At 63.0% G+C, this 54,600-nt stretch carries 59 protein-coding genes, 1 tRNA gene and 1 pseudogene (1 of these 61 only partly in view); 26 read left to right on the plus strand and 35 right to left on the minus strand.

Annotated features, from left to right (window positions below; all coding sequences use genetic code 11):
* Positions 1-289 precede the first annotated feature (289 nt).
* Positions 290-1,594: a nicotinate phosphoribosyltransferase gene (gene pncB, locus CKW40_RS27650; protein WP_095203013.1), complete on the minus strand. Its 1,305-nt coding sequence runs from the start codon at positions 1,592-1,594 to the stop codon at positions 290-292.
* A gap of 134 nt (positions 1,595-1,728) precedes the next feature.
* On the minus strand, positions 1,729-2,703 hold the full coding sequence (gcvA, locus tag CKW40_RS27655) for a transcriptional regulator GcvA (RefSeq protein WP_095203014.1): 975 nt from the start codon (positions 2,701-2,703) through the stop codon (positions 1,729-1,731).
* 205 nt (positions 2,704-2,908) lie between these two features.
* On the opposite strand from gcvA (CKW40_RS27655), the gene speB reads away from it, so the two are divergent.
* From speB to CKW40_RS27685, 6 genes and pseudogenes are all read left to right on the plus strand, one after another.
* The gene (gene speB / locus CKW40_RS27660; protein WP_095203143.1) at positions 2,909-3,970 is read left to right on the plus strand and encodes an agmatinase; all 1,062 of its coding nucleotides are present in this window, start codon (positions 2,909-2,911) and stop codon (positions 3,968-3,970) included.
* A gap of 81 nt (positions 3,971-4,051) precedes the next feature.
* Positions 4,052-4,861: a transporter substrate-binding domain-containing protein gene (locus CKW40_RS27665; protein WP_095203015.1), complete on the plus strand. Its 810-nt coding sequence runs from the start codon at positions 4,052-4,054 to the stop codon at positions 4,859-4,861.
* 6 nt (positions 4,862-4,867) lie between these two features.
* On the plus strand, positions 4,868-5,524 hold the full coding sequence (locus tag CKW40_RS27670) for an amino acid ABC transporter permease (protein WP_095203016.1): 657 nt from the start codon (positions 4,868-4,870) through the stop codon (positions 5,522-5,524).
* The gene (locus tag CKW40_RS27675) at positions 5,521-6,168 is read left to right on the plus strand and encodes an amino acid ABC transporter permease (protein WP_095203017.1); all 648 of its coding nucleotides are present in this window, start codon (positions 5,521-5,523) and stop codon (positions 6,166-6,168) included. Before CKW40_RS27670 ends, CKW40_RS27675 begins: the two co-directional genes overlap by 4 nt.
* Before the next feature lie 154 nt (positions 6,169-6,322).
* Positions 6,323-7,186 carry a dienelactone hydrolase family protein gene (locus CKW40_RS27680; RefSeq protein ID WP_095203018.1) on the plus strand — a complete coding sequence of 288 codons (864 nt, stop codon included), beginning with the start codon at positions 6,323-6,325 and terminating at the stop codon, positions 7,184-7,186.
* Positions 7,187-7,219: 33 nt separating this feature from the next.
* A pseudogene (locus CKW40_RS27685) lies at positions 7,220-7,447 on the plus strand (amino acid ABC transporter permease); the annotation flags it as partial.
* A gap of 137 nt (positions 7,448-7,584) precedes the next feature.
* Here the strand turns inward: CKW40_RS27685 and CKW40_RS27690 are convergent.
* Positions 7,585-8,220, minus strand: coding sequence for a LysE family translocator (locus CKW40_RS27690; protein WP_095203019.1), 636 nt, complete (start codon positions 8,218-8,220; stop codon positions 7,585-7,587).
* Between the two features lie 25 nt (positions 8,221-8,245).
* The gene (locus CKW40_RS27695) at positions 8,246-9,418 is read right to left on the minus strand and encodes a trans-sulfuration enzyme family protein (protein ID WP_244571310.1); all 1,173 of its coding nucleotides are present in this window, start codon (positions 9,416-9,418) and stop codon (positions 8,246-8,248) included.
* 40 nt (positions 9,419-9,458) lie between these two features.
* Between CKW40_RS27695 and CKW40_RS27700 the strand changes: the two genes are divergently transcribed.
* Together CKW40_RS27700 and CKW40_RS27705 are read left to right on the plus strand one after the other, a co-directional pair.
* Entirely contained in the window at positions 9,459-10,067 is a 609-nt protein-coding gene (locus tag CKW40_RS27700; RefSeq protein ID WP_095203020.1) for a helix-turn-helix domain-containing protein, read from the plus strand.
* A gap of 67 nt (positions 10,068-10,134) precedes the next feature.
* Positions 10,135-10,770, plus strand: coding sequence for an FMN-binding negative transcriptional regulator (locus CKW40_RS27705; protein ID WP_095203021.1), 636 nt, complete (start codon positions 10,135-10,137; stop codon positions 10,768-10,770).
* Between the two features lie 267 nt (positions 10,771-11,037).
* Here the strand turns inward: CKW40_RS27705 and CKW40_RS27710 are convergent, their stop codons facing one another.
* Complete coding sequence (locus CKW40_RS27710; RefSeq protein WP_095203022.1) at positions 11,038-12,441, minus strand: MATE family efflux transporter; 1,404 nt, start codon at positions 12,439-12,441, stop codon at positions 11,038-11,040.
* Positions 12,442-12,681: 240 nt separating this feature from the next.
* Between CKW40_RS27710 and CKW40_RS27715 the strand changes: the two genes are divergently transcribed.
* The 6 genes from CKW40_RS27715 to CKW40_RS27740 all read left to right on the plus strand — a co-directional run bounded on the left by CKW40_RS27715 (position 12,682) and on the right by CKW40_RS27740 (position 19,069).
* Complete coding sequence (locus tag CKW40_RS27715; protein WP_095203023.1) at positions 12,682-13,599, plus strand: AraC family transcriptional regulator; 918 nt, start codon at positions 12,682-12,684, stop codon at positions 13,597-13,599.
* A 240-nt stretch (positions 13,600-13,839) separates the two neighbouring features.
* A complete protein-coding gene (locus CKW40_RS27720; RefSeq protein WP_095203024.1) occupies positions 13,840-15,114 on the plus strand; it encodes an ABC transporter substrate-binding protein in 1,275 nt (424 codons plus the stop codon).
* A gap of 129 nt (positions 15,115-15,243) precedes the next feature.
* Complete coding sequence (locus tag CKW40_RS27725; RefSeq protein WP_095203025.1) at positions 15,244-16,110, plus strand: carbohydrate ABC transporter permease; 867 nt, start codon at positions 15,244-15,246, stop codon at positions 16,108-16,110.
* On the plus strand, positions 16,107-16,919 hold the full coding sequence (locus tag CKW40_RS27730) for a carbohydrate ABC transporter permease (RefSeq protein WP_095203145.1): 813 nt from the start codon (positions 16,107-16,109) through the stop codon (positions 16,917-16,919). The genes CKW40_RS27725 and CKW40_RS27730 overlap by 4 nt, the downstream gene beginning before the upstream one ends.
* A 15-nt stretch (positions 16,920-16,934) precedes the next feature.
* Positions 16,935-17,981, plus strand: a complete 1,047-nt coding sequence (locus CKW40_RS27735; protein WP_095203026.1) for an NAD(P)-dependent alcohol dehydrogenase — start codon at positions 16,935-16,937, stop codon at positions 17,979-17,981.
* A 2-nt stretch (positions 17,982-17,983) separates the two neighbouring features.
* Positions 17,984-19,069, plus strand: a complete 1,086-nt coding sequence (locus tag CKW40_RS27740; RefSeq protein ID WP_095203027.1) for an ABC transporter ATP-binding protein — start codon at positions 17,984-17,986, stop codon at positions 19,067-19,069.
* 8 nt (positions 19,070-19,077) lie between these two features.
* Here the strand turns inward: CKW40_RS27740 and CKW40_RS27745 are convergent, their stop codons facing one another.
* The 9 genes from CKW40_RS27745 to gcvA (CKW40_RS27785) all read right to left on the minus strand — a co-directional run bounded on the left by CKW40_RS27745 (position 19,078) and on the right by gcvA (CKW40_RS27785) (position 29,056).
* Positions 19,078-20,664, minus strand: a complete 1,587-nt coding sequence (locus CKW40_RS27745; RefSeq protein ID WP_095203028.1) for an FGGY-family carbohydrate kinase — start codon at positions 20,662-20,664, stop codon at positions 19,078-19,080.
* Positions 20,661-21,344 (minus strand): HAD family hydrolase, encoded by a 684-nt coding sequence (locus CKW40_RS27750; RefSeq protein ID WP_095203029.1) that lies wholly within the window; start codon positions 21,342-21,344, stop codon positions 20,661-20,663. Before CKW40_RS27750 ends, CKW40_RS27745 begins: the two co-directional genes overlap by 4 nt.
* 15 nt (positions 21,345-21,359) lie before the next feature.
* Positions 21,360-22,838 carry a mannitol dehydrogenase family protein gene (locus tag CKW40_RS27755; RefSeq protein WP_095203030.1) on the minus strand — a complete coding sequence of 493 codons (1,479 nt, stop codon included), beginning with the start codon at positions 22,836-22,838 and terminating at the stop codon, positions 21,360-21,362.
* Between the two features lie 139 nt (positions 22,839-22,977).
* On the minus strand, positions 22,978-23,748 hold the full coding sequence (locus tag CKW40_RS27760; protein ID WP_095203031.1) for an L-iditol 2-dehydrogenase: 771 nt from the start codon (positions 23,746-23,748) through the stop codon (positions 22,978-22,980).
* A 2-nt stretch (positions 23,749-23,750) separates the two neighbouring features.
* Positions 23,751-24,749 carry an ABC transporter ATP-binding protein gene (locus tag CKW40_RS27765; protein WP_095203032.1) on the minus strand — a complete coding sequence of 333 codons (999 nt, stop codon included), beginning with the start codon at positions 24,747-24,749 and terminating at the stop codon, positions 23,751-23,753.
* 50 nt (positions 24,750-24,799) lie between these two features.
* Complete coding sequence (locus tag CKW40_RS27770) at positions 24,800-25,624, minus strand: carbohydrate ABC transporter permease (protein ID WP_095203033.1); 825 nt, start codon at positions 25,622-25,624, stop codon at positions 24,800-24,802.
* A gap of 11 nt (positions 25,625-25,635) precedes the next feature.
* Positions 25,636-26,508, minus strand: a complete 873-nt coding sequence (locus tag CKW40_RS27775) for a carbohydrate ABC transporter permease (RefSeq protein WP_095203034.1) — start codon at positions 26,506-26,508, stop codon at positions 25,636-25,638.
* Between the two features lie 141 nt (positions 26,509-26,649).
* Complete coding sequence (locus CKW40_RS27780; RefSeq protein WP_095203035.1) at positions 26,650-27,960, minus strand: ABC transporter substrate-binding protein; 1,311 nt, start codon at positions 27,958-27,960, stop codon at positions 26,650-26,652.
* Positions 27,961-28,150: 190 nt separating this feature from the next.
* Complete coding sequence (gene gcvA, locus CKW40_RS27785; RefSeq protein WP_095203036.1) at positions 28,151-29,056, minus strand: transcriptional regulator GcvA; 906 nt, start codon at positions 29,054-29,056, stop codon at positions 28,151-28,153.
* 110 nt (positions 29,057-29,166) lie between these two features.
* Here gcvA (CKW40_RS27785) and CKW40_RS27790 point away from each other — a divergent pair, with 110 nt between their 5' ends.
* Entirely contained in the window at positions 29,167-29,352 is a 186-nt protein-coding gene (locus tag CKW40_RS27790) for a hypothetical protein (protein WP_095203037.1), read from the plus strand.
* Positions 29,353-29,410: 58 nt separating this feature from the next.
* Here the strand turns inward: CKW40_RS27790 and CKW40_RS27795 are convergent, their stop codons facing one another.
* Entirely contained in the window at positions 29,411-30,370 is a 960-nt protein-coding gene (locus tag CKW40_RS27795) for a sugar-binding transcriptional regulator (RefSeq protein ID WP_095203146.1), read from the minus strand.
* Positions 30,371-30,615: 245 nt separating this feature from the next.
* On the opposite strand from CKW40_RS27795, the gene CKW40_RS27800 reads away from it, so the two are divergent.
* Entirely contained in the window at positions 30,616-31,248 is a 633-nt protein-coding gene (locus CKW40_RS27800) for an HAD family hydrolase (RefSeq protein WP_095203038.1), read from the plus strand.
* On the opposite strand, the gene CKW40_RS27805 is transcribed toward CKW40_RS27800, so the two are convergent.
* From CKW40_RS27805 to CKW40_RS27840, 8 genes are all read right to left on the minus strand, one after another.
* A complete protein-coding gene (locus CKW40_RS27805) occupies positions 31,245-32,012 on the minus strand; it encodes a class II aldolase and adducin N-terminal domain-containing protein (RefSeq protein ID WP_095203039.1) in 768 nt (255 codons plus the stop codon). The genes CKW40_RS27800 and CKW40_RS27805 overlap by 4 nt on opposite strands.
* 88 nt (positions 32,013-32,100) lie before the next feature.
* Complete coding sequence (gene ureG / locus CKW40_RS27810; RefSeq protein ID WP_095203040.1) at positions 32,101-32,742, minus strand: urease accessory protein UreG; 642 nt, start codon at positions 32,740-32,742, stop codon at positions 32,101-32,103.
* Complete coding sequence (locus CKW40_RS27815) at positions 32,739-33,179, minus strand: DUF3995 domain-containing protein (protein ID WP_095203041.1); 441 nt, start codon at positions 33,177-33,179, stop codon at positions 32,739-32,741. Before CKW40_RS27815 ends, ureG begins: the two co-directional genes overlap by 4 nt.
* Positions 33,176-33,847: an urease accessory protein UreF gene (locus tag CKW40_RS27820; protein ID WP_095203147.1), complete on the minus strand. Its 672-nt coding sequence runs from the start codon at positions 33,845-33,847 to the stop codon at positions 33,176-33,178. Before CKW40_RS27820 ends, CKW40_RS27815 begins: the two co-directional genes overlap by 4 nt.
* Entirely contained in the window at positions 33,840-34,427 is a 588-nt protein-coding gene (ureE, locus tag CKW40_RS27825; protein WP_095203042.1) for an urease accessory protein UreE, read from the minus strand. Before ureE ends, CKW40_RS27820 begins: the two co-directional genes overlap by 8 nt.
* Positions 34,424-35,029, minus strand: coding sequence for a glutathione S-transferase family protein (locus CKW40_RS27830; protein WP_095203043.1), 606 nt, complete (start codon positions 35,027-35,029; stop codon positions 34,424-34,426). The genes ureE and CKW40_RS27830 overlap by 4 nt, the downstream gene beginning before the upstream one ends.
* Positions 35,030-35,073: 44 nt before the next feature.
* Positions 35,074-35,667: a hypothetical protein gene (locus CKW40_RS27835; protein ID WP_095203044.1), complete on the minus strand. Its 594-nt coding sequence runs from the start codon at positions 35,665-35,667 to the stop codon at positions 35,074-35,076.
* A gap of 43 nt (positions 35,668-35,710) precedes the next feature.
* On the minus strand, positions 35,711-36,199 hold the full coding sequence (locus tag CKW40_RS27840) for a DUF29 domain-containing protein (protein WP_095203148.1): 489 nt from the start codon (positions 36,197-36,199) through the stop codon (positions 35,711-35,713).
* 37 nt (positions 36,200-36,236) lie between these two features.
* Between CKW40_RS27840 and CKW40_RS43925 the strand changes: the two genes are divergently transcribed.
* A complete protein-coding gene (locus tag CKW40_RS43925) occupies positions 36,237-36,383 on the plus strand; it encodes a hypothetical protein (protein WP_179298135.1) in 147 nt (48 codons plus the stop codon).
* A gap of 13 nt (positions 36,384-36,396) precedes the next feature.
* Here CKW40_RS43925 and ureC read toward each other — a convergent pair whose 3' ends face one another.
* Both ureC and CKW40_RS27850 read right to left on the minus strand, forming a co-directional pair.
* Positions 36,397-38,112, minus strand: a complete 1,716-nt coding sequence (ureC, locus tag CKW40_RS27845; RefSeq protein WP_095203045.1) for an urease subunit alpha — start codon at positions 38,110-38,112, stop codon at positions 36,397-36,399.
* Positions 38,113-38,133: 21 nt separating this feature from the next.
* A complete protein-coding gene (locus CKW40_RS27850) occupies positions 38,134-38,544 on the minus strand; it encodes a DUF6547 family protein (RefSeq protein ID WP_143748378.1) in 411 nt (136 codons plus the stop codon).
* A 176-nt stretch (positions 38,545-38,720) separates the two neighbouring features.
* Between CKW40_RS27850 and CKW40_RS27855 the strand changes: the two genes are divergently transcribed.
* Positions 38,721-39,110, plus strand: a complete 390-nt coding sequence (locus CKW40_RS27855; protein ID WP_095203149.1) for a hypothetical protein — start codon at positions 38,721-38,723, stop codon at positions 39,108-39,110.
* A 74-nt stretch (positions 39,111-39,184) separates the two neighbouring features.
* Here the strand turns inward: CKW40_RS27855 and CKW40_RS27860 are convergent, their stop codons facing one another.
* The 5 genes from CKW40_RS27860 to CKW40_RS27880 are packed head-to-tail and all read right to left on the minus strand — an operon-like array spanning position 39,185 to position 41,557.
* Complete coding sequence (locus CKW40_RS27860) at positions 39,185-39,490, minus strand: urease subunit beta (RefSeq protein ID WP_095203047.1); 306 nt, start codon at positions 39,488-39,490, stop codon at positions 39,185-39,187.
* A gap of 6 nt (positions 39,491-39,496) precedes the next feature.
* Positions 39,497-40,084, minus strand: a complete 588-nt coding sequence (locus CKW40_RS27865) for a HupE/UreJ family protein (protein WP_095203048.1) — start codon at positions 40,082-40,084, stop codon at positions 39,497-39,499.
* A gap of 34 nt (positions 40,085-40,118) precedes the next feature.
* Positions 40,119-40,373 (minus strand): DUF1272 domain-containing protein, encoded by a 255-nt coding sequence (locus tag CKW40_RS27870; protein ID WP_095203049.1) that lies wholly within the window; start codon positions 40,371-40,373, stop codon positions 40,119-40,121.
* Between the two features lie 10 nt (positions 40,374-40,383).
* Positions 40,384-40,686 carry an urease subunit gamma gene (locus CKW40_RS27875; protein ID WP_095203050.1) on the minus strand — a complete coding sequence of 101 codons (303 nt, stop codon included), beginning with the start codon at positions 40,684-40,686 and terminating at the stop codon, positions 40,384-40,386.
* A 28-nt stretch (positions 40,687-40,714) separates the two neighbouring features.
* Positions 40,715-41,557 (minus strand): urease accessory protein UreD, encoded by an 843-nt coding sequence (locus CKW40_RS27880; protein ID WP_095203051.1) that lies wholly within the window; start codon positions 41,555-41,557, stop codon positions 40,715-40,717.
* Positions 41,558-41,759: 202 nt separating this feature from the next.
* Between CKW40_RS27880 and CKW40_RS27885 the strand changes: the two genes are divergently transcribed.
* The 3 genes from CKW40_RS27885 (at position 41,760) to CKW40_RS27895 (ending at position 44,178) form a co-directional block, all read left to right on the plus strand.
* Entirely contained in the window at positions 41,760-42,014 is a 255-nt protein-coding gene (locus tag CKW40_RS27885) for an acyl carrier protein (protein ID WP_010912831.1), read from the plus strand.
* 4 nt (positions 42,015-42,018) lie between these two features.
* Positions 42,019-43,227, plus strand: a complete 1,209-nt coding sequence (locus CKW40_RS27890; RefSeq protein WP_095203052.1) for a beta-ketoacyl-[acyl-carrier-protein] synthase family protein — start codon at positions 42,019-42,021, stop codon at positions 43,225-43,227.
* 246 nt (positions 43,228-43,473) lie between these two features.
* Positions 43,474-44,178, plus strand: a complete 705-nt coding sequence (locus CKW40_RS27895; protein WP_095203053.1) for a glutathione S-transferase family protein — start codon at positions 43,474-43,476, stop codon at positions 44,176-44,178.
* Between the two features lie 52 nt (positions 44,179-44,230).
* On the opposite strand, the gene CKW40_RS27900 is transcribed toward CKW40_RS27895, so the two are convergent.
* The 4 genes from CKW40_RS27900 to CKW40_RS27915 form a co-directional block, all read right to left on the minus strand.
* On the minus strand, positions 44,231-44,539 hold the full coding sequence (locus CKW40_RS27900; protein WP_095203054.1) for a hypothetical protein: 309 nt from the start codon (positions 44,537-44,539) through the stop codon (positions 44,231-44,233).
* Between the two features lie 93 nt (positions 44,540-44,632).
* Positions 44,633-45,244, minus strand: a complete 612-nt coding sequence (locus CKW40_RS27905; protein WP_095203150.1) for a nucleoside triphosphate hydrolase — start codon at positions 45,242-45,244, stop codon at positions 44,633-44,635.
* Positions 45,245-45,341: 97 nt separating this feature from the next.
* Positions 45,342-46,436, minus strand: a complete 1,095-nt coding sequence (locus CKW40_RS27910) for a hypothetical protein (RefSeq protein ID WP_095203151.1) — start codon at positions 46,434-46,436, stop codon at positions 45,342-45,344.
* A gap of 238 nt (positions 46,437-46,674) precedes the next feature.
* The gene (locus CKW40_RS27915) at positions 46,675-48,489 is read right to left on the minus strand and encodes a chemotaxis protein (protein ID WP_095203055.1); all 1,815 of its coding nucleotides are present in this window, start codon (positions 48,487-48,489) and stop codon (positions 46,675-46,677) included.
* Between the two features lie 259 nt (positions 48,490-48,748).
* On the opposite strand from CKW40_RS27915, the gene CKW40_RS27920 reads away from it, so the two are divergent.
* The 5 genes from CKW40_RS27920 to CKW40_RS27940 all read left to right on the plus strand — a co-directional run bounded on the left by CKW40_RS27920 (position 48,749) and on the right by CKW40_RS27940 (position 53,791).
* Positions 48,749-49,642 (plus strand): D-alanyl-D-alanine carboxypeptidase family protein, encoded by an 894-nt coding sequence (locus CKW40_RS27920; RefSeq protein ID WP_095203056.1) that lies wholly within the window; start codon positions 48,749-48,751, stop codon positions 49,640-49,642.
* A 371-nt stretch (positions 49,643-50,013) separates the two neighbouring features.
* Positions 50,014-50,937, plus strand: coding sequence for a DUF1003 domain-containing protein (locus CKW40_RS27925; RefSeq protein WP_095203057.1), 924 nt, complete (start codon positions 50,014-50,016; stop codon positions 50,935-50,937).
* Positions 50,938-51,158: 221 nt separating this feature from the next.
* A tRNA-Arg gene (locus CKW40_RS27930) sits at positions 51,159-51,235 on the plus strand.
* A 379-nt stretch (positions 51,236-51,614) separates the two neighbouring features.
* Positions 51,615-52,013 carry a hypothetical protein gene (locus tag CKW40_RS27935; RefSeq protein ID WP_095203058.1) on the plus strand — a complete coding sequence of 133 codons (399 nt, stop codon included), beginning with the start codon at positions 51,615-51,617 and terminating at the stop codon, positions 52,011-52,013.
* On the plus strand, positions 52,010-53,791 hold the full coding sequence (locus tag CKW40_RS27940) for a hypothetical protein (RefSeq protein ID WP_095203059.1): 1,782 nt from the start codon (positions 52,010-52,012) through the stop codon (positions 53,789-53,791). The genes CKW40_RS27935 and CKW40_RS27940 overlap by 4 nt, the downstream gene beginning before the upstream one ends.
* Positions 53,792-53,793: 2 nt before the next feature.
* Here the strand turns inward: CKW40_RS27940 and CKW40_RS27945 are convergent, their stop codons facing one another.
* Positions 53,794-54,600: the 3' portion of a hypothetical protein gene (locus CKW40_RS27945; RefSeq protein WP_095203060.1), read on the minus strand. The gene runs 336 nt beyond the window's last position; the window shows 807 of its 1,143 coding nt (coding positions 337-1,143); its start codon lies beyond the right edge, outside the window — the gene reads right to left on this strand; its stop codon occupies positions 53,794-53,796.

The raw sequence follows: 54,600 nt of genomic DNA on the forward strand, positions 1-54,600 counted from the left end.
GGTGGGGAGGAGGGCTGGCAATGCCGCGGCTAACAAAGCCAATGACAGATGGCAGCGCTCTACGGCGCCCCCCTCTGTCCTGCCGGACATCTCCCCCACTAGGGGGGGGATCGGCTGGGGGCGCCGTCTGCTCTTTTCTAGCGACGTTGGAGATTGGCGAAAGCGGAGATAACCGCCAATCTCCCCCCTTGTGGGGGAGATGTCCGGCAGGACAGAGGGGGGCGCCAGGGAACTCAGCCTATCCAACTTTGCCGTCTCGTATGGCGATGCCGGTAGCACCGGCCACTCTTCACACCTTGACCAGTTGCTCCACGCGATCCTTTTGCCCAAAAATCCTGAGATACCGCTCGATCTCTTTCTCGTCCCCCGTCGCCTTGGCCGGATTGTCCGAAAGCTTCACCGCCGGCCTGCCATTGGCTTCCGTCACCTTGCAGACCAGCGATATGGCGTCGAGGCTGTTGGTTTCTGTCGGCGCGCAGCCTTCGAAATCATTGGTCAGGTTGGTGCCCCAGCCGAAGGACATGCGCACCTTGCCCTTGAAGTGGCGGTAGGTCTCCTCGATGGTTTCCACCTCGAGGCCGTCGGAGAAGATCAGCAGCTTCTGCTTGGGGTCCTTGCCCTTCTCGCGCCACCAGGACAGGATCTTTTCGCCGCCCTCGATCGGCGGTGCGCTGTCGGGGCGGAAGCCGGTCCAGTCGGCAACCCAGTCCGGCGCGTCGCGCAGGAAGGAGGCGGTGCCGAAAGCGTCGGGCAGTACGATCAGCAAATTGCCGCCATAGTAGCGCTGCCAGTCCTGCAGCACCTTGTAGGGCGACTGCTTCAGTTCCTTTTCCGACTTGGCGAGTGCCGCGAACACCATCGGCAGTTCATGTGCGTTGGTGCCGAGCGCTTCGAGGTCGTTGTCCATGGCAAGCAGCACGTTGGAGGTGCCGGTGAAGGCTTCGCCGATGCCTTCCTTCAGCGCCTCGACGCACCAGCGTTGCCACAGGAAGGAATGGCGCCGGCGCGTGCCGAAATCGGAAATGCGGATGCCGGGCAGCGCCTTCAGCCGTTCGGTCTTGGCCCACATCTTGGCCTTGGCGCGGGCGTAGAGAACATCGAGCGCGAACGGCCCGAAGGCCCGCATGGCGGCGCGGGATCGCAGTTCGTTGATGATGGCGAGCGCCGGGATTTCCCACAGCGTGGTGTACATCCACGGGCCGGGGAACGTCAGTTCGTACTGGCCGCCGCGCTTGGCCAGCTCGTAGTCCGGCAGCCGGAAACCTTCCAGCCAGGCCAGGAATTCCGGCTCGAAGATCTGCTTGCGGCCATAGAAATTGTTACCGCCGAGCCAGATCATCTCCTTCTTGGAAAAGCGGAGCGTGCGGGCATGGTCGAGCTGTTCGCGCAGTTCGCCCTCGTCGATCTCGTCGGCAAGGCGCACCGAAGTGGTGCGGTTGATCAGCGAGAAGGTGGCATCGACCTTGGGGTACATGCCCCAGATCATCTGCAGCATCAAAAGCTTGTAGAAATCCGTGTCGAGCAGGCTGCGCACGATCGGGTCGAGCTTCCAGGTGTGGTTGTAGACACGCCGCGCTATATCGGTTCTTGCCATGCTTGCTGCCGCCTTCGCTGCCTGCCATCCACAATCGCGACAGGCCTCATAGCATCGAATTGGCCAGAGCGCTGCCCGCTTTCAGGCTGGCCCGACAAAAAGAACGGCCTGCATATGGCCATGCGCAGCCGGCCTCAGCCCGCCGCTTTTGCGCCGATAACCCTGAGTTGCGGACGCTTGCGGCGGCTGATGATACGGCCGGCGACCGGGGCGTCGGCGCGCCCGTCATCCCCGGCCTTCTCGGCGAACAGCCAGTCGATGAACACCTGCACGATCGGCGTCGTGCGCATTTCGTTACGGCAGACGACGTAGAAATCGTCGACCGCCGGCACCGAAAGGCTGAATGGCGCGACCAGCATGCCCCTGGCCAGCAGCGCGCTTGCGGTCACGGAATCGCCGAGCGCCACGCCATGACCGTGCACCGCGGCCTCGGTCGCCATGCGGGCGTCGCCCAAATGATGGCGGCGGCCGCGTTCGAGGTCCAGTGCATCGGCGGCCGCCAGCCAGGTGTGCCATTCGCGGCCGTCGTCGCCATGCAGGAAGACATGGTCGGCGAGATCCCTGACGCTGCGGATCGGCCGGTTGTTGATCAGGGTCGGGCTGACCACAGGAAACAGCTCCAGCCCCGACCATTTGCGCATCCAGCAATCGGTCCAGCTGCCGTTGCCATAGTGCACGCAGACATCGATATGCGGCGCACGGATATCCTTGGGGTCGTTGGAGGGGCTGAGCGTCAGCTGGATGTCGGGATATTGCGCGGTGAAGCTACCCAGCCTCGGCGTCATCCACAAAAGCAACAATGCCGGCACGCAGGACACCGACAGCGCGCCGCTGCTTGCCGGCCGGGTCAGCCGCTGGGTTGCGGCGGCGATGCCGTCGAAGGCCGTCGATACCGCCGGCAACAGTTCGGCGCCATGCGGTGTCAGCCTGACCCGCTGGCCGACACGCTCGAACAGCTTGACGCCGAGCGACTGTTCAAGCGCCTTGATCTGGTGGCTGACGGCGCCATGCGTGACATTCAGCTCACTCGCCGCTTTGGTCAGCGAGCCATGCCGCGCCGTTGCCTCGAAGGCGCGCAGCGGATTCAGGGGTGGCAGGCGCTTGACCATGGATGCCCGGTTTCTTTGTGAGATTTTCTCACAGAAAACACCCTAACAATATCAATTGATTTTTCAATCCGCCTGCCGGACACTTCGCCTCGGAACAGCATCAAGACGTGAAATCTGCAGGCAGCCAGCGGGACAGCGACCCGGCCGGATGACGGTCGGTTCGCTTGAGGTCGCCGACGGCCGCATCAGTCCAGGAGGAACGGATATGGGATACGATCGCGGCAAGCTCGACGCGTTGCGTCGCAAATATGGCGAGAGCCATGGCGGCGAGATGTTCGACCCGAAATTCCGCAAGGTCGCCGACAAGATCTTTTCCAAATCGGGCACCAGGCTGGCGCCCTATTCCGGCATCCCAACCTTCCTCGCCGCGCCCTATCGTGAAATCGCGGCGGAAAACCCGGATTTCGGAGATTTGCAGGTAGCGATCATCGGCGTGCCGATGGACCTTGGCGTCACCAACCGGCCGGGCTCGCGCTTCGGGCCGAGGGCACTGCGCGCCATCGAACGCATCGGCCCCTACAATCACGTGCTGGAATGCGCCCCGACCCATGAGCTCAGAGTGGCCGACATCGGCGACACGCCGTTCCGCAGCCGCTATCGGCTGGAGATCAGCCACGAGGATATCGAGCGCCGCACTAACCAGATCGTCGATGCCGGCGTCATTCCGCTGTCGGTCGGCGGCGACCATTCGATCAGCCATCCGATCCTGAAGGCTGTCGGCAAGAAGGCGCCGGTCGGCCTGATCCACATCGACGCCCATTGCGACACCAGCGGCCTGTTCGACATGACCAAGTTCCACCACGGCGGGCCGTTCCGCAACGCGGTGCTCGATGGCGTGCTCGACCCGACGCGCACCATCCAGATCGGCATCCGCGGTTCGGCCGAATATCTGTGGGAGTTCACCTACGAGTCCGGCATGACCGTGGTCCATGCCGAAGAGGTAACCGGTCTCGGTATCCCCGCCATCATCGAGAAGGCGCGCAAGATCGTCGGCGACGGCCCGACCTATGTCTCCTTCGACATCGACAGCGTCGATCCGGCCTTCGCGCCGGGCACCGGTACGCCGGAAATAGGCGGACTGACGACGCGTGAAGTGCTTGAGCTGCTGCGCGGCCTCAAGGGTCTCAACATCGTCGGCGGCGATGTCGTCGAGGTGGCGCCGCAATATGACGCCACCACCAACACGGCGCATGCCGGCGCCCAGGTGCTGTTCGAAATATTGAGCCTGATGGTGTTCAGCCCGGCCATCACGGGCAAGGGAGCCTGACAGCTGAAACGAAAAGGCGGCCGCCGCGCTGGAGCCGGCAGCCGCCTCAAACAATCAAAAGCTTCCAGAAGGGGAATACCAATGACAATCCACTCGACACTGAAATCATCCATTGCCGCCATCCTGGTGCTCGGCGCCGCCGGCGTCGGCATCGCCACCCAGGCGGCCAATGCCGACGCGCTGGCCGACATCACCAAGGCCGGCACCATCAATGTCGGCGTCTTCGCCGACTTCCCGCCCTTCTCCTCGGCCAGCGCCGATATGAGCCTCAAGGGCTATGACATGGATGTCGCGCAATACATCGCCGACACGCTCAAGGTGAAGCTCAACCCGGTCGCCGTCACCGGCCAGAACCGCATCCCCTATCTCAACGACCATCGCGTCGACATTCTGATGAGCGTCGGTTACTCGAAGGAGCGTGAGCAGGTCATCGACTTCGCCGCCGCCTACGCGCCCTACTACATCGCGGTGATCGGACCGGCGGCGATGACGGTCAAAGGCAAGGAAGACCTTGCCGACAAGTCGATCGCCGTCAATCGCGGCACGCTCGAGGACACCTCGCTCACCGAGGCCGCGCCCGCCTCGGCCGACATCAAGCGCTTCGACAACTACAATTCGGTCATCCAGGCCTTCATCTCCGGCCAGACCCAGCTGATGGTCGTCGGCAACGATGTCGGCGCCCAGGTGCTGGCCAAGCAGGATGCGCTGAAGCCCGAGCAGAAATTCCAGCTTCTCACTTCGCCCTCGCATATCGGCCTCAACAAGAACGAGGACGGGTTGAAGAAGGCGGTCAACGACGCCATCGCCAAGATGCTGGCCGACGGCAAGTTGGACGAAAGCTCGAAAGCCTGGCTGAAGACGCCGCTCAACCCCGACAATCTCAAGGATTGAGTTCCCGTGGCCTTTGCCTGGCTCCCGGGTGCCTTGGGCGACATCGCGCACGGCGCGGTGACGACGATCCTGCTGATCGCCGTCACCACGCTGGCCGGGACGCTGCTCAGCATCTTGGGCGCCGCCGGACGGCGAAACGGTCCCGTGCTGCTCAAGCGGGCCATCGGCTGGTATGTCGAGGTGATGCGCAACACGCCGTTCCTGGTGCAGTTGTTCTTCATCTTCTTCGGCCTGCCCAGCCTCGGCATCAGGCTCGACCCGCTCCTGGCCGCCATGCTGGCGATGACGCTCAACATGGCGGCCTATACGATCGAGATCGTCGGCGCCGGGCTTGATGCGGTGCCGGGCGGGCAGACGGAAGCCGCCCTGGCGCTGGGATTGAGGCCCCGCCAGGTGTTCATCAAGATCGTGCTGCCGCAGGCGCTCAAGATCATCTATCCGGCACTCACCAGCCAGATCGTCATCATGATGCTGGAGTCGGCCGTAGTCTCGCAGATCGCGGTGCGCGAGCTGACCTATGAGGCCGACATGCTGCAGGCACGCACCTTCCGTTCCTTCGAGACCTATTTCGTCGTGACGCTGGTCTATCTCGCTTTGTCGATGGCCTTGCGCCGGCTTCTGGTAACCGGCGGGCGCCGCGCGCTCGGAGCTGGCGTGTCATGATCGAATTCACCTTCTGGGATATCGTGCGCAACCTTCTGCTGGCTGCCCGCTGGACCGTGCTTTTGTCCCTGGCAGCCTTCGTCGGCGGTGGCATCGTTGGCATGGTCGTTCTGTTCTTCCGCATCGCCAAGAATAAATGGAGCCGGCGCATCGCCTCCGGCTACATCGCGCTGTTCCAGGGCACGCCGCTCCTGATGCAGCTGTTCCTGATGTTCTTCGGCCTGCCGATGCTCGGCCTGCGCATCGAGCCCTGGACCGCGGCGGTGCTCGGCCTGACCTTCTTCGCCAGCGCCTATCTCGCCGAAATCTGGCGCTCCGGCGTCGATGCGCTGCCGCGTGGCCAGTGGGACGCCGGCGCCAGCCTTGGCCTGCACTATCTGCAGGAGCTGCGGCTGATCATCCTGCCGCAGGCCTTCTCGATCACCCGCGCGCCGACGGTCGGCTTCCTGGTGCAGCTGATCAAGTCGACGGCGCTCACCTCGATCATCGGCTTCGAGGAACTGGTGCGGACCTCCAACGCCATCAACAACGCCACCTTCGAACCGTTCAAGGTCTACGGGCTGGTGGCGCTGATCTTCTTCCTCATGTGCTTCCCGCTGACGCAATATGCCCGCTCGCTCGAACGGCGCGCGGCGGCCCGTTGAAGCAATTCCAGGAAAAGTGTCAAACGGTTTTCCGTCCGGAATTGCGTCAAACAAAGAGCCTTCCCTCCCTTCGCCACGCAACTGTGATTTGCGATAAGCCGACCTGCGCCGCACTGTGAGCGTCACGGCTTTCTGCAGGGAGGGCGCTTTGGCGATGCAGGCGAAGTATCGTGTCGCACTCGCAGGCCTATTCGCCCTTTGGATGGCGCAGCCGGCTGCGGCAGCCGACCAGGCACCCAATCACGTCAGCATTCCGGCCGACGGCGAGAACGAGCCTGCGACGCTGGACGCGATGCTGTTCAAGCCGCAGGGGCGGGGGCCGTTTCCGGCTGTCGTGGCCATGCATGGCTGCAGCGGCCTGTGGAGCAGCAAGAACAAGACTGAACTCAGCCCGCGCCATGCCGATTGGGGCCAGCGCCTGGCCGCTCTCGGCTACGTCGTGATCTTTCCGGACAGTTTCGGCTCGCGCGGACTAGGCCCGCAGTGCAAGAACGGCGACCGGGAGGTCGAACCCTATCGCGAGCGGGTGGAGGATGCCAACGCCGCCCGCCGCTATCTGCAGACGCTGCCCTACGTGAAGCCAGCCGCCATCGCCTTGCTCGGCTGGTCGAACGGCGGCTCGACCGTTCTCTACACGGTCCGGCCGAAGGACAGGCCGAAGCCGGGTTCGCCGGACTTCCGCGCGGCGGTCGCTTTCTACCCGGGCTGCACGGCTCCGGCCGAAAAAGGCGATTGGGCGACCCGCGTGCCGCTGCTGATTGTGATGGGCGACGCGGACGACTGGACCCCGGCCAAGCCGTGCAAGGCGCTGGCGGACGCCAACCCCGACAGCGTGAAGCTCATCCTCTATCCCGGCGCCTATCATGATTTCGACAACGAGGCGCAGCCGCTGCACGAACTGCACGGGCTGGCCTACACCGCCAATGGCGACGGTGTCGCCCATGCCGGGCTGAATCCGGCCGCCCGTGCGGCAGCACTCAAGGATGTGCCCGATTTCCTGGCTGTGTTGAAACAGTAGGGGACATCAGACGACCTGACTGTCACCAGGCAACGAGCGTTTTCGATCACCCGCGCGCCGACGGTCGGCTTCCTGGTGCAACTGATCAAATCGACGACGCTGACCTCGATCATCGGCTTCGAGGAACTGGTCGGGACCTCCGACGCCATCAACAACGCGACCTTCGAACCGTTCAAGGTCTACGGGCTGGTGGCGCTGATCCTCTTCGCCAGTTGCTTCCCGCTGGCGCAATACGCCCGTTGGCTCGAACGGCGCGCCGCCCTCTTTGGGTCATTTGATGACGTCGGGTGCGTCAACTGCGGGGCCGAAACCGGACTGACAGTTTTCGGGACTAAATCGCGATTATTTGCCTTTCGTCACACGCCTCAAGGACAGGAACGTACGGCGAGAGTTCCTGCTTAAAAGCGAGACAGCAAGAGTCTGCATCCCGCATACGCAAAGAGCACTGATAGCGTGCCCTCGATTCCGCGCCGGGCCTTGGCGTACAGCCGCACCATTGGTCCGGTGGAGAAGAGTATGGCGTAACCGCAAAAGATGCTGACGCTTAAAATCGCACATCCGCCCAGGATAGTAGCGACTGTGTGCCAGGACGCGTTCGGGCCTAACCCTATCGTGACAAGAGCGATCCAGGCGAGAATTGATTTCGGGTTGCTGAGATGCATGAGCAAGCCTCGTCTGTACAGTTCCCGCCCCGTCTGTCCGCGGTCACCACCAGCGTCCGCCGCTATTTTGTGATCAGACTCCATGGCCGACTTACCCGCTTTGATGGCCAGATAAATCAGGTACAGGCCACCGAAGATCTTCAATATTGTCAGTGCCTGGGCATATTGCGTCAGCAATGCGGATATCCCGGTGGCCGCCATCACACCCCAGAAGATCGATCCGGTTACGACCCCGGCTGACAGAGAAAGGGCTGCTTGCCGCCCTTGTCGCATAGCGACGCCCATAATCCTCATCGTACTGGGTCCCGGACTGCCGGCAGCTATGATGTAGGCGACCCAGACAATGAGAAGGTGGTGAACATGTTCGGGCACGTATCGCTCTCTTTCACGTTTCCGGTTAATCGGCCAAGGCTTGCATAAGGTCGTCGATAATGTCCTGCACGTGCTCAAGACCGACCGACATCCGCAGTAAACCTCCTGGAGCCATCGACTTAGGACCTTCAACTGATGCTCTGTGCTCAATCAGGGAGTGCGTGCCTCCGAGACTTGTGGCGCGCACCACGAGTTTCAGACGGCCGGCCATGGCCATCGCAGCGTCGGCTCCGCCCGCGACGATAAAGGACAGCATCGCCCCAAAACCGGTCATTTGCCTCTTGGCCAAGTCGTGGCCAGGATCGCTTGCAAGACCCGGGAAGAGAACTTTCTCGACGCGGGGCAATGCCGACAGAGCGTTTGCGACCTTCAATGCTCCATCACAGTGAGCGCGCATTCTGACCGGCAGTGTCTGCAGCCCTCGCAAAGCAAGCCAGCAATCGAAAGGGGCCGCCACGCTGCCCTTGTGCTTCTGGATCATCCTCAATGGCCGTTCGAGCGCCGAGAAGGATGGCACGACGACAACGCCGGCCATCATATCCGAATGCCCGCCGATATATTTGGTCGCCGAGTGCATGACCGCATCCGCACCAAGCTCTAGCGGACGCTGGAGCACCGGAGTTGCCCAGGTATTGTCAACGACCGCCAAGGCACCTGCTTCATGCGCGATTTGGCAGACGGCTGCGATGTCGACGAGCCGTATCATGGGGTTCGAGGGCGTCTCGATCCAAACGAGGCCTGTCGGCCTGGCCTTCACCGCCGAGCGCACATCTTCGAGATTGCGCATGTCGACGGGGGCAAATTCGAAGCGAGACCCAACATCGGTCTCATCAATGAGCGAACGTATGCCGAAATACATATCATTCGGCAGAATGACCCGGCCTCTCGAAGGGTGAGCCTCGAATATCGCGGCGATTGCAGCCATGCCGGATGCGAAAGCGATAGCCTCTTGTCCTCCTTCGAGAGCTGCCATGGCTGCTTCGAAGGCGTTGCGGGTGGGATTTGCATCACGTGTGTATTCGAAACCGGATGGAAACGAGCCATCGGCGCTCCGCTCGAAGGTGGTGCTAGTGTGAAGGGGTATTGAAATTGCGCCGGTCGCGGGATCGACCCCTCGCCCGGCATGGATTGCCTTTGTTTCAAAGTGCACGATTGACGTTTCCTTGCTGGCGGGGCCGTTCGGGATTTTGCCGGTCATTATATTGACCGTACGGGCATTCTTTGATAAAGTCAATATAATGACCGACATTGCAGCTTTTGATAGAGAGCAGGAACTGGGCCAAGCGATAGCATCAAGGCTCCGGGAACTGAGGCGTGACCAAGGCTTGACACTGGACCGAGTGGCGAAACTCACCGGCCTTTCCAAGGGAACCGTTGTCGCGCTCGAGCAGGGAAAAGCTAACCCAAGCATCGGGATTTTGTGCAGACTGGCGGCCGCATTTTCGTTGTCCGTCGCGGATTTGTTGAGTGATGGCCCGATTTCTGGCGGGGATCACTCAGTTGAACGCACGGCGACGAAAACGCTCTGGACGAGCCCCGCAGGCAGCAGCGCTCGACTCCATTCGTCGACTTCGGGCCGCACCATGTTTGAGCTTTGGTCCTGGACAATCGTGCCGGGCGACGACTTTCATGCCGATGCCCACAGTCCTGATACCCGCGAGCTCATTTCAGTAACTGGGGGCGCCCTCAGGATCGTTGTCGGCACCCAGAGTGTAATTCTGACCGAAGGCGAGAGTGCCCGTCTAATCACTGATCGGCCTCATTCCTATTCCTCGGCCTCCGATGTACCGACCCATTTCTCGATGGCGGTACTTGAACGCGGCGGACAACGAACTTCGCCCCCCTAGCAGGATCCGGCATCGTCGCGTCGCGCGGCCATCGGATCAATAACTGTACTTCCAGCAGGAGTTGCCTTTGTACATTCCTCCCCATTTTGCCGAACTCGACCGGGCAGTGCTGCACGATCTCATCGAGAAACACCCGCTGGGTATTCTGATCACCCACGGAAAGGGCGGACTGGATGCAAATCACATCCCTTTCGAGCTCGACCGTTCGAAAGGCGATGCTGGCACGCTGCATTGTCATGTCGCGCGCAAGAATCCGGTTTGGCAGGAACTCGCAGATGGTGATGAAGTCCTCGTCGTGTTTCGTGCAGCAGAAGCTTACATCTCGCCGAACTGGTATCCGAGCAAACACGAATTTCACAAACAGGTGCCGACCTGGAACTATGTCGTCGCGCATGTGCATGGACGAATAAGCGTTCATGACGATGAGCGATATGTCCGTCGGAACGTCGCGAAGCTCACTCACAAACATGAAGCAGCGCAGCCAGTGCCTTGGAAGATGGGCGACGCGCCGAAGGACTTCATCGACACGATGGCCAAAGCGATCGTTGCTTTGGAGATCGAGATCACCACCCTTGCTGGAAAAACCAAGCTTAGCCAGAACAAAGAGGTGCGTGACATCCGTGGCGCTGGGGAGGCGCTTATCAACGGCGGAGAGAATGGCGTTGGTCAGGCGATGCTCGAAGCTGCGGCTCAAAAAAGCTAAGCGAGGCGGGTCCGCTACTAAGCGAACAATTCGTGGGCAAAATCGAGCGGCGCCGAACCGCGCGGTCGCAGTTAAAGTGCGATCAAAGGCGCGAACACGCCCGTCGTGAGCCAACGTCGCCGTGTCCGCTTATGGGACTTAGCAAAGGCTAGATGGAACGATCGGCATGCGGCGCAAAGCAGACGTTTGGTGGGCCGACATGAAGGCTCCATTCAATGAGCCGCAACGTCAGGACATGACGGCCGCCAAACCGGCGGCCGTTCTACTTCAATGCCCGAACGCCAGCGGCGGTGCGATCCGATCGCGCCGCAGCCAGCGCGCCAGAAGCAGGGCCGCCACCACGGCCAGCCCTGTCGACAGGCCCATCCAGATGCCGACGCCGTGGAAGCCGAAATGGAAGGCGAGCAGCACGCCGAGCGGCAGGCCGACGCCCCAATAGCCGATCGCCGCATAAATCATCGGCACCTTGGTGTCGTGCAGGCCGCGCAGCATGCCGGCGGCAACCGCTTGCGCACCGTCAAAGACCTGGAAAAGGGCTGCAAACACCAGGAACGACACGGCAAGCGCGATCACCCGCGCATTGGCCGGGTTGGCGAGATCGATGAAGGCGCTGATCAGGAGATGCGGCCACAGCACCATCACCAGTCCCATCAGTGCCATGAACGAGACGCCGAGGACAAAGGCCGTCCAGCCGGCGCGCGACACGCCTTCCGGATTGCCGGCGCCATGCGCTAGCCCGACGCGCACCGTCACCGCCTGGTTGAGGCCAAGCGGCACCATGAAGGAGATCGAGGCGATCTGGATGGCGATGGCATGCGCGGCCAGCGAATCCGCGTCGATCAGGCCCATCAGCAGTGCCGCCGCGTTGAAGATCGTCACCTCGAAAGCGAGGATGCCGGCAATCGGCAGGCCGAGCCGCAGCAGGCCCTTGAAGCGCGGCCAGTCGGACCGCCAGAAGCGGCCGAAGAGATGATAGCGCCGGAATTTCTTCTCCAGCATCACCACAACAGCCATGCCGACGAACATCAGCGTGCTGGACAGCGATGTGGCAAGGCCCGAGCCGGCAATGCCCATGGCCGAAAAACCGAGATTGCCGAACATGAACACCCAGTTGAACAGCGCGTTGCAGGCGACGGCGACGAAAACGATGATCAGCGCCCAGCCCGGCCGCTCCAGCGCCGAGATGAACGAGCGCAGCACGATGTAGCCGTAGAAAGGCAGCACCGCCCATTCCAGCCAGCGCAGATAGATGCCGGCCTGGTGCGCCAGCGCAGGTTCCTGGCCCATGGCCAGCAGGATCGCCTCGCCGTGCCAAAGCACGAGCCAGATCGGGATCGAGATCAGGATCGCCAGCCACAGGCCCTGGCGCACGGTGCGGCGCAAATCGCGCACCGAATAGCGGCGGCGGCCAAGCTCGGTGGCGATCATCGGCGAGGTCGCCAGCATCAGGCCAAGGCCGAAGATCAGCGGCATGAAATAAAGGTTGGCGCCAAGCGCGCCGCTGGCCAGCGTGTCCGGTCCGAGCCTGCCCATCATCATGACGTCGGTGGCCGTCATCGCGGTCTGGCCGAGATTGGTCAGCACCATCGGCCAGGCGAGCGCCAGCGTCGCCCTGATTTCCTGACGCCAAAGATTTTCCGGCGCGTGAGCGCCGGCTTCGATCGCAGACATTGTTCCGCTCTTTCAGAACACGGCGCATCGGCAAGGGCCGGAAGCCGTACAACAACAGCGCAAAATGGCGCTGTTTGCGTCGCCTTGTGAACGAAATGCGACATGTTGGCAAGGGAGGAGGCGCCGCCAGCCATTGAGCCAGCGGTTCCGGTGGACCCGATGCACCGTTCACTTGCCCGGATTAGCCTGCTACGGGTTGCGCAAATGGGAACAGCCGGCGAACCATGCCGGGAGGACTGAATGCCGTTCAGGCGCAGGAAAAACACGGCCGCGATTCCGCGTACAGCGCCCGCTTTCGAGCACATCGTGACCGAAGCCAGCGACACTTTCCTGTGGCGGCTCGACGACTATCCCTGGGAACGCAATGTCTGGAACTTCCATCCGGAATATGAAATCCATCTGCTGCGAAAATCCTCCGGCGTGGCGCTGGTCGGCGATCACATCGGCGAGTTCGGCCCGGGTTATCTCTCTATTGTCGGTGGCGGCCTGCCGCATGACTGGGTGACGGCGGTGCAGCCGGGCGAGCTGATCGAAGGCCGCGACATCGTCCTGCAATTCGATGCGCAGCGGCTGCGCGGCTCGGCGGGCCTGCTGCCGGAATTGCGCGAATTGGAGCCGTTCTTGGAGCGGTCGTTGCGCGGCATGGTCTTTCACGGAAGCACCGCGTTGGAGGGTGCGGCGCTGATGGAACGGATGGGAGCGGTGCATGGGCTCGCCCGCCTCTGCCTGTTCCTCGAACTGGTCGATCTCCTGGCCAGGACCGACGAATACGAGCTCTTGTCGTCGCCGGATTTCTCGCCGGCTCTCGACGCCGCTTCGCTCGACATCATCCAGCGCACGCTGACCTATCTGTTCCAGCATTTCGCCGAGGATCTGAAGCTGCCCGACGTTGCCGAACGCGCCGGAATGACCGAGAGCACATTCTCGCGCTTCTTCCAGAAGAACACCGGCAACTCCTTCAGCGACCACCTCGCCAAGCTCCGGCTCTGGCAGGCCTGCAAGCTCTTGGCCGACACCGATGTTGCGATCACCGACATCTGTTTCCAGGTCGGCTACATGAACATTTCCAACTTCAACCGCGCCTTCCTGCGCAAGCACAAGATGACGCCGTCCTCCTATCGCAAACTGTCGCGCCAGCGGCTGACGATGCGCGCATAAGCAGGTCCTGAATCAACGGCTTGGATACGATCGATACTCATGTGACGTAAGCCATGGGTGGCTGCCGTATTTTGCGCTGCACAATGCATAAAAGTACAGATTTGCTGCAACGGGGCTTCTAGCTTGCCCTTATTGAACTCCTCATTTTGGCGATGGGTGGCATGTCGTTCGGGCGATGGTGAGGATCGCGTAACCCGAGGACTTGCGCTTCCTGCAACATATTCCTGGAGGAGAAAAGACATGAAACCAGTTAGGCTCGCTGCCAGCCTCGGCGCAGCTTTCGTGCTTTCCGCTACCGTTTCAACCATCGCGCTGGCGCAGGCGCCGGTCTGCTCGGCGCCGGTCAAGGTGCTGGCGCAGCCACGCGACGGCCTGACGCTTCTGGAGGACTCCAAGGCCGAGTTCGAGAAGCTCGCCGGCGCCGGCTTCCAGATCGACTATCTCAACGAGAACGACCGCCGGGCAAAATCGCGCGCCGATGCGTCCACCGTCGGCAATTACAACGTCTACTATGTCGACGAAGCCAATGTCGCCCTGTTTGCTTCCTCGAAATGGATCGTGCCGCTGACCGATTATTATCCGGCTGACTATGACTATGCCGACTTCGATCCCGGCCGTCAGAAGGTCGCCACCTATGACGGCAAGGTCTGGTTCGCGCCACTGACCGGCGGCGGCGACCTGATGGTTTACCGCAAGGACGTGCTCGAAGCCGCCGGCATCCAGCCGCCCAAGACGCTGGACGAGTTGATCGCCGACGTGCCGAAGCTCACCAATCCGGACAAGGGCATGTACGGCATCGCGCTGCGCGGCGCACGCGGTTCGGGCGCCAATGTCTGGCGCTGGATGCCCTTCTTCAAGGCTTATGGCGGCCAGTGGTTCGACGGCGACAAGCCGGTCTTCAACTCGGACGCCGCCGTCAAGGCGACCGAGACCTACCTCAAGCTGTTCAAGGATTCGGCCCCCGGCACGCAGACCGGCAGCTGGGATGAATCGACCGGCGCCTTCCTGTCGGGCCAGGTCGCCATCCTTGTCGAATCGACGCCGCTGTCGGGCATGGCGGTCGATCCGAAGACCTCGCAGGTGGTCGGCAAGATCGGCTTCCTGCCGCCGCCTTCGCCGCTGCCCGGCGGCGGCTACGGCCATGGCCTCGCCATCGCGGCGAAAGCCAATGCCGACGACGCCTCGAAGAAATGCGCCGGCCTGTTCATCGCTTGGGCGACGTCGAAGGAAAACGAGAAGCGCCGGCTCGACGCGCATCAATTCGGCGAGCTGAATCGCACCAGCATCCTCTCCAGCAAGGAGTTCGCCGACATCTACGGCGCCGATCTCGGCCAGGCGCTGGCCGAAACCGGCAAGGTCACCGCGGTCAACTTCTGGCAGGACCCGCGCTGGCCTGATCTCGGCGACCGCTGGGGCATCATCCTCGAGGAACTGGTGACCGGCACCCGCACCGACATCAAGGGCGGCCTCAACGAGCTCGAGGCCTATGCCACCGAGCTGGCGAAGAAGAAATAGAGCCATCCTCCCGCCCGTGGCGCGCGGTCCGCGGCATTGTCCGCAATGCCGGGACCTGTGCGCCACGGGATTTTGCCCAACGAGGAAATCATGCCGACACGATCGAGACGCAAGCGAGGATAGATGCCAATGGCCCGACGCACGTCGCTCCCTGTCACCTTCGTCGTTCCGACCATCGCCATCCTTCTGGTGCTGTCGATGGTGCCGACGCTCTACGCCATTGTCATCGCCTTGCAGAATCGCGAGTTGAGCACGCCCGATTATTCCTGGGTCTGGCTGTCGAATTTCGTCGACCTGTTCCTCGACCGCCGCTTCCTCAACGCGGTCTGGGTGTCGGTGAAATGGGAGATCGTCACCGTTGTCGCGACCATGGTGGTGGCGATCGGGCTCGGCGTGCTGATGTTCGAGGTCGCCAGCCCACGCCTGCGCAATGTCTACTGCCTGCTGTTCATCATTCCGGTGCTGTTGCCGCGCGTGTCGGCGGCCTTCGTCTGGAAATTCGCCTACCATCCGCTATACGGCATCGCCACCTACCCCTACAGGCTCATCACCGGCGGGTTGATCTTCGACCCGCTGTCGAAGCCGGGGACGGCCTTGTTCGCCGTCGCCTCGGTCGATGTCTGGCAATGGGGGCTGTTCTTCGCCGTCATCGTGCTGAAGCTGCTCGAAACCTTGCCGCCGCAACCGATCGAGGCGGCACGGCTCGACCACGCCAAACGCTGGCAGATCCACGCCTATGTCACCTTGCCGATGCTGAAGGCGCCGCTGATCAGCCTGATGTTCGTCAAGATGATCGAATCGTTGCGCTCCTTCGACCTGATCTATGTGATGACCCGCGGCGGACCGGGCGTGGCCACCGAAACGCTCGACATGTACGCCTTCTCACAAGGCTTCATCGAGTCCGGCAAGGTTTCCTACGCCTCGGCCATGGCCGTGCTGATGATGATCGCCACCGTCATCACCTTCACCATGCTGTGGAAGCGGGCGCAGGCATGAGAGCGGGTCGCCTGATCGGCAGGATCGTGCTGGCATTTGCCGGCTTCATGGCCGTGTTTCCGCTGCTGTGGACGGCGCTCAATGCGCTGAAGAACAATGTCGACATCATCACCCGCGTGCCGCGCCTGGTGTTCACGCCGACACTGGCCAACATCAGCTATATTATCGGCCGCGACAGCGTGCTCACCGGCCTCTACAACTCGATCGTCGCTTGCGGCTCGGCCGTGCTGATCGGCGTCGTGCTCGGCTTGCCGGCGGCGTACGCGGTGGCGCGCTATCCCAACCGCTGGGCCGGCGACATCCAGTTCTTCGTGCTGTCGCTGCGCTTCCTGCCGCCGGTGGCGGTCGCCATCCCGCTGATGGTGATCTGGCTGCAGGTCGGCCTCTATGACACTTTGCCGGCGTTGATCATCACCTATTCGCTGCTCACCATCTCGGTGATCATGTGGCTCGCCATCCCTGCTTTCCAGGCCGTGCCGAAGGAAATCGAGGAAGCGGCCTTCGTCGACGGTTACGGCGCCTATTCGGTGTTCTGGCGCATCGCACTGCCCGTCGCCGCCCGCTCCCTGGCAGGGGCGGTCGCCTTCAGCTTCGTGTTGGTCTGGAACGAATTCCTGATCGCGCTGATGCTGTCGAGTTCCAACGCCAAGACCTTGCCGATCGTCGCCTCCGAACTCTCCCAGCAAGGCATGAACGTGCCGTGGGGCATTCTCAACGCGTCGGTCGTGCTCCTGTCGCTGCCGCCGCTGCTGTTCCTCGGCGTGCTCAGCGGCTTCCTGAATTCCGTTTTCCGGCAAAAAAAGACTTGATGTGAGGATTTCCCGATGCGGGCACTGGTGCTTGAGAAAAAAGGCGAACTGTCGCTGCGCGAGATCGCGCTGCCGCTCGATGTTGGACCGGACGACGTCAAGATCGCCATCCACACGGTCGGTGTCTGCGGCAGCGACGTGCACTATTACACGCATGGCGCCATCGGCAGCTATGTCGTGCGCGCGCCGATGGTGCTCGGCCACGAAGCCGCGGGCACGGTCGTCGAGACCGGCGCCAATGTCGAGGCGTTCAAGGTCGGCGACCGCGTCTGCATGGAGCCGGGCGTGCCGAACCTGTCGTCGCGCGCGACGAAACTCGGCATCTACAATGTCGACCCCGACGTCCGTTTCTGGGCGACACCGCCGGTGCATGGCGTGCTTGCACCCTATGCGGTGCATCCGGCCGCCTTCACCTACAGACTGCCGGACAATGTCTCCTTCGCCGAGGGCGCGATGGTCGAACCCTTCGCCATCGGCATGCAGGCGGCAACCCGTGCCCGTATCGTCCCAGGCGATGTCGCCGTCGTCGTCGGCTGCGGCCCGATCGGCATCATGATCGCGCTTGCAGCCCTGGCCGGCGGCTGTTCGAAAGTGCTGATCTCCGATTTTTCCGCGCCCAAGCTCAAGATCGCCGCGCAATATGCCGGCATCGTGCCGGTCAATATAGGCGAGCAGTCGCTGGTAGACGCGGTCGCGGCGGCGACCGACAATTGGGGCGCCGATATCGTCTTCGAGGCGAGCGGCAGCCCGAAGGCCTTCGCCGACCTGTTCGACGTCGTGCGGCCGGGCGGCGCCGTGGTGCTGGTCGGCCTGCCGGTGGAGCCGGTGGTCCTCAACGTGCCGGCGGCGATCTCGAAGGAGGTGCGCATCGAGACGGTGTTCCGCTACGCCAACATCTTCGATCGCGCCTTGCAACTGATCGCTTCCGGCAAGGTCGACCTCAAGCCGCTGATCACCGGCACCTATGATTTCGCCGACAGCATCGAGGCATTCGAGCGGGCTGCCGCGGGCAAGCCGGAAGACGTCAAGCTGCAGATCCTGCTGACCGGCGAGAAGGGCTGACCATGTCCGCGATCGTTTGCTCCCATGTCGACAAGGCCTATGGCGCCACGACGGTGATCCGCGACCTGAACTTAAGCATTGAAGAGCACGAATTCGTCGTGTTCCTCGGCCCGTCCGGCTGCGGCAAGTCAACCTTGCTCAGAATGCTGGCAGGGCTGGAGGATATCAGCGGCGGCGAGGTCTCGATCGGCGGCAAGGTGGTCAACGATCTGGATCCGGGCGACCGCGGCATCGCCATGGTGTTCCAGAACTACGCGCTCTATCCGCATATGACGATCTTCGACAACATCGCCTTCGGGCTGAAGCGGCAGAAGGTGCCGGCGGCCGAGATCCGGAAGCGGGTCGAAGCGGTGTCGAGGACGCTCGGCCTGGAGCCCTATCTCGGCCGCAAGCCGGCCGAACTCTCCGGCGGCCAGCAGCAGCGCGTCGCCATTGCTCGTGCGATGATCAAGACACCGAAAGTGTTCCTGTTCGACGAGCCGCTTTCCAATCTCGACGCCAAGCTGCGCAACCATATGCGTGTCGAGATCGCGAGGCTGCACCAGTCGCTGAAGACCACCACCGTCTACGTCACCCATGACCAGCTGGAGGCGATGACGCTGGCCGACCGCATCGTGCTGCTCAAGGAGGGTGTCATCGAGCAGATCGGCGCGCCGGCGGAAATCTATCTGCGGCCAGCCAACATGTTCGTCGCCGGCTTCATCGGCACACCGAACATGAATTTCGTCGAGGTGACGGTTGGCCGCTCAGGCAATGGCTGGACGTTAACCGGTGCCGGAACGGTTCTTTCGATCGAGGGCCGGGGTTTCCATCTGCAGCATGGCGACCGCGCCGTGCTCGGCATCCGGCCGCCGGACCTGAAGACGGCCAGCGCCGGCGTCCCCGGTATTCTGCAAGGCACGGCCGATCTCATCGAATTCCACGGCAATGATGCGCTGGTGACATTCGGCTCAGGCGGCAAGGAGATCAGCGCGCTGGTTCCGGCACGCGAATGCCCGACGCTGAATGCCCCCGTCCGCTACACATTCGAGGAAGAAAGCATCCATTTGTTCGACGCCACCTCAGGCGCGTCGCTGCGTAAACAATAGCGCAAACTCTACCGGATCGCGTCGAGCGCTTGGCGCTGGCGGTGCATTTCCAGGAAAATCCGGTAGTCGCGGTCGAAACGGGCGCCGGCGCCCGGGTTGGCGGCACGCCTCTTGCCGCCCTGCTGCATGGCAAGACAGGCGGCGTTGAGGTCGGGGAAAAGCCCGGCGGCGGTGGCGGCGACCATGCCGGTGCCGAGCAGCACCGCCTCGTCGGCCAGCGGCTCGACCACCGTGCAGCCGGTGGCGTCGGCGTAGAGCTCCATCAGCAGCGGGTTCTTGGTGTGGCCGCCGGTGACATGCAGCGTGTCGATCAGATAGCCGTTCTCGTTCAGCGCCTCCAGCACATGGCGCACGCCGAGCGCTATGCCGACGGCGGTGCGCCAATAGAGCTTGCACAGGCTGTCGAAGGAGGAATCCAGCGTCAGGCCGCTGACGACGCCAACGGCATGCGGGTCGGCGAGCGGCGAGCGGTTGCCGTGGAAATCTGGCAGCACATGCAGGCGTGCGGCGAGGTTCTCGCCCTCGGTGGCGCGCAGTTCGGCGACACGCCTGGCGATTTTTGCATGCATGGCCGCATCAGGCTCGCCGCCGGCGCCGTGCCAGCGGATGATGTGGTCGAGCAGGGCGCCGGTGGCCGACTGGCCACCTTCCGACAGCCACAGCTTCGGCAGCGCCGCGCCGTAGTAGGGGCCCCAGACGCCGGCGAAGGGCTGCGGGTCGGGCGACATCGCCATGACGCAGCTCGATGTCCCGGCGATCAGTGCCAGATGCCGGCCGATATCCTGCTCATCGCCGGCAAAGCCGCCCAGCACGCCAAGCGCGCCGGCATAGGCATCGATGACCCCGGCGCCGACCCGGCATTTTTCGCTCAGGCCGAGCTCCGCCGCTGCTTGCGCCGTCAGCGGACCAATGTCGGCGCCGACCGGACTGGCCCGTTCCGGCAGATTGCCGTGCTCGAAGAGATCGCCGAGGCCGACGATTTCGAAGAAATCGCGCTGCCATGCGGTGTCTTCATGCGCGAGGTAAGTCCATTTGGCGGTCAGCGTGCATTGCGAGCGGGCGAGCGAGCCGGTCGCCTGCCAGGTCAGGAAATCGGCCAGGTCGAATAGATAGCCGGCTTCATTCCATGTCTGTGGCAGGTTGCGCTTCAGCCACATCAGCTTTGGCGTTGCCATCTCCGGCGACATGACGCCGCCGATGTAGTTGAGCACCTCGTGGCTGCTCGCCGTGCATTCGTCGGCTTCGGCAATGGCGCGGTGATCGAGCCAGACGATGGTGTCCCAACGCTTGTCGCCGGTGGTCGAAACGCTGAGCTGTTCGCCTTGCCGGTCGCGCACCACCAGCGAACAGGTGGCATCAAAGGAGATGCCGACAATGTCCTGCGCAGCGACGCCGGCTTTTTCGCGAGCGGCACGCACTGCCGCGCAGACGGCCGACCAGATATCGCGCGAATCATGCTCGGCGTGATCGGGCTTTGGCTGGTTCATGGCGATCGGCCGATCGGCACGGCCGAGCAAGATACCACTGGCGTCGAGAATGCCCGCGCGAGCGCTCCCGGTGCCGACATCGACCGCGCAAACAAACTTTTTCGTCAAGATGCTCTAACTCTCGCTCCCAGGCCTGCAATCAGATCGGGCAATTGCAGCATGTCAGCGAATATAAAGTCCGGTTCACTCGACGCAAGCCGCGCTTTCAAGGCGGGGTTGCCGGCATGCGAGCCACCGGTGAAGGCAAAGACGCGCATGCCCGCCGCGCGCGCCGCCGCGACACCGGCCGGGCTGTCCTCGATGACGAGGCATTTGCGCGGATGCGCCCGCATGCTGGCGGCGGCATGCAGGAAAAGGTCGGGCGCCGGCTTTCCCTTGGCGACCATGGCGGCGCTGAACAGATGCGGCTCCATCAGCCCGAGCAGGCCGGTGACGTCGAGCGCATAGCGGATGCGTTCCAGCGTCCCCGACGAGGCGACGCAGAACGGCAGGCCAAGCTTCGGCAACATCTCATTGACGCCGGGAATGGGCTTCAGCTCCTCACGGAATTTTCGCATCAGATCGACGCGCATGGCCGTCAGATGCTGATCGCTGATTTCCAGGCCGAAGTCGCGGCCAAGGATCTCGCGCACGCTTTTCATGCTCTTGCCGAGGAAATGCTCGTAGGCGGCGTCCTCACTGACGCTGCCACCGGCAAGTTCGATCATGCCAAGCAGCGCCGAGACGGAGAGCGATTCGCTGTCGACCAGCACGCCATCGCAGTCGAAGATGACCAGTTCAGGCGTCATGATGGCTGATAGCTCTCAGAGCTTGCCGGCGATGTAGCGGGTCAGCGTGGCGCGCGCGCCGTTGGCCCACAACACGTTGAGTGCATGGCTGAAGGCCTCGACAAACGCCGTGGCGCGGCCGACATCGCCATAAATATCCTCCATGGCGAGCCAGGCGGCGGGCGCATCCTTTGCCGCCTTTGCGGTTGCCTGCAGCCGGTCCCAGCTCGGATCGTTGGGTTCGATGACGGCGCCGCTGTCGGTCGTGCCGAAGCAGTAGCGGCACCAGAGTGCTGATTCCAACGCCAGGCCGGCGACACCTTTTCCGGCCTTCAGGCGGTCGGTGATGGTCGGGATGATGAATTTCGGCTGGCGGTTGGAGCCATCGAGGCAAAGCCGGCGGATGGTGTCGCCGATCTTGGGGTTGGAGAAGCGTTTCTCGATGAGCTGGTAATAGTCCTCCAGCACCGTGTCCGGCACCGGCGGCACCGTCGGGATGATCTCGTCATGCTCGAGCTTGTCGAGAAAGCCGCGCACCAGCGGCTCCTGCATCGCCTCATGGACGAAATGGATGTCCATCAGTCCGGCCGGATAGGCGATGGTGGCATGGCCGCCATTGAGGATGCGGATCTTCATCAATTCGTAGGGCGCGACATCCCTAACGAACTGCACGCCGACCTTTTCCAGCGGCGGCCGGCCATCGGTGAAACGGTCCTCCAACACCCATTGCCGGAACGGCTCGCAGAACACCGGCCAGTTGTCCTCCAGCCCGAAATCCTTGGCCAGGATGCCGCGCTCGCGGTCGGTGGTGGCAGGCGTGATGCGATCGACCATGCCGTTCGGGAAGGCGACATGGTCGCTGACCCAGTTCGCCAGATCCTCGTCGATCAGCCGCGCCAGACCAATGACGCCGTCCGATGTGACATGACCGTTGTGGGGGATGTTGTCGCAGGACATCACGGTGAACGGCACGATGCCCTCGTCACGGCGGCGCATCAGGCCGGCCAGGATGATGCCGAACACCGTCTTTGGGGTGGCGCCCGGTTGGGCGTCGGCGACGATGTCGGGATGGGCCGGGTTGAAGACGCCCGACGCCGGGTCGATGAAATAGCCGCCTTCGGTGATCGTCAATGAGACGATCTTGATCGCCGGGTCGGCGAGCCGTTCGATGATGCCGGCCGCATCGCCCGGCATCAGGAAGTCGATCATGGCGCCGGTGACACGGGCGCTCATATGGCCTTCATCCTGCTCGACCACCGTGGTCAGCCAGTCCTGTTCTTCCAGCTTGCCGCGGCCGATCTTCTCGCCGTCGAACACGCCGGCGCCGATCAGCGCCCAGTCATGGCCGATGCCTGCATTGAACAGATCGTCGAGATAGACGGCCTGGTGCGAGCGGTGGAAATTGCCGACGCCGAAATGCACGATGCCGGCCTTCAGCCTGGCACGGTCGTATTTCGGACCCGCGACCTTGGCGGGGAGGTTGGCGAGAGTGGCGGAAGAGAGTTTCACGGTCATCTGTTTTACCCTTTGGCCGGGCTACGGCCTCTTTAACTCTGCCTCTGCCCGTCCTGTCGGGAGAGGGTAAGGGACGGCACATGCCTCTGATGTTGGCCTCTGCTCCCCGCGGAGGAACGAGGAACAGAGGCCGGCCCCCTCAACTCATCCACTGGCCGCCATCGACATTGTAGGTCTGGGCGACGATGTATTCGGCGTCAGCGCTTGCCAGGAAAACCGCCATGCCGGCGAGGTCCTCCGGCTTGCCCATGCGGCCGTAAGGCACGCCCTCGCCAACCAGTCTCTTCTTCTCGCCCTTTGGCCGGTTCTCGTACTTGGCGAACAGCGAATCGACCTCGTCCCACATATCGCTGTCGACGACACCGGGTGCGATCCCGTTGACGTTGATGCGGTGCTTGATCAGGTCGAGCCCCGCCGACTGGGTCAGCGAAATGACCGCCGCCTTTGTGGCGCAGTACACAGCCACCAGCGGCTCACCACGCCGTCCGGCCTGGCTTGCAATGTTGATGATCCTGCCGCCCTTGCCGCGCGCGATCATCGATCGGGCGGCAGCCTGCAGCATGAACAGCGTGCCGGCGACATTGACGGAGAACAGTTTTTCGTAACTTGCCCGTGAGATCTCGACGATCGGCGCCAGGTCGAACAAGGCGGCGTTGTTGATCAAGATGTCGAGGCCGCCGGCCTTGTTCTCCACCGCCTTCACCGCGGCGTTGATTGAGGCTTGATCCGTGACATCGAGTTTGACGGCATAGGCGCTGCTGCCGATCTCGGCAGCCGTCTTTTCGGCAGCCTCGAGATTGATGTCGGCAATCGCCACCGTAGCGCCTTCGCCGACATAGGCTTCGGCGAAAGCCCTGCCGATGCCACGGGCCGAGCCCGTGATCAGCGCCGATTTGCCGGCCAGGCGCATGCTCACATTGCCTTTCCGTCGGCACCGAAGCGATGCAGCTTGGCCTTGTCGGGCGTGAGGTAGATGGTGTCGCCGTGATGGACGGCGAGTTCGCCGTCGGCGCGCACCGTCAGCGGCCCGACGCCGTCAGCTTGAACGTGTAGGAACGTGTCGGAGCCCAGATGCTCGGCAACGCCGACGGTGGCCTTCCATTCGCCTGCCGTGGTCGAGATTTCCATGTGTTCGGGACGGATGCCGATGGTCTTGGCGCTATATTTGGCCGCCGGCGCGCCCTCGATCAGGTTCATCTTCGGCGAGCCGATGAAGCCGGCGACAAACAGGTTCTTCGGCGTCTTGTAGAGTTCCATCGGCGAGCCGACCTGCTCGATATTGCCGGCATTCAGCACCACGATCTTGTCGGCCATGGTCATGGCTTCGACCTGATCGTGGGTGACGTAGATCATGGTGGTCTTGAGCTGATGGTGCAACTCGCTGATTTCCAGCCGCATGGTGCCGCGAAGTGCCGCGTCGAGGTTGGACAGCGGTTCGTCGAACAGGAAGGCGGTCGGCTGGCGCACAATGGCACGACCGATGGCGACGCGCTGGCGCTGGCCGCCGGAAAGCTGGCCGGGCCGGCGTTCCAGGTAGTTGGTGAGGTTGAGCACGCGCGCCGCGTCTGCCACCTTCTTGTCGATGGTGGCCTTGTCTTCGCCGGCCATCTTCAGCGGGAAGCCGATGTTCTTGGCCACCGTCATGTGCGGATAGAGCGCGTAGGACTGGAACACCATGGCCAGCTTGCGCTTGGCCGGCGCCTCGCCGGTGACGTCACGGCCGTCGATGTTGATGGTGCCGCCGCTGGTGTCCTCCAGCCCGGCGATCAGCCGCAGCAGCGTGGACTTGCCGCAACCCGACGGGCCGACGAAGACGACGAACTCGCCATTCTCGATCACCAGGTCGAGGCCGGGGATGATGGACGTCGATCCAAAGGACTTGGAGACGTTCTTGAGCGTGATGTTTCCCATGGTTTCCTCCCCGAGGGGTTATTGTCCGTCGTCGGTTGCGTGGGGCGGTATTACTTCACGGCGCCAAAGGTCAGGCCGCGCACCAGCTGCTTCTGGCTGAACCAGCCCATGATCAGGATCGGCGCGATCGCCAGCGTCGAGGCCGCCGAAAGCTTGGCCCAGAACAGGCCTTGCGGGCTGGAGAAGGAACTGATGAAGGCGGTGAGCGGAGCAGCATCCGTGGTGGTCAGGCGGATCGTCCAGAACGCCTCGTTCCAGGCCAGGATGATGTTCAAGAGCATGGTCGAGGCAATGCCGGGCACCGCCATCGGGGTCAGCACATAGATGATCTCGTTCCAAAGCGAGGCACCGTCCATGCGCGCCGCTTCCAGGATTTCGCCGGGGATCTCGCGGAAGTAGGTGTAGAGCATCCACACCACGATCGGCAGGTTGATCAGCATCAGCATGACCATCAGGCCGATGCGGCTGTCGAGCAGGCCGGTGTCGCGGAAGATCAGGTAGATCGGGAACAGCACCGCGACCGCCGGCATCATCTTGGTGGACAGCATCCACATCAGGATATCCTTGGTCCGCTTGGTCGGCGAGAACGCCATCGACCATGCCGCCGGAATGGCGACCAGCAGGGCCAGGATGGTCGAGCCGACCGAGAGCAGCACCGAATTGAAGAAGAACTTGAAGTAGCCGCTCTGCGCCTGAACCTCGGTATAACTCTCGAATGTCCCGGACGGGATCAGGGCGAAGCCCTGGATCGCCTCCTGTTCCGACTTGAACGAGGTGATGATCGTGTAGAGGATCGGGAAGAAGATCAGCAGCGCGACGATCCAGGCGGCTACCGTCGCGATGGTCTTGTGCTGGGTGGTGACTGCGCGTGCCATCTTGTCCTCCCTTATTTGTCGAGGTTCTTGCCGACCGCGCGCATGGCGAAGAAGGCGACGATGTTGGCGAGAATGACGGCGATCACACCGCCCGCGGATGCCTGGCCGATTTTGAACTCCAGCAGCGCCTTCTGGTAGACGAGGAAGGGCAGGTTGGTGGAGGCGTAGCCGGGGCCGCCATTGGTGGTGACCAGGATCTCGGCATAGACCGAGAGCAGGAAGATCGTCTGGATCAGGATGACCACGGTGATGGCGCGCGACATGTGCGGCAGCGTCAGATAGATGAAGCGGCTGATGAAGCCGGCGCCGTCCATTTCGGCGGCTTCCTTCTGTTCGCCGTCGAGCGATTGCAGCGCGGTCAACAGGATCAGCGTCGCGAAAGGCAGCCACTGCCAGGCGACGATGATAATGATCGCCGTCATCGGATGTTGCCCGAACCAGTCGATCGGTTGCGCCCCGAAGAAGCGCGCTATGTCGGCGAACACTCCGTATTGCGGGTGCATGATCATGTTCTTCCAGACCAATGCGGCCACCGGCGGCATGACGAAGAACGGTGAAATGACAAGGATGCGCACGATCCCCTGTCCCCACATCGGCTGGTCGATCAAGAGCGCCAGCAGGATGCCGCCGATCACCGTGATCAGAAGCACGCTGACCACCAGCGTGAGCGTGTTGAGGATCGATTGCAGGAAGGCGGGGTTGGAATAAAACAGCGCGTAGTTGGAGAAACCAACGAAGCCATCGCGGATCGGGTTGAGCGGATTGTACTGCTGGAAGGAGAACCAGAGGGTGATGACCAGCGGCACGATCATCCAGACGAACAGCAGCACGACGGATGGCGCCATCATGAAACGGGCAAGCGAACGGGTCTGCTGAGTAGCCATGACGGTCACCCTCCAAAGGTCAGCTAGATTTTTAGAGTTGTGCCAGAAATTCCAGGATTGTGAAGATGGCCGCCCGAACTGGGACTCGGGCGGCCACTGCCGGTCATGGTGCGCGACCGGCATTCGGCACCGGGAGGAGCCTTACTTGATATACCCGCCTTCGGTCATTGCCGCGGTGGCAGCGTCCTGGGCCTGCTTCAGCGCATCGTCGACGCTCGACTGGCCGGCAAGAGCTGCCGAGAAGAGCTGGCCGACGGTGGTGCCAAGGCCCTGGAACTCAGGGATGGCGACGAACTGGACGCCGACATAGGGCACCGGCTTGACGGTCGGATGCGTCGGGTCGGCGGCGTTGATCGAGTCCAGCGTCATCTTGGCGAACGGAGCCGCCTTCTGGTACTCGGCATTGGCGTAGAGCGAGGAGCGCGTGCCCGGAGGAACGTTGGCCCAACCTTCCTTCGAAGCGACGAGCTCGGCGTAATGCTTGCTGGTCGCCCAGGACACGAACTTCTCGGCGGCGTCAGCCTTCTTGGTGCCGGCGGGAATGGCCAGTGACCAGGCCCACAGCCAGTTGCCGCGCTTGCCCAGGCCATTGTCGGGCGCGAGCGCATAGCCGACCTTGTCGGCGACGGTCGAGTTCTTCGGGTCCGAAACGAAGGACGCCGCGACGGTGGCGTCGATCCACATGCCGCATTTGCCCTGCTGGAACAGCGCCAGGTTTTCGTTGAAGCCGTTGGAGGACGCGCCCTCGGGGCCGTCGGCCTTCATCAGGTCCACATAGAATTGCAGCGTGTTCTTCCATTCGGGTTGGTCGAATTGCGGCTTCCAGTTCTCGTCGAACCAGCGGGCGCCGAAGGAGTTCGACATGGCGGTCAGGAAGGCCATGTTCTCGCCCCAGCCGGCCTTGCCGCGCAGGCACACGCCGTTCACGCCATTGGCGCGATCGGTCATCTTGTCGGCGGCCTGCTTGATGAAGTCCCAGGTCGGCGCGTCGGGCATCTTCAGCCCGGCCTTTTCCATCAAATCCTTGCGGTACATGACGAAGGAGCTTTCGCCGTAGAAGGGCGCGGCATAGAGCTTGCCGTCGACCGAAAGTCCGCCGGCAATGGCCGGGATGATGTCCTTGGCGTCATAGTCGTCGCCGAGCTTGTCGAGCGGCAGCAGCCAGCTCTGCTTGGCCCAGATCGGCACTTCGTAGGTGCCGATGGTCATCACGTCATACTGGCCACCCTTGGTGGCGATGTCGGTGGTGACGCGCTCGCGCAGCACGTTCTCTTCGAGCGTCACCCAGTTGAGCTGGATGTCGGGGTTCGCCTTGGTGAAGTCTTCGGTCAGCTTCTGCATGCGGACCATATCGCCATTGTTGACGGTGGCGATGGTGATGGATTCGGCATGTGCGGCAAAAGCGAGAGCGCTGGCCGACAACAAGCCCAGGGTGAGCGTGCGCAGTTTCATCAAATTCCTCCCATGAACCAAGATGAGCATTTGCCTTGGCTTTGAGCAATTACTCACTTGAGATGAATTATGTCAAGCCGGATTCGATGCTGCAGCGCAGCACTCGGCCAGCCGACAAGCAGCCCCCGTGCCAGATATCAGGCGACGGGACAGGAAGGCGTGGAGGCTTGAATCGGGTGAAAAGCGTCTGTCAGCAGGCGATCTCGGCCAGCAGCCAGTCGCGGAAGGCGCGGATCTTCGGCACATTGCGGCGCGCCTCGGGATAGACCAGCCAGTAGGCATGGCCATCGTCGCCGACCATGTCGAAGGGCTGGATCAGGCGGCCGTCGGCGAGCTCCGCCTTGAACAGCGCCCGGGTCAGGATCGCCACGCCATGGCCTGCTATGGCGGCGTTGGCCTCATAGGCCTGTGCGCCCATGCTGCTGCCGGGCCGCTTGGCAAGGTCGTGCGATTGTACGCCGGCAGCATCGAACCATTGCGTCCACCAGATGTCGCCGGGATCGAGGATCGGCAGCCGCAACAGGTCGGCTGGCTCCTTGATACCGCCAATGCTCGCCGCGAGCGTGGGGCTCAGCATCGGCGTGAAATCGGCATCGAGCAGTTTGTGCGCCTCCAGGCCCGGCCATTTGCCGCCGCCCGAGCGGATGGCGATATCGGTATCCTCACGGGCGAAATCCGTCAGCCGGCTCGATGTTTCGAGCCGTACGGCAAGCGCGGGATGAGCCATCTGGAACGAGCCCAGATGATGCGCCAGCCAGTTCGAGGCAAAGGTCAGCACGGTGGTGACGCACAGCAGCCCGTCCGCGCCGCCACGCGCCGCGGCATAGGCCTGGCTGAGAATGGCAAAGGCCTCGCTGACCGCCGGTGCCAGCCGTTGGCCGGCTTCGGTCAGCTCGATCTGCCGCGGCCGGCGCAGGAACAGCGGTGACCCGACACGCTCTTCCAGCACCTTGATCTGATAGCTGACAGCGGCCTGTGTCATGGCGAGTTCCACGGCTGCCTTGGTGAAGGAAAGATGCCGGGCGACGGCTTCGAACACCCGGATCGCTTGCAGCGGCGGGAGTTGCGAAAGCTGTGGTGAGCTCAGATCCGGCATAAGGCCTCCTTATGGGTCCTTATCGACGTTCGATTGGCAAAGCTGGCCGGCAAGACCGACATTCAGTGTCAACCCGTCATTCGGGTTCAGGATAGCGAAGGTTCACGATCATGACCATGGCGCAGCAAAAATGCACTCCCGCTCCGGATCACCGCTGGATTTCGTGGCTTACGGACGGATTCGGCTGGTTCGCGATCAGGAAAAGGGCGCATCTCGACATCAGGGACCTGTCGCCGCATCTGCAGCGCGACGTCGGTTTCCTTGATGGCAATGACCCCTTTGGCAGGCACAGATAGAATTGTCGGCTTTATCGCAAAGCAGCGGCCGCATCCGACGAGCGGCCGCGATTTCAGATCAGATGCTGGCCAGCAGGGCGGTCGCCGTCCGCTCATCGGTGATGAGGCCATTGACCAACCGGCGGTTCACGGCTGCCAGGATTCCCGGCAGCTTGCGCTCACCCATGGCCAGCGCGATGACCAGCGATTTTTCACGCGACGGCAGCGATGCCGACGACACGCGGTCGTTGGTGATGCCTTCGATCATGCGGCCATCGCGATCGAACACCCAGCCGACGATCTCGGCGATGCCGCCTGCCTTCTGCAGGGCTTTCAGCTCGCTTTCGGAAATGAAACCGTCCTCATAGAGCGGCGCCTTGGGACCGAGGTCGCCAATGCCGATGAAGGTGACGTCGGCTTCCGCCGCAAGCGCCAGCGTCGGCTGGATCATCGGCTGGTTGAGCAGCATCTCGCGCTCCTGCGGCGAGGAGGCGATGACCGGCAGCGGCATCGGGAAGGAGCGCGCCTTGACCCGGTCGGCCATTGTGAAGATGACGTTGTAGAAGGCGGCCGAACCGTCCGGCGAGATGTTGCCCGTCAAGGACACCACCTTGTGCTGCGGACATTCCATCGGCGGCAATTGTTCGATCGCCGCCTTCAGCGTGCGTCCGGTGCCGATGCCCATGACGATCGGCGTCGGAGAGCGCAGCCGCCGCTCGATCTCGGCGGCCGCCGCCTCGGCGATGCCGATGGTGGTGGAGGATGAATTCGGATCGCTCGGCACCACCTCGACCAGGTCGAGCGCGAAACGCGATTTCAGCCGGGCGGCGAGGTCGAGGCAGTTGGCGATCGGATGATCGACACGGACCTTGATCAGGCCTTCCGACACCGCAAGCGACACCAGCCGCTGCGCCGTCTGCCGCGAAATGCCGAGCGTGGCGGCGATCTGGTCCTGTGTGTTGCCGGCAACGTAATAAAGCCAGCCGGCGCGCGCCGCGTCGTCCAGCCTGTTGCTGCCGCCATCCTGCCGGGTATTCACGTCCTGCCTCCCAAGGCCGCCGGTCATCAGGGCGGTCCACTCTTAGTTTCGCAGGGAACGGCTGTCTGCGCAATTGTCAATATCAAGGGCAATTGTTCGCAACTGCGAGACGGGGATTGTCCCGCCGACAATCTCTGACCGCAGAGAGCAAGCCGGCTTCGGTTCCAGTCACGGCCACCTTCTGTGATCCCGACGGTTTATCTCCCGGCGCAAACCCTTTAAGGGGATCGCAAAAGGAGCGCTGCATGACACCGAAGGCGGTTTTCTGGGACATGGACGGCACGCTGGTCGACAGTGAGCCGCTGCACGAGGCAGCCCTGGTGGCGGCGATGCGCAATGCCGGCCTCAAGCCGCCCGCCGACCTGCATGAGCGCGTGCTCGGCGTCGCCGCCTGGCCGGTCTATGAAATGATGCGCGACGAATTCGGCCTCGATCTTCCCTTCGACGATTGGATCATGCGCAAATACGAGCACTATCTGCCGCTGGTCGAGGGCTTGAAGCCGCGCCCGGGCGCCATCGAGGTCTTCAACGAATTACGAGCGCTTGGCGTGCAACAGGCGGTGGTCTCCAATTCGGACCGGATGATCGTCGACGCCAATCTGCGCATGGTCGGCCTTGTCTATCCCGGCATGAAGACGATCAGCCGCAACGACGTACGCGAAGGCAAGCCGCACGCTGAGCCCTTCCTGCGCGCCGCCTATCTGGCCGGTGTCGACCCCGCGCACGCGGCGGCGGTCGACGACAGCTGGCCGGGCGCCATGGCGGGTCTGGCGGCGGGCATGAAGACGATCTTCTGGCCGGAAAAGCCTATGCAAGGACCGCCCGGCGCCATCGTCATCAACAGCGCCGAGGAATTGCGGGCTCAGCTCGGGCTCTAATTGCGGTAGACCGGCTCTTCCTCGTCGAGGATCGCTTTCAGCTCGGCGAGATGACGCTCGGCCTGGCCGGGATAGTCATCCATTTCGCTCGCCGCTTTCTCGGCGATCGCGTCGGACAGCGTGCGCAGCGGGCGGCCGGTCCACAGCGCCTTGATGTAGGTCTCGGCGGCACGCTCGAAATAGAACATGCGGTTGAAGGCATCGGAGACCGTGTCGCCGATCACCATCACGCCGTGATTGCCCATCACCATCACCTTGACCTTGGGGTCGGTGAGAAGCTGCGAGCAGCGCTCGCCCTCTTCCTCGAAGGCCAGCCCGCCATAATGCGCGTCGACGACATGGCGGTTGAAGAACATCGCCGAATTCTGGTCGATCGGCGGCAAAGTCGAGTCGGCGAGCGAGGCCAGCACGGTCGCGTGGATCGAATGGACATGCATGGCGCAACGCGCATGCGGCACGTTGCGGTGGATGGCGCCGTGCAGGCCCCAGGCGGTCGGGTCGGGCGCGTTGGGGCCGGAAAGCGTTTCGGGATCGTTGGCGTCGATCAGCAGCAGATCGCTCGCCTTGATGCGCGAGAAATGCACCTGGTTCGGGTTCATCAGGAATTTGGTGCCGTCGTCGTTGACGGACAGGGAGAAATGATTGGCCACGGCCTCATGCATGTTGAGCCGCGCTGTCCAGCGGAAAGCGGCGGCGAGATCGACGCGCTCTTCGTAGTAAGGCAGGTTGCTCAGCGGCTCCTTGTGCAGGCGGGTGATGCTCATCGAAAATTCCTCCGGTTTTGGCCAGAATGCCGCGACCGACGGTGGCCCGCAACGGGTTTCGGTTGGTGCAGGGAGAAGCCGCTGACTGTCAGGCGGCCGTGCTGGTGGCGGTGCCGGCCCTGAGCCCACCATGCTCGACGATGAAGTCGATGACCTCCCGCAGCCCCTTGCCGCGCGACAGATCGGTGAAGCCGAACGGCCGCTTGCCGCGCATGCGACCGGCGTCGCTCTCCATCACATCAAGATTGACATTCACATAGGGCGCCAGATCGCTCTTGTTGATGATGAGGAAATCCGAGCGGGTGATCGCCGGCCCGCCCTTGCGCGGGATCTCCTCGCCCTGGCAGACCGAGATGACATAGAGTGTCAGATCCGCAAGGTCCGGCGAGAAGGTGGCGGCAAGGTTGTCGCCGCCGGATTCGATGAAGATGATGTCGAGATCGGGGAATTTCCGGTTGAGCTCGGCGATCGCTTGCAGATTGATCGAGGCATCCTCGCGGATGGCGGTATGCGGGCAGCCGCCGGTCTCGACGCCGACGATGCGGTCCTCCGGCAGCGCCTGCAGCCGGGCCAGCATCATGGCGTCTTCCCTGGTGTAGATGTCGTTGGTGACGACGGCGATGGAGAACTCGTCGCGTAGCGCCTTGCAGAGTTTTTCGGTGAGCGTCGTTTTGCCGGAGCCGACAGGGCCGCCAATACCGATGCGAAGGGGACCGTTGGCTTGGGTCATGTCGGGAACTCCATGATGGCAAGGACTGCGAAGCCGAGCCCGATCAACAGGCAGAGCGGCGAATAATAGCTGGTATCGAGCCGCGCGAAAGGCTGCTCGGGCGCCAGCCGCCGCCACCACGGCGTGAAGCCGGCAATGCCGCGCCCCAAAAACACCAGCCCGATGAGCAGCGAAGTTGCTGCAAGGCCTTCTCTGGGGAAGGGCGAGGCAAAGAAGCCGATCAGCGCCAGCGGCCAGAGCGTCGCCAGGCCAAGGCAGGCGGCAACGGCGAAACTGGCCAAGGGCGTCGGCATTTCGTCAACGCCGCGAAAACCGACAACCGTGCGGGCGCAGGAGGCCGCATCCCGACCCGGCCAGATACCACCAATGCCCCAATAGACATGCAGCGCCGTGATCAGCAGCAGGACGAAGGACAGCGCGAAAGCGAGAAGGATCATGAGCGGAACAGTCGCGAATACTGAGCTTCGTGCTTCATCGCCATGACGTCGGAGACGAAGGCGCAGCCGCCGAGATCGTCCAATGTCGACCGGGACGCGCGGTCGGCGGTTGCAAGCGCCAGCGGCTCGAAGCCGGCCAGCAGTGTGGTGGCCTCGCTCTGGCCGACGACACCCAGCCTGATCGCCGCCTGCACGAGGTTGGAGAAGAAGGCTTGCAGGAAGGCGGACAGCGCGTCCTGCAGCGCAATGCCGTTGCCGCCGGCAATGGCGCCGACGACGACACAATAGGCGCATTCGGCCGGCAAGCGCTTCAGCACCGGATTGGGCCAGGCCGCAGCCGCTTTCAGGAAGGCCGCGCCTTGCAGTATGGTCTCGGTATGGCGTTCGCGCGAGCCGGAGAGCGCCTCGGCCAGGGCGGCGACCTCGTCGAGATCGCCGTCGTTGCGGGCGCGGCGCCAGCTCTCGGAAAACAGCACGGCATCGTTCCAGCCCGAGCCCATCTCGACCAGCGTTTCCAGCCAGCTGGCCAGGCTCTCGGCATCGGCAACCAGCCCGTCATGCACCGCGCGCTCGAGACCATGACTGTAGGCAAAACCGCCGACCGGAAAGGCCGGCGACAGCCACGCCATCAGCCGCAAGAGCGCAATGTTCGAAGGCTGGTCAGTCATGGTCGTGGTGATGACCGGCATGGGAATGGCTGTGTGAGTGAGAATGCGATTCGCCATGCGAGTGAGAATGCGCTTCGGCATGGCTATGTGCATGTGCATGGCCGTGATCATGCCCGCTGGAATAGGCGCCGCGCACCGGCTTGAACGGCTCGGAAACCTCGCGCACCGTGGCCCCAAGCCCCTCCAGCATCGCCTTGATGACGTGGTCGCGCAGGATGACGATACGGTCCGCCTCGATGCCCGCGGCGAGATGACGGTTGCCGATATGCCAGGCAAGCTCGGTCAGATGCACGCCGTCGCGGGCGCGGATGTCGTAGACCTCTTCCGGCGCCGCGATGATCTCGACATGGCGGCCATCCTCCAGCACCAGCCGGTCGCCATCGTTCAGGGCGACGGGTTCGGGCAGGTCGACCAGCACCTTGCTGCCATCGGACAGTTCGATGGCGCGGCGGCGCAGATGCCGCTCGTCATGAGGCAGAACGGCGCGCCCGGACGGCACGATGGTTCCGGCCGCGCCGGCAGGTAGCATCGAAACGGCGCGTGGGAATTTGGTGAAGTCGGTGTTGAGGTTGAGTTTCATTTCATGGCTCCGCCATTGGCTTGCGCCCGCGCCCGGGCAGGGCGCGAAAGCACCCGGTCGAGATAGGCGTTGACGCGCTCGGATTCGATCGGGAATTTTCCGGCGCGCGCCCAGCTGCCCATGTCGCCGAGCAGCACGTCAACAGCGGAAAACCGGTTGCCGAGCGCAAACGGCTTGTCACCGAGCCGGCGGTCCAGCGCCTTGGCTTCCGAGGCGAAATCGTAGGCAGCGGCGGGACCGACATCGACCCGAACCTCCTTCGGTAGCAGGAAGCGGTGGCGCAATTTGTTCCATAGCGGCGCCTCGAACTCGCTCTGGGCAAAATGCATCCAGGAATCCATCTCGGCCCGGCCGGCAACGCCGGGACTGGCGCCCATGCCTTTATCCGCGTGCTTGTCGGCGAGATAGACGCAGATCGCCGCCGAATCCGTCACCGTCAGCTCGCCGTCGATGAGGACCGGCACCTTGCCCGACGGATTGAGCGCATAGGCTTCCGGCGAGCGCAGTTTGACTTCGACGAATTCATAGGGCTGCCCGAGCTCCTCGAGCATCCAGAGAACGCGACTGACCCGGGATCCGCGCGATCCGATGGCCTTGTACATGGTTGGATCCTGCCTTTCCCTGGACTCTAGACCATCCATCGCGGTCATACGATCGTGTCGAAGAGCCGCAGGATGAACGATATCTGATAGATCAGCGCCGCCGCGACAAAGGCGGTGTGGAAGCGACGGTCGCGCACCACGATCGCGGCGATGCACAGCGCCACGAAGACCGGCGTGCGGAACAGATATTCGTTACCGAAGCGGGCAAAATGCTCCGGTCCTTTCAGCAGCGTATCGACCACATCGAGCAGATAGGTCGCCCCCAGCAGGCCGAAGAACCAGCCCCGGCGCGAATAGAAGAAATCCTCGTAGCTGGTGTAGTCCAGCATCGAATCCGGAAACAGCAGCGCACAGAGCAGGAACAGCGTGATCGCGTAGAAGATGATGAACAGGTATTTGCCGAAGGTCCATGTCTCGATGGCGTAGAGCCCGAACTCCCACCACCAGAAATGCACCAGCATCAACAGCACTGAGGCTACCCAGGCCAGATGCACGGGATAGAGCCGGTATTGGCCGGGATGCTGGACGATGCGCGCCACCCCCGACAGCAGGCGCGCGACGCCAAGCCCGATCACCATGCCCATGACGATGCGGATATGCGGGAAGATGTCGTGGGCAGAGGCGAGTTCGGTGGCCATGGGTCACGACGTCATGAAATATCTGCGACGGACCAATTCTCTGCTACTCGCGAATAAGTTTGTCGGAAGACCACGGCGTGCCTGGAAAATAGTCATGGTCCAGAATTTCCCTGATCGCATACGGGCAATCAACCGGGAAATCGCGATCTCTCATGCCGGTTTCGTCCAGCGCCTTCAATCTTGCTATCTTGAACTCTCGTGCGAGCCTCTGCGCCGGATATGCTTTCAGGCTCGGGCTTTCATCGAGCAGATCATCAATTCGGTGCCGCTGTTCACGGATTGTCAGCAGCCATCCAGCTTTGCGTTGCTCGGGCTGAAACTCCCATTTGAGCAAGTGAAGGACCAAGGTACCAAGCCTGCTTGCAATTTCCCTTTTGTCGCTCCGCCCCAAGCTCTCAATCTCCTCGGCAAGATTCTCGCGGTCGAGGTCGGATAGACGACCTTCGCGCAACAGGGCGCCTTGCTCGGCGCACCACTGAGCATAGTCGGCCTCATAGGGCGTCAATTGCTGTTTGCGAAAAATCTTATTCATGAAGTCTATATTGCTCCAAAGGCCCCGGATTTCCAAGTTGGAAGCAAACGACGTGGTCGATCAGGCGATCCAGCGGGACAGTGTCGGTGCCGAAGTTGACAAGCCGCAGACGGTTTTGCGCCAACAGTTGACGAAATGCGCGCAGGTTTCGGTCGAGGCATTTGACCGAATTCATGAACCTTAACCTGGAAGCGGCCTTAAAACAGAAAATACCGCTGCGCCATCGGCAGCACCGTTGCCGGCTCGCAGGTGAGCAATTCGCCGTCGGCCCGAACCTCATAAGTTTCGGGGTCGACCTCGACATGCGGCGTGGCGTCGTTGAGCACCATGGAATGCTTGCCGATGCCGCCACGGGTGTTTTCGACGGCGACGAACTGCTTGTCGACGCCAAGCCGACCATGCAGCCCCGACTCGAGCGCTGCCTTCGAAACGAAGGTCACCGACGAGTTGGTCCTGGCCTTGCCATAGGCGCCGAACATCGGCCGGTAGTGCATCGGCTGCGGCGTCGGGATCGAGGCGTTGGGGTCGCCCATCGGGGCGGCGGCAATCATGCCGCCGATCAGCACCATGTCCGGTTTCACACCGAAGAAGGCGGGGTTCCATATCACCAGATCGGCGCGCTTGCCGACGGCGATCGAGCCGATATCCCTGGACAGGCCATGCGCGATGGCCGGGTTGATGGTGTATTTGGCGATGTAGCGGCGGACCCGGAAATTGTCGTTGTTCCCTGTCTCCTGCGGCAGCGAGCCGCGCTGGCGCTTCATCTTGTCGGCGGTCTGCCAGGTGCGGATCGCGACCTCGCCGACACGGCCCATGGCCTGACTGTCCGACGAGATGATCGAGAAGGCGCCGATGTCGTGCAGGATATCCTCGGCGGCGATCGTCTCCTTGCGGATGCGGCTTTCGGCGAAGGCGATGTCCTCGGGGATCGACGGCGACAGATGATGGCAGACCATCAGCATGTCGAGATGCTCGGCCAGCGTGTTGACCGTGTAGGGTCGCGTCGGATTGGTCGAGGACGGGATGACGTTGGGCAGGCCGCAGACCTTGATGATGTCGGGCGCATGGCCGCCGCCGGCACCCTCGGTGTGGAAGGCGTGGATGGTGCGGCCCTTGATCGCCGCTACGGTGTTTTCGACAAACCCTGACTCGTTCAGCGTGTCGGTGTGGATCATCACCTGCACGTCGTAATCGTCGGCCACTGACAGGCAGCAGTCGATCGCCGCCGGCGTCGTGCCCCAGTCCTCGTGCAGCTTCAGCGAGCAGGCGCCGCCCAGCACCATTTCTTCCAGCGCCGCTGGCAGCGAGGCATTGCCCTTGCCCGACAGGCCGATATTCATCGGAAAGGCATCGAAGGACTGGATCATGCGCGCCATGTGCCATGGTCCCGGCGTGCAGGTGGTGGCCAGCGTGCCATGCGCCGGGCCGGTGCCGCCGCCGAGCATAGTGGTGATGCCGCTCATCAGCGCTTCCTCGATCTGCTGCGGGCAGATGAAGTGGATATGCGCGTCAAAGCCGCCGGCGGTCAGGATCTTGCCCTCGCCGGCGATGATTTCCGTGCCGGGACCGATGATGATGGTGACACCGTCCTGCGTGTCCGGGTTGCCGGCCTTGCCGATGGCCGCGATGCGGCCGTCCCTGAGACCGATATCGGCCTTGAAGATGCCGGCGCTGGCATCGATCACCAAAGCATTGGTGATGACGGTGTCGACCGCGCCCTGGGCGCGGGACACCTGGCTCTGGCCCATGCCGTCGCGGATCACCTTGCCGCCGCCGAATTTTACCTCTTCGCCGTGGATGGTGAGGTCCTTTTCAACCTCGATGAAGAGTTCTGTGTCGGCCAGCCTGACCTTGTCGCCGACAGTCGGCCCATACATCTGGGCGTAGGCGGCACGCGAGATTCTGGCAGGCATGGGATGTTCCCCGTTTCTTGGCTATTCGGTCTCGGATTCTTCTTCGGGCCACGACTCCCCGGCTCGCCGGCAGACGTAGTCCATATGCATGCTGCCCCAGAACGGATCCTTTGGCAGAGGGTGGCCCTCGACAATCAAGTCGAGCCCGCCGCATGTGTGCATCCACTCGATACTGGATAGAATATCGTGAACGGCCCTATTTCGGGCCTCTTCGATCAGTTGCGCAACGATTTCCCGGTTTGACTCGCTGAGCGACAGGAGAAAAGCCTTTCTCGCTTTCTCCTGGAGATCCAAGGGCAAATCGGCGTCATTCGTGCGTTCGGAGTGCCCATCTTTTCTGATCCGGCCCGCTATAGCCTCTGAACTCGCAAGCTCGACGAATTCGTCGATTAACTTCTGGTAGCGCAAACCGCCTTCCGAATAAGAGTTCATGGCCCTCCCACCAGTCTCGGCTGGGATCGGCGCTGCACCTTCGCCGAACCCCACATTGCCGCCATCCAATGGTCACGCAATGACCCGCTGGGCGACACCTTCTGATCCCATTTGGCGGTTGAGGTTGGCAGGTCACCCCAAAACGACCGTTTGCCAAATCGATGGAAGGAAAATCCATGCGCAAAACGATAATTCTTGCAGCCGCCGCCAGCCTGATGCTGGCCGGTGCCGCCGGTGCCCAGCAGCAACCCGCCCAACAGCCCGCTCCGGCCGCGCCTGCCCCCAAGGAAACGACGCCTGCCCCTGGCGGTCAGCAGGCCGCGCCGGCGATCCAGAGCGTCAACATCGTCGACATCACCGAGCTGCCGAAGGACACCCAGACGCAGGTCAATCAGGTGATCGCCCAGCGTGGTGACGCCGGACTGCAGAAACTGCGCAGCTCGATCGACGCCACCCCCAAGGTCAAGTCCGCCCTCGAGGCCAAGGGAATGACCTCGGCGCAGGTGGTCGCGGCCAGCATGCAGCCCAACGGCGCGCTGACTTTGATCACCAAAAAGGCCAGCTGATAAGCCGGCGCGGCGGGCCGGCATCCGGTCCGCCGGCCGCATCGTGCGTCCGCGAGCGCTCGACGCCACCGGTCTCACAGCTTGCCCATCACCTTCTGCTGGAACCCATAGACCTCGCGCTTGCCGCCGAGCGGCACCAGCGTGACGTCGCGTTCCTGGCCCGGTTCGAAGCGCATGGCGGTGCCGGCGGCGATGTCGAGGCGCATGCCGCGCGCCCGTTCTCGGTCGAACTTCAGCCCCTCATTGGTTTCGAAGAAATGGTAGTGGCTGCCGACCTGGACCGGCCGGTCGCCGCTGTTGGCGACTTTCAAGGTGACGGTCGGCAGGCCCTTGTTGAGCTCGATGTCGCCTTGGACGGGGATGATTTCGCCGGGGATCATCTGAGATCACACGACGCCGAAGGCGAGGCCGACGCCGATCGCCGCGCAGGCAGCACCGGCGACACGCGCCAGACCGCGGAACCTCATGCCAAGGCCCAGGCCCGCGGCGATGCCAACGGCATGCAGCAGCACGGTGGCGACGGCAAAGCCGGCCATGTATTCGAGCCCGCCGGCATTTTCCGGCACTTCGGTGCCATGGGCGTGGCCGTGGAACAGCGCGAACAGGCCGATAATGGCGACGCCGGCCGAGACGGGCAGATCGATGGCCAGCGCCACCAGCAGGCCAAGCGCCACGACGGAGGCCAGTATGCCCGGCTCGACGAAGGGCACCGGCACATGTGCCATGCCAAGGGCCGCGCCGCCCAGCATGACGCCGACAAAGGCCGCCGGCCACGCCCAGACCGCCCTGCCGCCCTTGAGCGCCGCCCACAAGCCAACGGCGACCATCACGGTCATATGATCAAGGCCGGACAGAGGATGCATGAAGCCGGCCGTGAAGGACGACGTCGTACCGACGCCGACATGGGCGTAGGCGGGCATGGCCGGAGCCAGAAACAGGATGGCCGAGAGGGACAGTCGTTTGGCAGGGATCATTTCTATTTGCCTTCCGTTTCCAGTGTCACGCTATTCACGCGGCCTTGCGCGGGCCGCAGCCCTCGGCCTTGAGGATGCGCTTGGTCGACGCCGGGTATTTCTTCAGCATCGCTGCCGGGCGGATCGGCCGGGCCGAAAAATTGCCGCCGCAATTGGGGCAGGCGCCGTCCAGCACGTGTTCCACGCAATCGGCGCAGAAGGTGCATTCGAAGGTGCAGATCAGCGCATCCGTCGACTCGGGCGGCAGGTCCTTGTCGCAGCACTCACAGTTTGGGCGCAGCTCGAGCATCTCTGCCTCCTCACCGGATGGGTTCGTGCACGGTCACCAGCTTGGTGCCGTCGGGGAAGGTCGCTTCCACCTGCACGTCATGGATCATCTCGGCGATGCCTTGCATCACCTGCGCGCGGGTGACGACATGGGCGCCGGCCTCCATCAGTTCGGCGACCGGGCGGCCATCGCGGGCGCCCTCGACGACGAAATCGGTGATCAGCGCGATCGCTTCCGGATGGTTGAGCTTGACGCCGCGCTCCAGCCGCTTGCGTGCCACGATCGCCGCCATGGCGATCAGCAGCTTGTCTTTTTCCCTCGGCGTCAGGTTCATGCGGTTTCCAAAGATGAGGCAGACAGGATCACAGTGACCATAATTTGGGCAGCCCCGCCTTTCCGTTGAGCAATCCGACGAGCGGAACCAGCCGCTGGCGCAGTTGGTAGCCGTCCTCCGCATAAAGCCTCGCAAGAAGCTTGCCAGATGCCTTCACGCTCCAGACGCTGGCGCCGCCCTGGTCGCCGACGATCTCCCGGACCTGGTCGAGCAGAGCCTCGGCCTGCGGCGACACCAGCAGCAGCGTTGCCACCGCGATTGCGCCGCCAACGGCCGCCTGACGGGCGAGCGCTGCCGCGATATCCGGTCCGATGCGGAAGTCCTCGGCATGGATGAGGAAACCATCCTGGCGAACGCGCCAGCGGTCGTGAAAAACACCTTGCGCGGCGCGTTCGCCCATGGCCAGGCGGCCGAAGACGGTGGCCTCCAGCACCAGCGCCTCGGCCCCGGCGGCAAGCTCGACATCCAGTGTACGGGCAAAGGCCGCCCGGTCGAAAACGATGGTTTCCTGCGGCAGCCAGGCGATCCGGCCGTTCTCGCCGACGGTCAGCCTGACCCGCACCTCAGCATGGTCGGACGCGGCGCGATAGACTTTTTCGCAAGCCTGGGTGGTTATCGACGCCGAGGCGTTCGCGCCGACATCCACATCCCAGCCGAGGCGGTCGCCGCCAGTCAATCCACCGGCGGTGTTGATCAGCACCGCCTCCAGCGGATCGGCGCAAACGGCCGGCAGCCTTATCTTGGCGGAACCGTCCTGATAGAGGCGCCGCAGCCGCGTGCGGCCGTCCGCGCTGGCGCAGCCCAGCTGCGCCAGACCCGCGGCCCGCTGGGCCAAAGGGGCCGAAAACTTGGTATATTCGATCGTATCCACGCCGTCAGGTTAAGCACTGCGGCGGTTTTGTCGATATATAGCTTGTTGCTTGATGGCGTTTCCGTTTCTATAGAGGGAGCCACCTCGGTACGGTCAGGCGATGCTTGGCGGGGGTAGAAGGCGATGATCGCGGCCTGATATCGAGGACAAGAAGGCGCTGTTCAGTTGGCGTCGGGAAACGACAAAGTGGGGAAGAGACCGAATGGCTGACCAACTGGCAACGGATATCATCGAAAAGATCAAGGCCCATGCCGAGCCGGGCGGTGAAGAAATCACCACCAGCACCGAATTGACGTCGCTGGGCATCCATTCGCTGGAGTTGACGGAGATCATTTTCGACCTCGAGGAGCAGTATGGCATCGAGATCGAGATGAACACCGTCGATGCCTGGAGCAATCTGAAGAATGTTGGCGACATGGTCGAGGCCGTTCGCGCGCTGATCGCGAAAAAAGCCTGACCGAATGCTGAAACGCGTCGTCATTACCGGCATTGGCGGGCTGTGCGGACTTGGCGTCGATGCGCAGTCGATCTGGACCGAAATGCGGGCCGGCCGTTCGGCCATCGGCCCGATCGACAATCCCTTCCTGCATGACCTGAAGGTCAAGACCGGCTGCGAGATCAAGGCGCTGCCCGATCACGGCATCGAGCGCAAGCAGCTGGTGTCGATGGACCGCTTCAGCCTGCTGGCGGTGATCGCTGCGAAGGAGGCCATGCAGCAGTCCGGCCTGGCCCCGCATGCCGACAACACCTATCGCATGGGAACCATTGTCGGCGTCGGCGTCTGCGGCTTCGAGACCGTCGAGGAGAACTATCGCGCCATCCTGGTCGAGGGCAAGAATCGCGCCGGCATCTTCACCGTGCCAAGGGTCATGCCAGGCGCTGCTGCTGGCCAGGTCAGCATGCATCTTGGCCTGCGCGGACCGGTCTTCGGCGTCACCTCGGCCTGCTCGTCGGCCAACCACGCCATCGCCACGGCGGTCGACCAGATCAGGCTCGGCCGTGCCGACGTGATGGTCGCCGGCGGCACCGATGCGCCGCTGGTCTGGGGCGTGCTCAAGGGCTGGGAGGCATTGCGCGTGCTGTCCCCCGACACCTGCCGGCCGTTCTCGGCCGACCGCCAGGGCCTGGTGCTCGGCGAAGGCGCGGGCATGGCGGTTCTGGAAAGCTACGATCACGCCATGGCGCGTGGCGCCACCATCCTCGCCGAAATCGCCGGCGCCGGGCTCTCGGCCGATGCCTCCGACATCGTCGCTCCGACCGTCGAGGGGCCGGAGGCGGCGATGCGCTTCTGTCTCGCCGATGCCGGGCTCAATCCCGAGGACATCGATTATCTCAACGCCCATGGCACCGGCACCAAGGCCAATGACCAGATCGAGACCAACGCGATCAAGCGCGTCTTTGGCGAGCACGCTCGTTCGCTGTCGATCTCCTCGACCAAGTCGATGCATGCCCATTGCCTGGGCGCGTCGGGCGGACTGGAGATGATCGCCTGCGTCATGGCGATCCGCGAGGGCGTCGTGCCGCCGACCGCGAATTACCGCGAACCCGATCCCGATTGCGATCTCGACGTGACGCCCAATGTCGCGCGCGAGCGCAAGGTGCGCGCCGCGATCAGCAACGGTTTTGCTTTCGGCGGCACCAACGCGGTGCTGGCATTCAAGGCCATTTGATTCCGGGCGGTCACTACCTGCCTCGGGCGGTCACTACCTGCCCCGGGCGGTCACCACCGCCCCAGGCGGTTATACCTGCTCAGGCGGTCGCCCGAGGAATTAACGTCCGTCCACGATTCGGTTGACTGTTCGTGCATGGCGAAACTGGCGCCGCTATATTGATCCTGCCTGGCCGAGCGCCTAATTCTTGGCCAACCCGCCAACACCGCGCCTCTCGGCGCCAAAATCCCCGCTCAGGAGTTTTCGATGGCCGATCTGTCCGCTTTTCCGATCGCAACACGCTGGCCGGCCAAGCATCCGGACCAGATCCAGCTTTATTCGTTTCCAACGCCCAACGGGGTGAAGGTCTCGATCGCCCTGGAAGAGATCGGCCTGCCCTACGAGCCGCATGCCGTCAACATCGGCAAGGACGAAAGCTGGACGCCGGAATTCCTGTCGCTCAATCCCAATGGCAAGATCCCGGCGATCATCGATCCCAATGGCCCGGACGGCAAGCCGATCGGCCTGTTCGAATCCGGCGCCATCCTGCTCTACCTCGCCGAAAAGACCGGCCTGCTGCTGCCGGCGGACGCGGCGCGGCGCTACGAGACCATCCAGTGGGTCTTCTTCCAGATGGCCTCCGTCGGGCCGATGTTCGGCCAGCTCGGCTTCTTCCACAAATTCGCCGGCCGCGAGATCGCCGACAAGCGCCCGCTGGAGCGCTACCGCGACGAATCGCGGCGGCTGATCGGCGTGCTCGACACCAGGCTGAAGGGCCGCAAATGGATCATGGGCAATGACTACACCATCGCCGACATCTCGCTGCTCGGCTGGGTGCGCAATTTGATCGGCTTCTATGAAGCGCGCGACCTCGTCGGCTTCGATGATTTCGCCAATGTGGCGGCATGGCTGGAGCGCGGCCTGGCGCGGCCGGCGGTGCAGAAGGGCCTGACCATTCCGGCAAGGGGCTGAAACGAGCCCGTAAGGCTATTGCCTTGGCTGGGCGGACGATGCAGGCCTCTTGCTACTTCGCCTTCGCCTTCGAACCGCCCCTGCCGATCACGGATGTGGCCAACGAGACGGCACCGCGCGCGGTGGCGACCACGGCGCCGGCGGCAATGTTCGCTGCCGTTCGAACGGCGCCGGGCTTGGCCGCTGCTGTTTTACGCGGACTGGCGGTCTTCGCGGCTGGGACGACCTTTCTGGGCGCTGCCTTGCCGAAAGCGCCCTTGGCGTCTTTCGAGCGTTCGGCAATCGCTGGGCCAGCACCAGCTTTCGCCTGAGTTGCCTTGGCAGGCCTCGTCTTTGCGGGTTTTTTTGCCTTGGTTGCCATTGGAAAATTCCTTACGCCGGACAAACGGTCTGTCAGGCATAACGGCGTGAAACTCTTAAGGTTCCCGTCCAAAAATACCGAAAATTAAGCGTGTTAACCAATGACCAGGTCGGCTGCCCGGCGCCGGGCCAGCACGCGTTCGATGTTGGGCATGTCGTTGGAGGCGATCCAGGCGCGCGCATCCTCATCCGAACGCCCATGGCCGTGCCAGCGCTCCATCAGGCGGCGCTCGAGTTCATTGCGCGGCACGTCGACGAAGATCGAGAAATCGAACAGCGGCGCCAGCCGCGACCACGGCTCCTCGTCGAGCAGCAGATAATTGCCTTCGACCAGGATGAACTTGGTCTCGGTGCCGATGATCGCCGCGGCGGCGCGCGACAGTTCCATGCTGCGGTCGAAGACCGGAATCGCGATGTCGGGTTCGCCGGCCCGGATGCGCTTCATCAGGGTTTCGAAGCCGGCAAAGTCAAAAGTTTCCGGCGCGCCCTTGCGCGCCCGCAGGCCGCGCGCGTTGAGCACGATGTCGTCGTAGTGGAAGCCGTCCATCGGCACGACTTCCACCGCCCCTTCCGGCAAAAGGTCGTGCAGGCCAGCCGAAAGCGTGGACTTGCCGGAGCCTGGCGGTCCGGCGATGGCGACGATGAAGCGTTTTGCCTTGCCGGCGCGCTTGAAGATGGTGGCGGCGAGGTGGGCGATTTCGGACATGGGAGCCTCACGAGCCTGGATGATCGGCATGATGTTTTCGTCGCATCTTGGCGGCAGTCGGTGGAAATTTCAAACCCCGCGCTCGCGCAATCCCGGCTCAGGCGGCAACAGGCTGGCCAATGCGCAGGAACGCGCTGTCGAACGGCACGTCCTTGGTGGAATCGCCGGCCGAGAGTCGCATCTGGCCGTCGGCCGTGATGATCTCCTGCGGCGGGGTGCCGCCGGGCAGCGCGCCGATGACGTGGCGGAACGAGAAGCTGCGGCCTTCGCCGAGCGCAAAGGCGGTCGCCACGCCTTCGCGTTTCAGCCAGTTGACACCGATCGAGGCGGCATGGCCGACAGCGGTGCGGCCATCCTCTATGCCGAGCACGCCGAGATGCCGGCCGCTCCATGGCGCATAGTCGCGCCCGCCATTGCTCAGCCACAGCATGGTGATCGGCAGCTCGGCCGGGTTCTTCAGCACCAGCACCAGATCGTCCTCGGCCTGGCGCGCCAGCGCCGTCCAGCCCGGCCCGCCATGGTCGGCTTCGACCAGGGTGATGAAATCCTCGCGCCGGTCCTCCATAAGGTATTGCGTCAGGTCGGCCGTGCCGCCGCCGGCGGCGGGAAAATGGCCGAGGTCGGTCGACCGCGCCGGATAGGCCAGCATGAAGCGGCCGCGCGCCGGGTCCGGCTCCAGCGGATCGGCCAATGTGGCGGCAAAGCGTTTCGGCGAAAAGGCCAGCCGGCCGCCGCCCTTCATCACCGTCATCGGGTGATGGGCGACGGAAATCGCGCCGGAGCCGCCGGAAAAGACATGTTCCTGGTAGAGGAAAGGATGGCCGTCACGCAGCGTGAAGATCTTGTCGACGCTGGCGCCCATCACCTTGTGCCGCAGCCGGAAGACAGCGCGCCAGCCACCATCGGTGGCACTGTTCTCGATGACATCCCAGGCGCTGTTGGCCGTCCAGCCATGCAACGGCGCCTCCTCGACATCGCTGCGCGAAAACGGCGCGCAGAGGAAATCGCCGGAGAGCCGGACCGTGCCTTGCGGCAGGTCCTTCGGCAGCGCCTCGCCCGAATCGACCCAGGGCGCGCGGTGCAACGGCTTCAGCTGCCGTCCGCCGCTCTCGACGACCATGTCGGCGATATGGCCGACGGTGAGGTCGAGCGAAACCGAAATGCCTCTGGCCTTGATCGTGCTGATGGTCATTGCGTGCTCACCGATTCTCGAAGGCGCAAGCAGAACCCTTTCGGCGCGCATTGCGCAAGCGCGATGTCGGGCATTTCGCATCAGGATTCGTTCACCCTTCCCCCTTGTGGGGAGGGTCGGCGAGCGGTCGAAGCGAAGCGGAGATCGTTCGACGGGGTGGGGGTCTGGCGCCGGCGTCACCCCCACCCCGATCCGCTATGCGGATCGACCCTCCCCACAAGGGGGAGGGTGAGCAAACCTACTGCCGCTTGTATTCCCGCACCGGCGATTTCGTTCCATCCGTGTAGGTCACCTGCACCGACATCGATTTCACGCTGTCGGCGACCTTGAAATAGCCCTTGGCGTCGTAGGGAATGGCGTAGGGGTCCTTCTTGTCGCAAGGCGGTATCTCGAGCGACTTGTCGAGCGCGGCACCGTTCAGGCTGTAATGCACCTCCTTGATGGCGCAGCGGTAGGACAGCATCTGGGTGAAATAGACCAGCCCGTGATTGCCGCCGGAATCGAAGGCGATCCACGACGTCCAGAACTGGTCGAGGATCTGCTTGTCACCTTGCTGCAGGGCGGCATCCGGATCGAAGCGGATCTCGAACGGGCCGGTCTCGCGTCCCCTGATGTCGAGATATTTTATGCCGATCGTGGTCGCCGCCGTGCTGTCGGGCAGTTCGAAGCTCGGATTGGCCATCGGCTTGCCGGTGGTCTGGTCGTTCATCGCCAGGAAGCCGGTGTCGGTGAAGGGACCGCTGGTGCCAAGCCGCCAGGAGATCGCGGTTGCCGGCTCGGGCAGCGAAATGGTCATCGACCAGCCCTGGTTGGAGCGCATCGGCGTCAGCGACGGCGCAAAGCGCGCGGGGTCGAGCACGTCGCCAAGCGCTGCCAGCCGGCTGCGGCTGCGGTCCAGCCAGTCGGCGAGCTGGGTCTGGTCGACGAAATATTTGAGCAGCCCGCCATCCCCTTCATAGGACACGAATTTGGTCAGCGCCTGGGCCTCGTTGCGCTTGTCGGCCAGCGTCTGGCTGCCGAGGCGGTCTTCCGAAAACTCCTGCGCCTTGAGGAAATAGGCCGGCGCGTAGTCGGGATTGGCGGTGATGAAGGCGTTGAGCTTGTCGATCCGCTGGGCGTCCTCGAACTGCAGGATATGCACCAGCTTGATCGACAGCGCCTTGCCCTTGTCGGCCAGCTGCCCGAACACTTCGCGCGCGCCGGCCTTGCCGTCCTGCACCCGAAGCAGCGTGGCAAAGCGCGTATAGGGGTCGATGGCGTCGACATCGAAGCCGGCAAAGGCGAGGTAGGAGCGCCTTGCGTTGAGCATGTCGCCCGACAATTCGTAGACGCGGGCATTGTGGTAGAACTCGTCCGGCCGCTTTGGCTCGGCGATCGCTCCGCCTTGCGCCGCGAGCTGGGCAAACCCCTTGGCGATGGTGTCGATCGAGGCGGCGATCTGCTCGGTCGTCGCCTGCAGCTTTTCGGCCTGGACCTGCTGCTGTTGCTGGCCGGCGGCGAGCGTCTCTGTGGTCTTTTTGACCGCCTCGACGGTCTTCTGCGTCTCAGCGCCCTGCTGCGTCTGCTGCTGCTGCGCGGATGCGATCTGGTCGGTCTTCTGCGCCACCGTGTCGGTCGATTTCTTGACCTCTTCGACGGTCTTTTGCGTCTGCGTCACCGTCTGCTCGATCTTGGCCACCTTTTCGGAGACGATGCCCATCGACTGCTGCAGCTGCGCGATCGCCGGCACCAGGCTGGCGATCACGCCATTTTGCGAATTGGTCTCCTGCTGCACGGCATAGACGCCGCCGGCGACGGCCGCAGCACTGGTGGCGAACAACAACGCCGGCAGCGCCTTGGTCGCCAGCACCAGCCTGAGCACAATGGCAATGGCGATGATGGCCGCCGCGATTGCCGCGACCAGCGCGATATAGGCGGCGAACGGCGCCAGCGGATTGAGCACGTCGCCAACGGCGCCGCTGATGAAAGCGACGCTGCCGGCCCATTTGCCGGTGCGGCTGAGCGATGCCTTGATAAGCGAAGGCGCTGCGCCCCCGGCGCCGATGTCCGTCATGCCACCCCCCAAGCCAGCCAATGCCACGCCCCTTCCCACAGGAAACGCGGTTCTGGCAAGGAAAGATAGGAAACAGGCGTTTTCGGGGCGGCTAAAGGACTCAAGTTCCTCGCCCCCGCCAAAGGCGGGGGAGAGGAACCCAAGCTTGCGAAGGCTCGACAATCCTGGGACTAACAGCCATTAACCAAATGGACGCATCCAGCGCGTTACGTTAGCTTCGCCTCATCTCAGCAACAGCATCGCCAGAACAGTCCCGCCCTTGTCCAAATTGCGTCCCTTTCCGCTCCTCCAGAGAGTTTTCGTCGCCCTTGGCCTGTTGCTGCTGGTCGCCGGCTGCTCGACCATGACTCCACCGGACCAGGTGCTGACTGTCCCCGCGCCGCCGCAGAAATATGCCGCCATCGTCGTCGACGTGAAGACCGGCAAGCAGATGTTCGAGGTCAATTCGACGGCGCAGCGCTACCCGGCCTCGCTGACCAAGATGATGACGCTTTATCTCCTGTTCGAGGCGATGGAGTCCGGCCGCGTCAGCAAGGAAACGCAGATCCCGGTCTCCGACCATGCCGCCTCGCAGCCGCCGACCAAGATGCGCTTCCGGCGCGGCGAAACGATCGATGTCGATTCCGCCATCCGCGCCATCGTCGTCAAATCCGCCAATGACGTGGCGGTGGCGGTCGGCGAATATCTCGGCGGCTCGGAGGACCAGTTCGCCGCCATGATGACATCCAAGGCGCGCGCGCTCGGCATGACCAGCACCACTTTCCGCAACGCGTCGGGCCTGCCCGACGACAGCCAGATGACCACCGCGCGCGACATGGCGGTGCTCGGCATGGCGCTGCGCCAGCGCTTTCCCCAGCACTTCCACTATTTCTCCGAAAGCGATTTCATGTTCCGCGGCAGGCTGGTGCGCGGCCACAATGACATGCTCGGCCGCGTGCGCGGCGTCGACGGCATCAAGACCGGCTACATCAGGGCGTCGGGCTTCAACATCGTCACCTCCTACAATGCCGATGGCCGCCAGCTGATCGTGGTGGTGATGGGCGCCGACTCAGCCCGCCAACGCAACGACCATGTCGAAGCGCTGATCCAGCGCAGCCTGTCGCCGACGATGGACGGCACGAAGACGCGCCTGATGTTCGCCGAACAGCAGTGACAAGAGCGGGAGCGCTGCCCCGAGTCTGCGAGAGGCGAGCGGAAGCCGGCTATTGTTTCACGGCTGTCACGCAATTGTCCGGAAGCCATGGCATAGGCTGCGAAAACCGACGGTGGCTATGCGCCACCCCGTTGGCATATCGTCTGCCTGCGAGAGGTAGAAGGCCCAAGGTGTGTTGAGATTCAGGTCAGGCAGAGCCGGAGTCGAAGACGGGCGCGAAGCGACCAAACAAGGTGGCTTTCGGGGTCGCCCTTGCGACGAGCGGAGCGTACTTTTCGTACGTGAGCACCGGAAGCGCAGAAAGCCGTCGTTTGCAGGCCGGCCTCACCTGAATATCATCACACCTTAGCGCCACAGCAGGAGCCCGCATCATGAGCACCGTCCCCAAGGCATCCGAGCAGCAGGCGGCGGACAATGAGCACGACAGCGGCAGCGAATATTTCGAGGCGCCGATCACGCCGGAAGACCTGCACGAGGTTTCGGACGAGCATTTCGACACGCCCGAAGTGCCGGACTCCGAACCCTCCGGCCTAGGTGCGTCGCGCATAAAGCCGAAGAAGAAACCGTCGGCGATCTCCGGCCGCAAATTCCACAAGCGCGACCTTGTCCGCATCGACACGCTGCGCCCGAGCCTGGCCGACCGCATCCGCTCCGACCATCCGGACCTGCCCAGGGGCGCCCGCATCAGCCGCGAGGAGCTCGGCCGCTACCGCATGCGCTACATGGAGGAGCTGCTGCAGCAGGAGCACGGCGAATTCTCCGAGCTCGACCGCCAGGTGGTGGAATCGATCGCCAGGCAGGACACGATTTCCGAAAACTCGGAAGAGGAATTCGAGGAGCACCGCACCTTCCCCGACCGCGTCTCCGACAACATGGCCGCCTTCGGCGGCAGCTGGTGGTTCCTGATCTCGTTTGCCACCGTGCTCTTGGTCTGGATCGGCATCAACCTGTTCGAGGGCTTGAATGGCGCCTTCGACCCCTATCCCTTTATCCTGCTCAACCTCCTGCTCTCCTGCATCGCCGCCATCCAGGCGCCGGTCATCATGATGAGCCAGAAGCGCCAGGAGGTGAAAGACCGCCTGCGCTCCTTCAACGAATACCGCGTCAACCTCAAAGCCGAGCTCGAAGTGCGCCACCTCCACGAAAAACTCGACTACCTCATCTCCCGCCAATGGACGCGCCTGGCCGAAATGCAGCAGATGCAGCTCGATGCGATGAACGAGCTGGCGGGTACGAAGAAGGTGAAGCGGGCGGTTCGGGGGAGACGGGTGGTGAAGAATGAGGTAGGGGAGTGACGCTTGGGTTCCTCGCCCCCACGGGAGTGGGGGAGAGGTGGCTCGGCGAAGCCGAGACGGAGAGGGGGAGCGCCATATCCAACAAGCGCACCCGTCAGAGGACCACCCCCACCACCGGACGCCGCACAATCGCCAATTGCCCGTTGAAGCCCGCGCCGGCTTCCGCTAAGAAGCCGTGACTTGCCGGTTCACCGGCTGGTTCGTTTTCCGGTTCCCGGGAAGCACCCGTAGCTCAGCTGGATAGAGCGCTGCCCTCCGAAGGCAGAGGTCACAGGTTCGAATCCTGTCGGGTGCGCCATGTTTCCCTTCACAGTGATCGTCGGCGTCGCGTACAAGGGTCTCGCTACGCGTGCGGTTTGCAAGCGGGCCAATTGGGTGCTCTGTCACCGTGACCAAGCTTGTTCAGCCAGTGAGGGGCTCTCAGCGGCCTTCAAAATTGGGCCAAGGGGCGAGCCTTCACCTCGCGCGGGACGCGGACCGACCCTTCGTACGGGCTGAGCCAACGACATGCCCATCTTGCCCCGGTTCCCCGGGAGACGGCTTGCTTGCGCTTGCCAAGGATCGCATAGCATCAGCTTCCCATCCGGCGGGAATTTGGTGTAAGTTGCGGCTTGCATGAGTATCGGGGAACGATGCGCACCGGTAAATTCGCGCCGAGAAAGCAGGCGAGGTGACGTATGTCGCATGATGACGAAATTTTTCTAGCCGTCGTCGGTCCTGAAAGCGCGATGAAGGATATCGAAAAGATCTCGATTGCTGGGGTGGAGATCGATCCGCCGCAGCCTATGGATGCGATGGTGGATGCGGTGGACGCGCCGCTCGGCCCGGATCAAATTCAGCTGATCCTTATGCACGCCACTGTCGTGCTGAAATTTGGCGTTGCTGCAGCCCAATTCGGCCTAGTGACGGCCCAATTCGCCGGCGAGCTCAAGAAACTGCTCACGCAGACCGAGGCGCACGAGAAGCCGCGGATCGTCATTGTCGACGCCAAAACGAGCGCTCCGGTAATGGAGATCACCGAAGACACCGACGCGGAGAAGGCGGGCGAGGCGATCAAGAACGCAACGAGGACATGATCCCGATCCTGCAATTCGACCCTGCAACGCTAACGCTGTGGTATGATACGCAGTTGCTCGCGAGTTCGCGCGCCGGCCGGGAGGTCGGGTTGGCGCTCCATCACGCCATCGACGGGCGCGAGGACTGGCTGAAGTGTTTGGTCCGGGAGCAGCGCGATCCTTGGGTTCGCACGCGCTGCGCGACGGTCGCGAGCGCAGTGTGGCATGAGAAGCGCCACTTTCTCGATTTCCTGCTGACCAATTATGGCGCGATGCGCGTGCGCCAGTTCTTTCAGTGCTACATCAACACGCGCACCTTTCTCGGGAAAGTTGCGGAAAACGGGCCGGTCCTGCTGCCGCTCGACCGCAACCTGAGTTCCGGACGCTGCCGCGCGATGGGCGTCTCCTTCACTGATCCGGACCTGAAGCGCATCGCCGAAGGGATCCGCGACTTCAAGAGCGCGATGCTCGATGACCGCCGCCCGTTGGTCTCTCGCGGATTGCCGTTCGAGGTAGGCGGCGAGGCGATGCTTGAAGGCATCGCCTATCACGTGCAGATCGGTAAGGCGCACCGGGTGTTCGGGGCCGACGTCAGCGCCGCGATTCAGCGGGACAATCTGGAGCAAGAGACCGTTGCCGAAAAATACAAGTGGGTCTACACGTTGTTCGTGCAGAAAGGCCTTATGAAATTCGACTATATAGAAGGGGAGGGGGATACACCGCAGCTTAACATCCATGACGGGCCGCTGATCCCAGTTCTCTACGCGGCGCTGGCCGGGCGTTATTACAAGCAGAAACAGACGCGCACGGTCTATGCTTCCTCGGCTCTGCCGCCCGAGCGCCTGATTAGTCTGATCGCCTACTTCGATGAGCACAAGATCGATCTCACTGAACTGTCCACGCTTCAGGCCTGGGAAGCTGCGAACGCGGCTTGCAAACAGATGTTCGGCCGCAGCGTTATCGAGGAGATCGATGCGGACTACGAAAAAGAAGCTGAACGCATCGCGTATTACCGCGAGACGGGCATCGACGAATTCGTGACCTCCGCCTACGAGGATTTCCACGGGCTGAGAGGGCGGCTGATCCAAGTTCTCAAGGACGACCCGGCAGCCGTGCTCGATCAGGCCCACTGGTCCGACCGCTTGGTCAACAAGACACGGCCGTTCGTCGTCGCGGCAGCACCCGCCGGCGTGATAGGCGTCCCGCCGGATGGATTCGAGCGGCTGTCGGGCGTCGCCGAGAAAGACGTGGATTTCGACAAGGCGCCGGATTTTCGGTGGTGGTGGACGGTGATCCGGACAGAAGGAGATGCCGAACACGACGAAAAGGTCTACCGGCTCGGCCGCCGCGATATGTGGAGCCAGATCATCTCTGATTTCGCGCCAATCGCGAAATTAATGATCGACGGAAACCGTATGCGTTCGATGGTCGGCCCCGAACTGGTGTCGACGAAAACTCGCATCGAGCGCCAGACGGGCGTCAAGCTCATCATGGATTCGCTTTCGCGCTACCCCGAAGAGAACCTCGATATAGCCGAATGGTATTTTCTCACCGGCAATACGCGATTCCGCTGTCAGGTGACGCACGAGGTCGTGCACGCTCCGCACGGCAAGATCATCGGTCCGTGGGAGTTCCGCCGCCGGCCGGCTTTCTTGGAGGCTCTGTTCCACGCGCTTTCGGGCTCAATGCAGGAGCGTATGCGCCAGGCGTACTGGCGGGACTGGTCGCCGTGGCTAGTTTCAGACGAAGTCTATGCTCTTTTCAAATTGGCGAAGCTGACCCATGAGGACATCGGTTGACGTCAAGTCCGCGCCTCTATCAGTGCCCTGATCTGCTCCAATAGGACGCCCTTGCGCTTCGAAAATATGTGATCGCGCGCGTTGTTGACACGCACTTCGGCGGCCTTGAGACCGACAACGATACGGATCACTTTCGCGAACGATTCGATCTTCAGCGCCAGCGAGAGCCGGTCGGGCGAGTCGTCGAAACCCAGATAAATCACTTCGTAAACGAAGCCGTAGTCGTCGTCCCTGAACCCTTCCAGTATGTTTCTGTTATCGCATAGAATCGACAGCATGACGCGCAATCTCTCATTGGGGCCGATCTCCGGCCCCCACTCGTCGTCGGCGTTGAACGCCCAGCGGATCAGGTTCGCGCTGAACGCCAATTCAAATTTCAGCGCGTGAACTTGATCGCCGATTTGCACCTGAACCTGATTGTTGACCACCGATTCCGGATCAGCCAGCATTTCCGCCGCCGACTCGCCCAAGTCTATCGCCTGATCCAGCAAACCTTTCTGGATAAAGTCGAGACAGAGGGGCAGCAGAACCTTCTCTTCGAACTCGGGGGCCAGCGGAGGCGGATATTTGGCGGGCGGCAGATCCGGCAGGAACGGCAAGCGCCTCGGCAGCACCAGCATACGGTAGGCGTAGAGCTGCGCGAGTCTGGCGTCGGGGTCGTCAAAGCGTTCCAAGATGTCCCGGCTCAGCAGGCACAGCGAGATCGCCAGTTCGATGTGGTCCTCCTTTAACTTGAGCAGTTCCTGCATGATGGCGATGAGCGTCTTGCCCGCTTGGTGCAGTTTTGGCCGGTCTCCAATGTCGACCCA

The sequence above is a fragment of the Mesorhizobium carmichaelinearum genome (assembly GCF_900199455.1).
GTDB lineage: Bacteria > Pseudomonadota > Alphaproteobacteria > Rhizobiales > Rhizobiaceae > Mesorhizobium > Mesorhizobium carmichaelinearum.

Excerpts from the sequence above, each read along its gene's own strand:
- CKW40_RS27865 (WP_095203048.1), bottom strand. The coding sequence starts at position 40,084 with ATGATCCCTGCCAAACGACTGTCCCTCTCGGCCATCCTGTTTCTGGCT.
- CKW40_RS27910 (WP_095203151.1), bottom strand. The coding sequence starts at position 46,436 with ATGACCATCAGCACGATCAAGGCCAGAGGCATTTCGGTTTCGCTCGAC.
- CKW40_RS27780 (WP_095203035.1), bottom strand. The coding sequence starts at position 27,960 with ATGAAACTGCGCACGCTCACCCTGGGCTTGTTGTCGGCCAGCGCTCTC.
- CKW40_RS27740 (WP_095203027.1), top strand. The coding sequence starts at position 17,984 with ATGTCCGCGATCGTTTGCTCCCATGTCGACAAGGCCTATGGCGCCACG.
- CKW40_RS27725 (WP_095203025.1), top strand. The coding sequence starts at position 15,244 with ATGGCCCGACGCACGTCGCTCCCTGTCACCTTCGTCGTTCCGACCATC.
- CKW40_RS27835 (WP_095203044.1), bottom strand. The coding sequence starts at position 35,667 with ATGGCCACCGAACTCGCCTCTGCCCACGACATCTTCCCGCATATCCGC.
- CKW40_RS27850 (WP_143748378.1), bottom strand. The coding sequence starts at position 38,544 with ATGAACTCTTATTCGGAAGGCGGTTTGCGCTACCAGAAGTTAATCGAC.
- CKW40_RS27800 (WP_095203038.1), top strand. The coding sequence starts at position 30,616 with ATGACACCGAAGGCGGTTTTCTGGGACATGGACGGCACGCTGGTCGAC.
- CKW40_RS27710 (WP_095203022.1), bottom strand. The coding sequence starts at position 12,441 with ATGTCTGCGATCGAAGCCGGCGCTCACGCGCCGGAAAATCTTTGGCGT.
- CKW40_RS27755 (WP_095203030.1), bottom strand. The coding sequence starts at position 22,838 with ATGACCGTGAAACTCTCTTCCGCCACTCTCGCCAACCTCCCCGCCAAG.
- CKW40_RS27940 (WP_095203059.1), top strand. The coding sequence starts at position 52,010 with ATGATCCCGATCCTGCAATTCGACCCTGCAACGCTAACGCTGTGGTAT.
- CKW40_RS27720 (WP_095203024.1), top strand. The coding sequence starts at position 13,840 with ATGAAACCAGTTAGGCTCGCTGCCAGCCTCGGCGCAGCTTTCGTGCTT.
- CKW40_RS27885 (WP_010912831.1), top strand. The coding sequence starts at position 41,760 with ATGGCTGACCAACTGGCAACGGATATCATCGAAAAGATCAAGGCCCAT.
- pncB (WP_095203013.1), bottom strand. The coding sequence starts at position 1,594 with ATGGCAAGAACCGATATAGCGCGGCGTGTCTACAACCACACCTGGAAG.
- CKW40_RS27925 (WP_095203057.1), top strand. The coding sequence starts at position 50,014 with ATGAGCACCGTCCCCAAGGCATCCGAGCAGCAGGCGGCGGACAATGAG.
- CKW40_RS27870 (WP_095203049.1), bottom strand. The coding sequence starts at position 40,373 with ATGCTCGAGCTGCGCCCAAACTGTGAGTGCTGCGACAAGGACCTGCCG.
- CKW40_RS27820 (WP_095203147.1), bottom strand. The coding sequence starts at position 33,847 with ATGACTGACCAGCCTTCGAACATTGCGCTCTTGCGGCTGATGGCGTGG.
- CKW40_RS27735 (WP_095203026.1), top strand. The coding sequence starts at position 16,935 with ATGCGGGCACTGGTGCTTGAGAAAAAAGGCGAACTGTCGCTGCGCGAG.
- CKW40_RS27790 (WP_095203037.1), top strand. The coding sequence starts at position 29,167 with ATGACCATGGCGCAGCAAAAATGCACTCCCGCTCCGGATCACCGCTGG.
- CKW40_RS27855 (WP_095203149.1), top strand. The coding sequence starts at position 38,721 with ATGCGCAAAACGATAATTCTTGCAGCCGCCGCCAGCCTGATGCTGGCC.
- CKW40_RS27900 (WP_095203054.1), bottom strand. The coding sequence starts at position 44,539 with ATGGCAACCAAGGCAAAAAAACCCGCAAAGACGAGGCCTGCCAAGGCA.
- CKW40_RS27730 (WP_095203145.1), top strand. The coding sequence starts at position 16,107 with ATGAGAGCGGGTCGCCTGATCGGCAGGATCGTGCTGGCATTTGCCGGC.
- CKW40_RS27765 (WP_095203032.1), bottom strand. The coding sequence starts at position 24,749 with ATGGGAAACATCACGCTCAAGAACGTCTCCAAGTCCTTTGGATCGACG.
- CKW40_RS27665 (WP_095203015.1), top strand. The coding sequence starts at position 4,052 with ATGACAATCCACTCGACACTGAAATCATCCATTGCCGCCATCCTGGTG.
- CKW40_RS27680 (WP_095203018.1), top strand. The coding sequence starts at position 6,323 with ATGCAGGCGAAGTATCGTGTCGCACTCGCAGGCCTATTCGCCCTTTGG.
- ureE (WP_095203042.1), bottom strand. The coding sequence starts at position 34,427 with ATGAAACTCAACCTCAACACCGACTTCACCAAATTCCCACGCGCCGTT.
- CKW40_RS27760 (WP_095203031.1), bottom strand. The coding sequence starts at position 23,748 with ATGCGCCTGGCCGGCAAATCGGCGCTGATCACGGGCTCGGCCCGTGGC.
- CKW40_RS27695 (WP_244571310.1), bottom strand. The coding sequence starts at position 9,418 with ATGACCGGCAAAATCCCGAACGGCCCCGCCAGCAAGGAAACGTCAATC.
- CKW40_RS27935 (WP_095203058.1), top strand. The coding sequence starts at position 51,615 with ATGTCGCATGATGACGAAATTTTTCTAGCCGTCGTCGGTCCTGAAAGC.
- CKW40_RS27675 (WP_095203017.1), top strand. The coding sequence starts at position 5,521 with ATGATCGAATTCACCTTCTGGGATATCGTGCGCAACCTTCTGCTGGCT.
- CKW40_RS27815 (WP_095203041.1), bottom strand. The coding sequence starts at position 33,179 with ATGATCCTTCTCGCTTTCGCGCTGTCCTTCGTCCTGCTGCTGATCACG.
- CKW40_RS27830 (WP_095203043.1), bottom strand. The coding sequence starts at position 35,029 with ATGTACAAGGCCATCGGATCGCGCGGATCCCGGGTCAGTCGCGTTCTC.
- CKW40_RS27750 (WP_095203029.1), bottom strand. The coding sequence starts at position 21,344 with ATGACGCCTGAACTGGTCATCTTCGACTGCGATGGCGTGCTGGTCGAC.
- CKW40_RS27805 (WP_095203039.1), bottom strand. The coding sequence starts at position 32,012 with ATGAGCATCACCCGCCTGCACAAGGAGCCGCTGAGCAACCTGCCTTAC.
- speB (WP_095203143.1), top strand. The coding sequence starts at position 2,909 with ATGGGATACGATCGCGGCAAGCTCGACGCGTTGCGTCGCAAATATGGC.
- CKW40_RS27890 (WP_095203052.1), top strand. The coding sequence starts at position 42,019 with ATGCTGAAACGCGTCGTCATTACCGGCATTGGCGGGCTGTGCGGACTT.
- CKW40_RS27860 (WP_095203047.1), bottom strand. The coding sequence starts at position 39,490 with ATGATCCCCGGCGAAATCATCCCCGTCCAAGGCGACATCGAGCTCAAC.
- CKW40_RS27700 (WP_095203020.1), top strand. The coding sequence starts at position 9,459 with ATGACCGACATTGCAGCTTTTGATAGAGAGCAGGAACTGGGCCAAGCG.
- CKW40_RS27875 (WP_095203050.1), bottom strand. The coding sequence starts at position 40,686 with ATGAACCTGACGCCGAGGGAAAAAGACAAGCTGCTGATCGCCATGGCG.
- gcvA (WP_095203036.1), bottom strand. The coding sequence starts at position 29,056 with ATGCCGGATCTGAGCTCACCACAGCTTTCGCAACTCCCGCCGCTGCAA.
- ureG (WP_095203040.1), bottom strand. The coding sequence starts at position 32,742 with ATGACCCAAGCCAACGGTCCCCTTCGCATCGGTATTGGCGGCCCTGTC.
- gcvA (WP_095203014.1), bottom strand. The coding sequence starts at position 2,703 with ATGGTCAAGCGCCTGCCACCCCTGAATCCGCTGCGCGCCTTCGAGGCA.
- CKW40_RS27895 (WP_095203053.1), top strand. The coding sequence starts at position 43,474 with ATGGCCGATCTGTCCGCTTTTCCGATCGCAACACGCTGGCCGGCCAAG.
- CKW40_RS27770 (WP_095203033.1), bottom strand. The coding sequence starts at position 25,624 with ATGGCACGCGCAGTCACCACCCAGCACAAGACCATCGCGACGGTAGCC.
- CKW40_RS27915 (WP_095203055.1), bottom strand. The coding sequence starts at position 48,489 with ATGACGGACATCGGCGCCGGGGGCGCAGCGCCTTCGCTTATCAAGGCA.
- CKW40_RS27715 (WP_095203023.1), top strand. The coding sequence starts at position 12,682 with ATGCCGTTCAGGCGCAGGAAAAACACGGCCGCGATTCCGCGTACAGCG.
- CKW40_RS27905 (WP_095203150.1), bottom strand. The coding sequence starts at position 45,244 with ATGTCCGAAATCGCCCACCTCGCCGCCACCATCTTCAAGCGCGCCGGC.
- ureC (WP_095203045.1), bottom strand. The coding sequence starts at position 38,112 with ATGCCTGCCAGAATCTCGCGTGCCGCCTACGCCCAGATGTATGGGCCG.
- CKW40_RS27840 (WP_095203148.1), bottom strand. The coding sequence starts at position 36,199 with ATGAATAAGATTTTTCGCAAACAGCAATTGACGCCCTATGAGGCCGAC.
- CKW40_RS27775 (WP_095203034.1), bottom strand. The coding sequence starts at position 26,508 with ATGGCTACTCAGCAGACCCGTTCGCTTGCCCGTTTCATGATGGCGCCA.